The organism is Paenarthrobacter sp. Z7-10 (assembly GCF_026932795.1).
Classification (GTDB): Bacteria; Actinomycetota; Actinomycetes; order Actinomycetales; family Micrococcaceae; genus Arthrobacter_M.
This window is the reverse complement of the sequence record NZ_JADPVH010000006.1, coordinates 1-56,862: the sequence shown is the minus strand read 5'-3', so window position 1 is coordinate 56,862 and position 56,862 is coordinate 1. Positions and strand designations below refer to the sequence as shown.

The window sequence follows — 56,862 nt, the reverse complement described above, 5'->3', positions numbered from 1 at the left end:
CCTTCTTTATGAAAAAGGGCGCCAACTGGGCGAGGATCGTCCTGACCATCATCACCGTGCTTTCCCTGCTGAACATCGCCAGCGGCTACGGCGTCGGGGCCGTCCAGGTTATCGCGGCCGTCATCGCCACAGTTCTGATCTGGCTTCGGCCTGCTGGCAGTTACTTCAGCGCCGTCAAGGCCCGCAAGGCGGCGCTGCGCCTGTCCTGAAATGGCCAAGCTGAAGTGACAGAGCTGATGTGACAAAGCTGAAGTGACAGCGCTGAAGTGAGGCCCTTCGGGTGGGGTGCTGCCGCGCTTCTCGGCAGATGTCAGGCGTCCAGGATGACCAGATTGAGCCGCCGGATGTGGTCCCGATTGGCGAGCATGGTAATCGCGGTAATTTGCCCGGCGTTGACAGTGAAGCAAAACACCACCCGCGGTTTACCGCCGGGGGCCCACACGGCACCGGCGTTGCCGTCAACGCTGGCCGATTGCGCGGCTTGGGCGCGGCCAGAAAAGGTTTTTGCCACAGCATCGGCGCCCAGCACTTCTCGCTCGGCGCCGGTGGAAACAGCTGCGGAGTCAGCGCGCAGTACGACACCGGGATCCAGCAGCTCCAGCAGCGCCGTGAAATTACCACTCCGGGAGGCAGCGAGGAAGGCGTCGACAAGCTGCCGGTGCCGCGATGGATCAGGCGTGGATTCTGGCGGAGCGCCTCTCACGCGACGCCGGGCCCGGCTGGCCAGCTGTCGGGCCGCACCGGAGGAGGTACCAAGGATGCCGGCAATCTGCTCGAATGGCACGGCGAAGACGTCGTGCAGCACGAATGCCAGCCGCTCACTGGGCGCGAGCGTATCGAGGACAACAAGCAGGGCAAGGCCGACGGCGTCAACAAGTTCCGCTTCATGCTCGGGATCGGTCTCCGCGCCGGTACCCCCGCGCGGGCCGCCGGACGGATCGAACATTGGTTCGGATAACGCATCCTCCCGGCGTGAACTGCGGGAGCGGAGCATGTCCAGACACACGCGTCCGAGCACAGTGGTCAGCCAGCCGGTGAGGTTCCCGATGCTGTCAGTGTCCGTTCGACTCAGCCGAAGCCAGGTCTCCTGGACGGCGTCGTCCGCGTCATGGGATGAACTGAGCATCCGATACGCTATTGCGCGCAGGTGGGAGCGGTTTGCCTCGAACTCGGCGGCGAGCTTTTGTTGTTCCTTCACGGCTCCATCCTTTCAGCGGTGGCCTTCCTTGGTTGACGATTCAAACCCCGTCGGTGTGACACCCGCGCCGCGGCGTCTTTCCAACGGGAAAGACCGCGGCGTCTCTCCAGCCGGAAACGGCCGGAGTGTCACGTTTTGTGGCGGGGCTTCGTCAAAGGAATGGGACCGGGGCCGCCCTGAAACCAGGCGCACCACATCCCGTGTCAGCAGCAACCATTTCGCAGCAGAGGATCGATTTCGATGAAATTCGCAAAAACCATAATTTACGTCGAGGACGTTGAAGCGTCACTGGCCTTTTTCGAGAAGGCCTTCGGCATGAAGACGTCGGTTGTTCAGCCGGGGAGCTACGGCGAGGTCGAAAGCGGTCAGACCGTTATCGCTTTCGGATCGTATGCATCGGGGCAGCAGCACCTGCCTGATGGATACGTCGCCGGTGCACCCTCCTCGTCTACGGTGAGCGTGGAACTATCTCTGGTATCCGAGCGCGTCGAAGCAGATTTCGCCCGGGCCATCGCGGCCGGCGCGGTTGGGCTGCGGGCGCCCGAGGTCAAACCGTGGGGCCAAATTAGTTCCTACTTGCGCACTCCCGACGGAATTATCGTGGACCTGGCCTCCCCGGCACCGGCGTGGACCTGATGGCGGCCGGCTAAAGGACACGCTTGGGGAGCCGGTGAACCGTCACAGCCCCACGGGCGGTCATCGGATGGAGCGGGTCGGGAACGGCGGAACCGGTCGGGCCGCCAAGGCTTGAATGGCCGACGGCGCTCATCACGGCATAGGCGTCTGACGGGCTCCAGTCATGTTCTTCGGTCAGGAAGGCAAACATATCTTCATAGCCCCGGGTGATGCTGTCCTGGACTGGGTCGCCGAGCCCAACAAAAATCCAGTCCTGGGCAGTTTCCACCCGGGGTGCGCGAAGATTCATGCCCTTGACCAGATCGATGCTGACCACGGCAATGCCCTCGGCCTCGATGGCGACAAAGGAGGATTCCCCTTCAGCCATGATGGCGTGGATATCCCCGATGGAAAGGTATCCGCCGTCCACCTCGACGGGAAGGTACACAATGGAGCCGGGCCGGCAGTCCGTCAGGTCCATGTTCCCGCCTTGGCTGTAGGAGGGCATGACGGTGGAGTTTGTGCCGCGCGCCGGTGCTGTGCCGATGCATCCGATCATCGGCAGCGGCGCAAAAACGTGCCGCTCGGTTACGTGCACGCCGTCGTCGTCGATGGGAACCCGGCGGGTGAACATATCCGAACCCATAACGTGCTGCAGTGCCCGGACGCCCGGCAAGCTGACAGCCCAGCCGCGGTCCTTCAGCCTGATCTCGTGGATGGTAACGGCAAGCGCGTCACCGGTACAGGCTCCTTCAACATAAACCGGACCGGTGACAGGGTTGATCTGGACTGTCAGTTTGGCGATATCGTGATGTTCGTGGAGCTGAGCGTAGACCTCATCGCTGGTCTCAAACCCGATCCGTTCGCCCGTGCCAGGCAGGATCACCAAGGCCGGTTCAAGTTCAGCCGAGAAACCGAACTTGCCGTGGCTTTTGTCCAGGAAATAGTCCATGGTATTCCTCTCTTCGTTGCCGGCAGCCGTATAACCGCGTGGCTTGCCGGCTGGCTGGCTTGCTGGGGGGGGTGCGTCAGATCCGGACGGGGTTTTCGAAGGGGGCCAGAATGTCGGCAATTGTCGCGTTTCGCGGAGCGGCCAGTCCCAAGTCCGCTGATGCGGCGGCGACCGTAGTGCTGAGCCAGGGCAATTCCAGCCGGTTGCCGCGGATGAGGTCGTGGTACATCGAGGATGTCATAGTGGGCGGGAGGCCGGCACAGAATTCCAGCCGGTGATCGGCGTACGAGGGATCCAGATTGACCCCCCGTTTGCGGCCGAGGGTGACGACCTCCTGCATGACTTCAAGCAATAGCTGCCGTGAGCGCTCGTTGGCCAGGATGGGTCCGATGGGCAGTCGGGTTGCCGCGGTGGTTGCGGATAGTCCAACCAGGAAAACGTATTTTTGCCACAGTTCCAGCTCGATGTCGTCGCTGAGCTGCGCATCTATGCCGCTGGCACGGCAGGCCTGAAGGAACTGCAGTGTCTGCGGCGATGCGGCGTCGCCGTAATCGCCGAAAACCAGCCGCTGGAGGGTGCCGTCATGGCTGATTACGCCAGGTGAGTCGATGACCGCAGAAATATAGCAGGCACCACCGAGGATCTGCTCCCGAGGGAAACGTGAGGCGAGCAGCTCGTCCTTACTGATCCCATTCTGCAATGACATGACCTGTGCTCCGCCGGCCACGAGCGGTGCAATCTGGGTTGCCGCGGCTTCCGTGTCCCACAGCTTCACCGCCAGAATTACCAGCTCGGCGCTTTCGACCTCCGACGCGTCAGCCACGGCTGAGGCGGGGATGACGTGTTCGTCTCCAAGCGCACTGTTTACCCGCAGTCCGTGCTCGTTGATGGCGTGGAGATGGGCTCCGCGGGCGACGAACATCACATCGTTTCCGCCGGCTGCCAGGCGCGCGCCGAAATAGCCTCCGACCCCACCCGCTCCAATTACCGCGATCCGCATAAACTTTCCTCTCTGTTGTTTCCGGCGTAGGCCGGCGTACCGTCACCGCCTTTTTTCAAGCAAGGGCCAGCCGTAAGGCAGGTGCTGCGGAGCCGGCGGACCTTTGGCCGGCCGACTTCCGGAGTGCCCATCCAGGAGCACTTTGAGTGCTCCCGACATCCGTTGCAGATGCCGTCTGGATCGGCGCAGCCAGATTTCACTGCCGTCGTCGGCCAACTCGGCCAGCTCTTCGTCAAGGGCGGCCAGCCGCCCGGATGCCGAATCCGCGGCGCCAGCTTCGCGCCCCTGCAGATCCGCTGGGAATCCGGTCACGAGCTCGGCGAGACGGCGGCATACCTGAGCCAGCGGTGTGGAGCTGGGGCTGCGGGCGGTTTGCACATCCACCGCTAACCCGCGAGCCGCCGAACACACTGCGGAGAGCACATCAAGGCGGTGCTGCAGTGCGGCCCGATCGCTGCTGGAGGGCGTGGTGGAGCTGACCGCCCGGTTTACCTGTATGACCTGGTTCAGCTGGGCATCGATGCCGCGCGCCGAAGCCAACAGATCGGCAGGGGCGCCCTTAGCAGCCGGATCTTCGTTGCCGTCGCCGTCGTTGCCGTCGTCCTGCGTTGCGGCGGGTTTGCCGTCGCCGTCGCCGTCGTCGGCCTTGGATCTCTTTTGATTTTCGTCCTGCGCGGCCGGGTCAACCCGGTCCGCTAGAGTGCCAAGCAGTTGGCCCAGCAGCTTAAACAGCTCGCTGGAGGCGATCTTCGCGGCCGCTCGGGTCCCGGTGGGCAGCACCAACAGTGAAACGGCGACGCCGATCGCCGCACCGACGGCTGTCTCCTCCAGCCGCAGCACCAGCGTATGTCCGGAGTAGCTGCCGAGCAGGACGTAGAGCTGACCCAGCATGATGGTGATAAAGACGGTCATGGCGGCGTAGGAGATGCGCTGGATGTAGAACGCGCAGAAGATGCAGATGAAGACGCAGACGGCCGCCAGCGCGGTGTTGCCGACCGTCAGGTTGGCGAAGAGGACGGCCAGCGCCAGGCCAATAAGCGTTCCGCCGACCCTGGCGCTGGTTCGCCGGACGGTTTCGCCCGAGTTGGAGGTCCCCGCGAACGCGACAAAGGCGGCGATAACGGCCCAATACCAGCGCTGACCGGAGACCAGGTGCCCCGCGGCAATGGCGATCCCGCCCGCCAGTGCCGCCTGGAACGCCTGCCGTGTGGTCAAGCTCAGGCGCCCGCCGTTGGTCCAGCGCCGTCGGGGGCCCTCTTCCAACGCCTTTTTGGCGGTGCCCGCGGTGCCCGGCAGGTTTCCTCCGAAGAGTGTCACGGCCGACGTGAAATTCTCGTCCCCGCCGGGGTCATCGGACCGGGTGCTTGCCGGGCTGCGCCGGGGTTCGTCGTTGGAGTTCGGGATGAGCTCGACGGCGGTGGATTGGACCGCGGAGGGCTCACCCGTGGTGCCGCGCTCGTCCCGGAGCCGCCCGGCTTTTTCGATCGCCTGCGCGGCGACGGCGAGCCGCCGCATCTGACGCAGGTAGCCGGAGCCCGGCGCATGCGCAAACTTCTCCAGCTTGGTTTGGGCCAAATCCCATTGTCCACGGGCCAGAGCCAGCAGCGCATTTTGGGCCGCCAGCCGTACGCTGGACGGAACGTCGGCCGTGACCGCCAGTTCGTTCGCCGCTCCGCAGACCTCATCACAGGCCATTTCCACCTCAATGAGCCATTGCCGGACTTGGAATCGGCGGGGGATGGGCGCGGCCGTGACATCGGCCAGCTGGCCATCGATCAGCAGTGCCACCTCGGTGATTTGCGCCCGGCGGGACCACAGACGGCGGGCGACCCGGCCGTCGTCGGGCGTTTCCAACCGTTCCGAGGCGGTCTGCATGACCTGCCATGTGCGGGTCCAGAACGCGTCAACCATCCGGCGCAGCGTGCGGTGCGGGCGGTCCTTGAGCAAAGTGACGCGCAGGAGCCAGACCCAGCCTGCGGATATGGCCGCTCCACGAATCAGCCAGGGCAGCGAAGGCAGCTTGGCGCCAATGAACAGGGGCATAAAAAAGCCCATCCAGAGCAGGAAGCCATCGGCAAAGAATCGAGCCCCGAACCGGCGCATCCAGACTGCCGCGAACATGACAAGAATGAACGCCGTTGTCGACAAGGCAGGAATCGGTGCGGTCAGGATCGATACTGTTGCGCCGACGCCAGCGGCGATGGGCGCGATCGCGGCGGTGATCGCCTTGCCCCCAGGGGTCGAGTCATTCATGGTCATCGAGGCCAGCATGGCCACGACAGCGGCCATGATGGTTGGAACGAGGGGAGATTGTCCCAACAACATGATGATGACCACCACCAGCAGCAAAGCGGAACTGACAGCCAAAATAACCCTCAGCGCTGTCCGCAGCCGGGTCAGCCCGGGATCCGAGGACGCCAACCTGCCACGCCAGGACCGGAATCCTGCGCCGAACCTGCCTCGTCCTGACGTTCGATTTGGGCGGGGGGACTCGCTCCCGCTAACCAAGGTCCCTCCACTGTCTGCGCTGCCTGCACTGTCTGCGCTTCCTGCGTCCAATATTGACTGACCCTCGAATGCTGTGGATCCGTTACCTGCAGGCGGTCTGTCCACGGGCGTCAGCCCTGACTTTCCTGGTTTGGGGTAGCGCTCATGACTCGAACGGAGCGGGATCGCCCGTTCCGCGCCGGACAATTTCCGCGGCGCCACTGGAAAAGTCAACCACCGTGGTGGGTTCGGCACCGCAGTCCCCGGAATCGATTACGGCGTCGACTTGATGGTCCAGCCTGTCTTTGATTTCCCAGCCCTGCGTCAGCGGCTCCTCCTGCCCGGGCAGCAGCAGCGTGCTGGACAGCAGGGGTTCACCAAGCTCATCCAGCAGGGCCCGGACAACGTTGTTCTGCGGAATACGCACGCCGACTGTTTTCTTCTTCGGGTGCAACAACCTGCGCGGAACTTCTTTTGTCGCCGGCAAAATGAAGGTGTAACTGCCCGGAGTGACCGACTTGATGCGGCGGAACACGTCATTGTCGATCTGCACAAACTGTCCCAACTGGGCAAAGTTCCTGCAGACCAGCGTGAAGTGGTGCTTGTCGTTAAGCTGGCGGATCGTTCGGATCCGGTCCAAGGCTTCCTTGTTGCCCAGTTGCGCCCCGAGCGCGTAACACGAGTCGGTGGGGTACGCGATCAGACCGCCGGACAGCACGAGGTCTACAACCTGCGAAATGACACGCGGCTGGGGATCCTGCGGGTGAACGTCGAAGTATGTCGCCATGTCTTGAGCCTACGGCCCGTCGACCCTTCCCGCATCATGGCGGCGTTCGGCCCGATGAAAGGGGCAGACTGGCAGTGTTTGGAATCAAAGGCGCGCAGGCCGTACCTTGGCGGACGCTGTCCCGGATTGGCAGCAATCAGCGAAGCGGAGGGTGTGCCCGCAGACCTCTTGACCGTGGGGCACAGGAGGCCTACCGTTCTGTTGTCTGATTCCAGACACAGCAGGCAGAGCTAAGGAGCGCTATCATGCCTGAATTCATGGATGTGCATCACAATATGACAGGGCTGACCGAGGAGGACCTGAAGGCTGCGCATGACGCGGACCTGGCGATTCAGGATCAGGAGGGGGTTACCTTCAAAAAGACGTGGGCGGACCCGGAGAGCGGGGTGGTCTACTGCCTGTCCGAGGCGCCATCCGCGGATGCAGTGCGGCGCGTTCATGAGCGCGCGGGTCATCCCCCCGACGAAGTCCATCCCGTTCCGTTGGCGGTTTAGTTCTTGTGCACGCGACGCGGTTGACGGCGGCGTCCGCCACTGCTGCGGCGCTCGTCGTCGTCGTTCGTTGACCTCAACGCATCCCGGGACGGAAAGTCCGGACGGCAGTCGGTCGGGCGGGGTAGGTTGTGTCCATGGCAAGCGAAGCAACCACTCTCAGCGTTGATGGTCCGCACGGCACCCGGGAAATGCGGATATCGAGTCCCGGACGCGTGCTGTGGCCGGACCTGGGCCTGACGAAGCTCGACCTTGCCCGCTATATTGCGGCGGTGGGGGAGGCGTTCATCGCGGCGAACGGCGACCGGCCAGTTTCCCTGCAGCGGTTCCCCGACGGTATTGATGGCGAACAGTTCTTTTCCAAGAATCCTCCGAAGGGAGCACCTGAGTTTGTCCGGTCCGTGCCGGTCGTCTATCCCAGTGCGCGCTCGCATCCGCAGTTGGTCCTCGATGAACCGGCGGCTGCGGTTTGGGCCGTACAGATGAACACCGTGGTGTTTCACCCATGGCCCTCACGCGCGGGAAATTCCGACAATCCTGACCAGCTGCGGATCGACCTCGACCCCCAGCCCGGAACTGATTTCGATGACGCCATTCCGGTGGCCCTGGAGCTCAGATCCGTGCTGGCGGAGGCGGGATTGAGCGCCTTCGTGAAAACCTCGGGAAACCGCGGACTGCACATCTTTGCTCCCATCCAGCCGACCCATGAATTCCTTGACGTCCGCCACGCGGTGATTGCCGCGGCCCGTGAGCTGGAGCGGCGGATGCCTAAGAAGGTGACGACGGCCTGGTGGAAGGAGGAACGCGGCGCGCGGGTCTTTCTGGACTTTAATCAGGCGAACCGTGACCGCACCATAGCGGGCGCCTACAGCCCGCGCGCGCTGGCCCACGCCCCCGTCTCCTGTCCACTCGAATGGGATGAGCTTTCCGGTGCAAACCCGGCGAATTTCACGGTCACAACGGTGCCCGATAGGCTGCGGACCGTGGGTGATCCGTGGGCCCGAATGCACGCGGACCCGGGCAGCGTGGATACCCTGCTGTCCTGGTGGAAGCGCGATGTTGAGGCCGGATTGGGTGAACTGCCCTTCCCGCCCGACTATCCGAAAATGCCCGGCGAACCGCCGCGGGTCCAGCCCAGCCGGGCACGCAAGAAGGATTAGTGGCGCTCAGGCCCTGAACACGGCAGCGGCAGGGGGACGTTGAACGAGGGGGAGGAAGGCAGGCCATGGCTGACCGGTTTTCAAGCGTCGGCGAGTACATCGGCTCGTTGCCCGGGGACGTGCAGGTTCTCCTCCGGCAGGTTCGAGGAACCATACTGGACGCGGTGCCGGGTGCCGAGGAGGCCATCAGCTATCAAATCCCGGTCGTGAAGCTGAATGGGAAGCACCTGATTTATTTTGCCGCCTGGAAGCATCACATCGGCCTGTATCCGATCCCCGTCCTCGAGGATGAACTCGAGAAACGGCTCGCACCGTACCGCGCTGCCAAGGACACCATAAGGTTCCCGCTGCTCGAGCCAGTCCCGCTGGACCTCATTGACGCCCTGGTGGAAAGTTTGGCGCAGCGGCGGATGAACAGCCCGCGCTGACCGACGGCGCGTCGTTGTCGGCCGCTGCTCAGCATGGGCCCGTCCCGTTGTGAAGTCTCCGGTCCTGCCACGACTGATGGCAGGAAAGGGTGCTCCTTGTCGGTAGGGTGATTGGCATGGTAAGTACCGCACTACTGGTCATGGACGTCCAAAATGGACCTCGACTACGAGCTGACCATCCTGGCCGATGCGTGTGCGGATTCTGATCCCGAGGTCCACAGGGTTTTGCTCGGGAAGGTCTTCCCGAGGCAGGCCTCAGTCCTTGACACCGATGCCTGGGTGCAGAGCCTTCGGAACCGGCCCTCCTCCTCCGCTTAACCGCCGCCGTCGGGCCACTATCTCAATTCCCCTGGCTTTCGTGCAGGCTGGGCCTGTACTTGGTGAAGCCCTGACGAAGTGAGATGCCATGCCAGGTGATGGTTGCGACATCCGGCCAGAGCACCAGGAAGGAACCGCGGTGCCGCCGAGCCAGGATCCAGGCCAGCGCCGCGGATGCGTTGACGTTGGTCCTCGCATAGCCCAGAAAGGACGAACGGGTGTGTGGACTGACAATGAAACCGTGCAGCCGCGCCGCGGGCACAACGCTTCCGCTAAGGCCGGCGCCGTCAGCGCCGCCAGCACTGTCGGGTGAGTGCGGATTGTCGCCGCGTGAAACGGGGCCGTCGTGGACGAATCGTGCGTCCACCGCATACCCCAATCGCCGGCCCTGCTCATCGGCGACAGGGCATCCCAAAATGTCACCGAGATCATGACGGGCTCCGGGGATCTTGCTGATGATATGGTCCCTGACCCAGCGTTCGACCCAGCTGATGTCCAACGATTCCGCCTGGACACCAAGTTTGAGGACGATGCCGATCTCCGTCACGTCAGCCCACGGGACCCGCGCCAGCCGGGACGACGGCGGCCGGCCACCGAAAATCCGTGTTGCCGGTGGTTTCTTCAGATCCTCGCTCATGCTCCGGCTCCTGTGATGATCATCAACGGTATGGCCGCCAGCGACGCGGCCAAGATAACTCCCAAGTACACCGTGCCGCCAAAATTCATGGCTTTGCCGTTCACATAATTGCCCATGTACTGGAGGTCATTGGAGACAATCAGGATCGAAATGTAAGTCAGCGGCAGGGCGATGGCTGAAAAGACCACGGAGTATTCCGTGATCAGGATCGGGTCCGTTCCGAGTGGAAAGCCCACCAGCACATTGAGCCGGGACTAGGACAAATCCTTGACCGTCCATTTCTCCTCCACCGCGCCGGAGGAGAAGAAAAAGGCCTCGTACGGGGTCATGGCAGCACTGAAGAGCGCCACGGCGTAATACCAGTAGGTTGACACATGTTCGGACTGCGGCATCGACGGGGTGAACGCCTGACCCGCGAACTCCATCCAGTTGGGTCCGAGCAGGAATAAGGCGACGGCGAAAACAATGAGCGTAAGGCCCAACAGTCCGGTGGCGTTTTCCAGGATCTTGAACTTGACCCGCCAAACAACAAGCCATACGGCAACTAAAGCCACCGGAACCCACAGGAGATAGTTCACGCTGCTGTACAGCTGCAGGGCCAGTGAAATGCCACCGACTTCCGCCGTGAGGGTCATCAGGTTGATCAAAAAGGAGGCGCCGAGATTTCCAACGGCCGCCCGCGGCCCTAATCGTTCGCGGATGATCTCGAAGGTGGCACGCCCGCTCATCGCGGCCGCCTTCCCCGACATATAAGCAAAAAGGCAGATGCCCACCACGCCGACAACCACCACCCAGGCCAAGCTCAGGCCGAAACGTGAACCCACCACCGCGTTGGTAACCAGGTCACCGATGTCGACGAACCCGCCGATGGCGGTCAGGATGCTGAGGGCAAGTCCAAGCAGGTTCTTCACTTCTCTGCCTTCAGGTGCCTGCTCATGGAAGTCAGCTCCTGAGCTCGTGACTTGAGGCCCTGGGCCGCGGCCCGAATGGCGGCGGCGTCATTGTCGGTGAGGGCCCGCTGGGCGGAAATCACCGTTTTGGCGGTGCTGTTGATCAAATCGAGCGCCGCGATTGTTCGCTGCGATCCTGGTTTGTGTCGGCCTGAAGTTTCGTGGCCTGTTTTTGCGCGTCCAGGATCTCCTTGGCCATATCTTCGGCTGTGGTGGCAGCGGCTGCGGTCGTTGCTTTGCCCTTGATGAACAGATTCAAGGACAGTTTGACACTGGAGGTGGCGGAAGGGCACTGGTCCAGAGCCCGGGAGAGAGTTCCGGCCGGACCGCCGCTGGCCGTCGTACATCCGGCTAGCCCCATCAGCAGGCCAGCAGCACCACCACCCGCAGGGCTGTCGGAACCCTTCTGCCTCTGGTCCTCACGCTGCTCCCTGGCGTCCTTTATCCACTCCTTAGGACATTACACAGAGTGTGCTGCGTCGCGATCACAGCTTGGAACCGGCGTTGCGGTAGTGTTGAAGCGCCCAGATCGGAGTCGTCCATGGCCCTTGCCAACCCTGAATCAGGCGCCCAGGTTACCGGGAGCGTACTTAGCGCGCTCCGGACACCGCGCCTGCTGACCCGTGAAATTTTAGCGGGAATTGTCACCACGCTCGCCCTGATCCCCGAGGTCATCTCGTTCTCCGTCATCGCCGGTGTTGACCCGATTGTCAGCCTCGTCGCGTCCATCGTTTTGGCGCTGACGATGTCGGTCCTCGGCGGCCGGCCCGCCATGATCACCGCGGCGGCCGGTTCAGTTGCCCTCGTGATTGCACCGCTGGTACAGGCCCACGGCGTCCAATACGTCCTGCCCACGGTGATCCTTGCCGGCTTGGTCCAGATTACCTTTGGCCTGGCGGGACTGGCGAGGCTGATGCGCTTTATCCCTCGTTCGGTAATGATCGGATTTGTCAACGCCCTGGGAGTACTGATCTTCATGGCCCAGGTTCGCCATCTGATCGGTGTCCCGTGGCTGGTCTATCCGTTGTTCGGGCTGACCATCGCCATCATCCTGATACTGCCGAGATTCACCAAGGTGGTGCCGGCCCCGCTCGTTGCGATAGTGGTGGTGACCGCCGTCGTAATTATCGCCGGCCTCACCGTCCCCAACGTGGCCGGGGAGGGACCGCTCGATGGTGGCCTGCCCGGCGTCACCGCTCTGCTCGTGCCGCTGAACCTGCAGACACTGCAGATCATCTGGCCCACCGCGCTGAGCGCCGCGTTTGTCGGGCTGATGGAAACTCTTCTCACCGCCAAGCTTGTCGACGACATGACGGATACCAAGTCCCATAAAGGCCGTGAATCATGGGCGCTGGGGGTGGCAAACATCGCCGCGGGTTTCTACGGCGGGATCGCCGGTTGCGCCATGATTGGCCAGACCATCGTCAACGTGAAGATCGGTCGTGCCCGCACCCGGATCTCAACCGTGGTCGCCGGGCTGTTTCTGCTGGCCCTGGTGACAGGACTGAGTTCCATCATGGGCCAGATTCCCATGGTGGCGCTCGCAGCGGTCATGATGATTGTCGCCATCACCACCGTCGATTGGCACAGCGTCAAACCCACAACGCTGAAGCGGATGCCCGTTCCAGAGACGCTGGTCATGGGAATCACCGTGATAGTTGTCGTGGCGACGGGAAACCTCGCAGTCGGTGTCCTTGTCGGCGTGATCCTGGCCATGGTGTTGTTTGCGCGCCGGATCGCCCATGTGATCCGCGTCGACCGGACCGCTGCCGACGACGGGCTATCCGTCCACTACGAGGTCCGCGGACCGCTGTTCTTTGGCAGCAGCAATGACCTCGTGGAGCGCTTCTCCTATGGACTCGATCCGGCGGACGTGAGCGTGGACCTCACGCACGCCCAGATCTGGGACGCATCAAGCGTCGCGGCCCTGGACTCCATCGAGACGAAGTACCGTGAGCACGGAGCCACCGTGACCTTCGAGGGGCTTGACGAACGCAGTTCGGTCTTCCATCGGCGGCTTACCGGCCAATTTGGTGCATAGCGTGAGCGTCCGCTTCCCTGATATAGAGGTATCAGGAGGTGACGGACATTTTGGATCCAAGGTACGGCGGTGAGGTGCGTGCCCGGCGCCCGTGACTGCCCGGAGCACACCTGGCGGCGAAGCCGATCGGGCAAAGCAACTGGGGTTCAATCCCCAAGCCTGCGTCCGCTGGCTCGAACCTGGTGAGCTGGTCCGGACGGCGGTCAAGGCCGGGCTCGCCTCCATATTCGCGAACTATGGTGACAAGCGTGAGGTCCAGGCAGTCTTCGGTGAGGATGTTCTGCAGCTGGTTGACCCTCCCAGCGGAGACCTCTGGTTGGATTATGCGGCCGACATCGGAGATGGCTTCAACGCCACCTATACCGTGGCTTCGCTGTTGGCCCAGTCGGAACTGACGCTCGATGCCACGGTCCTTACGGCCTCCGACGGCAAGCTGCCGGTGGCTGACGACGGCGGCGGTGCGCAGCGCCTTCTGCGTCTGCCACGCGGCAATGTCCTCGTCCTCGGCGGCGACGAGGTTTACCCTTCGGCCTCGGCCCGTGCCTATGAAGACCGCACGACCGGGCCCTATGCGGCAGCCTTTCCGGCAGACAGCTTGGGCGCCGAAGACGGCCCTAATCAAACACTGCTGGCCATTCCCGGAAACCACGACTGGTATGACGGACTGTCCGCCTTCCTGCGGATATTCACCAGGAACCGGAAGATCGGGGCCTGGACCACGGTCCAGACCCGCAGCTATTTCGCTCTGCAGCCGTCACCGGGCTGGTGGATTGTGGGTCTGGACAGTCAGCTGGGCGAGTACATCGACCAGCCGCAGCTGGATTACTTCCGGGACCAGTTGACGTCGAAACTGCGCCCCGGTGACGGGATCATCTTCTGCGCCGCCGAGCCGACCTGGGTCTACACAGCGACCCGAGACCCGGACGAATTCAACCAGCTGCATTATTTTCTCAAGCACTACATACGCAACAGGGTAGATCCGCAGACCGGGGAGCTTGTTCCCACCGGTGCGGAGGTCCGGCTGTGGCTCAGCGGCGATTCCCATCACTACTGCCGCTATCAGCAGGAAGTAAAGCACGACGGCGATGACCATGATGGACCGCAGGAGGTGCGGCGGGAGTCCGACAGTCCCGAAACCTCGCGAGCGGATCCGCGGGCCGTGCAGCTGATTACCTGCGGACTCGGCGGCGCCTACTTGGCTGACACGCACCGGCTTCCCGACCAGCTCATCTTGCCCCCGCCGCGTTCCCGCATGCAGTCCTCGGGTCTGCCGGCGTCGGTCTTCGTCCGGGCGGCGGCTGCTTATCCCGAGCCGGCTGCCTCGCGCCGCATGAGCCGACGGGTTATCAATCCCTTCAGCAGGCACTGGATTGCGTGGCGCAATCCGGGATTCGCCGTGGCCCTCGGTTTCATCCATCTGGCAGTGTTTATGGCGGTGGTCTGGTTCCTCAATCCCGGTCCGGCGCTGACGCCGGAGGCTGTTGGAACGGGCAGGTCGCTGCAGGTTCAACCGACCCTTTGGTTTTGCGCGGTCGCCGGTTCCATTCTGGCTGTTGTTGTGGCGGCCGGCTGGATCGCTGCTGCCTGTCGGGGAAGCAACCTGATCCAGCGCCGGGCGCCGGTTCTTGTAGGCCTCGGTTTGGAGCTGATGGTCACCCTGTTGCTGGTCCTTGCAGCCACGATCATTCCGTGGCCGCAGCACTGGCCGAGCTGGGCCATCCACGGCTGCACCTGGCTGATGGCGTGGCTGGGTGGCGCGGCGCTGGGCTGTGAGGCGTTCGGAGTGTTTACTCTGACGGCAGTCACTCCACAGATTGCGGACTGGCAGATGTCGAGTCAAGCCATTGAAGACCATAAGGGCTTTCTGCGCATGTGCATCCGCGACGACGGCACTCTGGAGGTTTACCCGTTGGTCATCGATTCGGTGGTCCGGAAGTGGGAATACGCTTCAACAGCATCCGGCGGCACGCGGCCCGTTGCCAGAACGGGGCTGCCCACCCCGAGACTTCTTGAACCTCCCATCGTTATTTCCCGCACCGGCTTTAGTGCCGGGTAGCAGACCTCTGGCAAAGCTTCCGGTGGCAGGGTCAGGAATCGACGGCCCGGGCGGCTTGAGCTTTGCCCCCGCTGCGGCCCCGGCGACCCACGATCGCAGGATAGGTAAGCCACAGCAAACCCACGACCGCCGGCAGGATTGCCAGGACGGTCAGGCCCGCCGCTCTTCCGACCACAACGTCAAAAACCAAGGAGGCGGTTCCGGCGGCAAGGACGGCTGCTCCGACCAGAGCGATGCGCAACACGGTTGCGCTGTTTTCGACAATTTCACGTTTCAACCGCCGCCGGAAGAGCGTGCGGTGCAGAACTTTTGCTGCACCCAACAGCCTCTACGGTATCCGGCTCCAGCGGTCCCGGCCGATCAGCGGCCCGGAGAAGCGGCTTCCGTGTGTCGGTGGTGTTCGATCAGCCATTCGGCCATCACGCGCCCACGGGTCGCGGCTGCGGTATCCCCTTCGGCGGCAGAGACGATGGAGCCTTTCATGAGGATATGCCAGGAACGGGCGAAGCCTTCCGCATCGCTGAGTCCGGCCTCTTCGCCGAGACCGCGCACATGGGCGCGAATGCGTTCCAGATAACCGATGCTGGCGCGGCCCAGCGGGTGGGCAGATCCCATTTCGAGCAAAATGTTGATGAAGGAGCATGCCTCGAAATCTGCCCGGTGGAACCATTCATCAAACACGTCGAAAATGGCCAGCAGTTGTTCGGCCGGCGTTCCACCCCGGGCCTTCGCCCGGGCAATAATCTCGTCCGTGGTCCAGACCTGGTCCCTGCGGGCCAGAAAGGCCAGAACCAAATCGTCTTTGGAACGGAAGTGACGGTAGAAAGTCGCCTTCGCAACACCAGCACGGCGGACGAGCTCGTCAACTCCCACATCCCGGACGCCACGGTTGGAGAACAATTCGTAGGCCACGGCCATGATCCGCTCGCGGGGTTCAGCCAAGGAGCTTCCGGTCGTATCTGGCAGGAGGACCGGCGGCGAAAAGCGTGAAGCGGCGGAAATTGTCCGCGACGGGATTGTCATGGTGGGAACATTCTACACCTGCAACCGGTGGTCGGCCGCATCCGTGCCCGGCATCACAGCTCCGACACGCCGGTGCCAGCAGCGGGTCTGCGTAGACCCAGCCCATACTTGTTGTTGTGCAAATTACTTCGACATACCGGCAGGGCCTGGTTTGGCTCAAGACCGTACTGCGTCATGAATATTTTCCGGCGGTTTCGATTCTGGTCGTCGTTGCCCTTTTCTGGACGCTGGCACTGTTCGGTGGGCTAACCCTGCTGCACACGCCGCATTCGGCGCTCGTCACGCTTGGATGGCTATACCTTATGCTGTTCCTGATCGTGGCCTCCGCGGCGGCAGGTTTCTTCGCCGTCACCGATATCGCCCGGCGCCTGCACCGACGCCGGACAAACCGCCCCGGTTGGTGACCGCCCGGTAAGGCCGCAGCCGGCCTTGCTCCCCGGCGGCTGACACCGGCTGCAGCAGATCAGGCGCGACGCCGAGTCCGACGAGCAGCAGCCAGGCGGCTCATCGCGAGGCAGGGCCGCTGCCTGGATCGAGCAGTTCGGCGAGGTGCAGGGAAGGCCGGCCTGGCGCCAGCGCCTTGACCTGCATCTGGCAGCTGAAGCCGTCAGTGAGCACCGGCGTGCCGTCGGCAGTCGAGCGCAGTGCCGGGGTCAGCGCTTGTTCGGCCACCTGCATGCTCAGTTCGTAGTGTTGCGCTTCAAAGCCGAAGTTGCCGGCCACACCGCAGCAGCCGGTGGCCTCCCGGATTTCTTTGACGCCGACTGCGGTCAGCGCCGCCCGCTGCACTGCTGCCCCGAAGACGGAGTATTCATGGCAGTGCGTCTGCACCGTGACAGCCTCCGGCACCATGCCGCCGCGCCACTGCGGCGTCCAGCCACTGCCGGCAAGGGTGGTCACGGCGGAGGCGAAACTCTGAATCCGTGCCGCTACCCGCCGGGCGGCGTCGGTGGGTACCAGTTCGGGCAGGTCCTTCCGCAGCGCCGCCGCACAACTGGGCTCGATGACCACAATCGGACGGTCCGTGCCGTCGTCGAGCGTCGCGGCGGCCTTCGCCAGAAGCTTCTTGGCGGTGTCCAGTTGACCGGTGGAGATCCAGGTCAGCCCGCAGCAGGCATCGGCAGTGCATTCCACCCTCCGCCCAGCACCTTCGAGCACCCGCTGCGCAACTCCGGCCAGATGCGGACGGAAACCGCGGGTAAAGGTGTCCACGAAAAGAACCACATCCGCAACGGCAGCGGTATCCGCCGTTCCGCCCCGTACTTTGGGGCCCGGCCCCCTGCCACCGGGTGCAGAGTTTCGGGTTGCGCATGTGGCCTGGCGCCAGGCATTCGTCGAAGCGAAAGCGGGCAGGCTGCGGCGGGTGGTCAGGCCGCCGGCGCGGGCGATCAGCTTGCCGGCCGGTCCGGCCAACACCAGATTCACCAGGGGCGCGATTCGCCCGGTCAGTTTGAGCCAGCGCGGCAGCCAGCCCAGTGAATAGTGCGAGAGCGGTCGGATCCGCCTCCGATAGTAGTGGTCAAAGAACTCGGATTTGTAGGTGGCCATATCCACCCCGACCGGGCAGTCCGTTGCGCAGGCCTTGCAGGACAGGCATAGGTCCAGCGACTCGCGTACATCTTCGGACTGCCAGCCTTCCTGTACCGTGCGTGCACCGCGGACCATGTCCTGCAGCACCCGGGCACGGCCCCGGGTGGAATCCTTTTCATCGCCGGTGGCGCGGTAGCTGGGGCACATCACCCCGCCGGAATCGCTGCGGCAGCGGCCGATGCCTACGCACCCCTGGACCGCGTTGACGAACGGGTCAAGCGGTGCGGGGGTGCTGCTGCCGGCCACCGCGTGCAGATCGAAACTGGTGCGCCACTGCCGCTCCGGAACGCCCTCCAGCGCCAAGTTTTGGCTCACGGCCTGCGGCACCGTGATGGACCCGGGGTTGAGCAGTCCCTCGGGATCCCACACCGCCTTGAACTCCGTGAAGGAAGCCAGGAGGGCAGGGGAGTACATGAGCGGCAGCAGCGCCGACCGGGCACGGCCGTCACCATGCTCGCCGGAGAGCGAACCTCCGTGTCGGACCACCAGTTCGGCCGCCGCCCGGGTGAACCGCTCCATCACTTCCCGGCCCTGTTCCGAACGCAGGTCGAAGGTGACCCGCACGTGCATGCAGCCGGCTCCGAAGTGGCCGTACATAACACCCTGGAGACCATGCTCCGTGAGCAAATCGCGGAAGTCAGCCAGGTAGTCGGCCAGCTTCTCAGGTGCAACGGCGGAATCCTCCCAGCCCGGCCAGGACTCTCCACCAGTGTGCAGCCTGGCGGCCAACCCTGCGCCGTCTTCACGGACACGCCACAGCGATGCCCGCTCGGCCATGTCCGGAACGACCCGGCCCTGAATAAGGCGGCCGTTGCCGTGCAGCCGTTCCAACAGATCGGCCGCCTGCGCCTGCATGTCGGCCGGGTCGTCGCCGTCGAGGTCCACGTACAGCCAGGCCTTCCCCGCCGGCAGGCCGCGGACCGAATCCGCCCCGCGGCGGGCCCGCATGGTCTCCACGATCGCCTCATCGATGCCCTCAATGGCGGCGGGGGAGAATTCCAGGATGGTGGGCACATCCCGAGCCGCCGCAACCACGTCGTCATAGCCGAGGCTGACCAACAGCGCCGCCGGGGCTTTGGGCACCAGGGCTAGAATGGCGGCCACGACGACGGCGCAGGTACCCTCGCTGCCGACCAGCGCGCGGGCTACATCGAACTTATTTTCCGGCAGCAGATGCCAGAGGTGAAAGCCGGAGACCTGTCGCGGGATCCGGCCAAGCTCCAGGCGAAAATCCTGCAGATGGTTGTGGCACAGTTCGAGCAGTTTCGTGGTCATCCGAAGCGCACAATCAACGGCTTCCGCGTCGCCGGCTACGGTGGCCTGCAGCCCGGTTCGGGTGGCCGTCAGCCGAACGCCGGCCGCTGTCACCAGATCCAGGGAGAGCACATGGTCGGAGGTCCGCCCGTAACGTACGGAATGATTCCCGCAGGCATCATTACCCACGGCACCGCCAATTGTGGCCCGGCTCTTGCTGGATGGGTCCGGAGCAAAAGTGAGATTCCCGTCGGTTTCGGTTTCAATGTGGTGCTGCAGGTGCGAAATCACCAGCCCCGGTTCCACGGTGGCGGTCCGCGCCTGGAGGTCCACGGACAGCACCGCGTCCATGTGCCGGGAGAAATCCAGCACCAGGCCCGCGCCGACGGCATTTCCGGCCATCGATGTACCGCCACCACGGCTGATGAGCGGAATGTGGTTGGCCGCGCAGAAGCGCACAGCGGTCACGACATCGTCGACAGTCCGGGGGAACGCGACGGCGGCAGGCTGAAGCCGGTAATTGGAGGCGTCGTAGCTGTATTCGGACAGCCGGCGCGTGCTGACGTCGACTTCGAGACCCTGCTGTCGCAGAAGCTGGAAGCGCTCGTTCCCGGTACCGCCGGAAGTTGCGGCGCCGGAGCCGCTGGTGCCGGAGCCGCTGCTGTCAGAGCCGCTGCCGCCAAAGTGGCTCGTGGCGCCGGTGTCGCTGGTGCTCATGCGTTTGCCCTCATGGTTATCCTCGCTGCCACCAGCGCTTGAATGCCGTCCAACTTCGTCCAAAGTTACCGTCGGCGCGACACAGGGTGCGGTGGCGCACCGGCCGGCCCGCAGCTTGCCCAACCACGCCCTTCGCAATAGATTACTGCGGTCAGGGCCGTTGAAACGCCACTTCGCTGCCCGAAGTCCCATCTCCACCGTAGGAACGCCGGTCTCTCAACGCCTCAACGCCCCCCTTCGCTCTGAGGTCACCCGCGATCAGGCTTAAGCTTGTGGGCATGAGGGAAGAAACGTTGTGGGAGGCACAAAAGCGGGCGAACCCGGGGCATTCGGCGTGGTACATCCAGCGCTTTGAAGCCATGCGGGAGCAGGGTAAGGACCTGGACGGCGAAGCGCGCCTGATCGACGCCATGGTTCCACGCGGAAGCAGGATTCTGGACGCGGGGTGTGGACCGGGCCGGGTAGGGGCCGAGCTGGCCAACCGCGGGCACAACGTAGTGGGGGTGGACGTTGATCCGGAGCTCATAGCGGCTGCCCGCGCAACCCATCCCGACGGCGAGTGGCTCGTGGCTGACTTGGCCGAATTGGATCTGCCCGAGCGGGGCATCACCGATCCCTTTGATCTGATCGTCAGCGCCGGTAATGTCATGACCTTCCTCGCGCCGGGAACCGCCCCTGCCGTGTTGGCAAATTTGGGCCGGCACCTGTCGCCGAAGGGTCGACTGGTGGTGGGCTTCGGTGCCGGCCGGGGGTATGCATTCGAGCAGTTCTGGGCCGACGCCGGCTCCGCTGGCCTTGACTGCCAGGAACGGTTTGCGACGTGGGATCTGCTGCCATGGAGCGTGTCGTCGGACTTCCTGGTGGCAGTCTTCGTCCGGCACTGACGATCGCCGGGCTGTCATGAGCATTGGGCCGACGGCGGCTGGGGGAAGCCTGGTCTCAAGAGACTTCACCGCCGTCGACCCCGCTGGCGGGCTCAGCACACCTGCGTGCACCGGTGGGGGCGCATGCACCCCGACCGACTGAACTAAAGCTACGGGTCCGCCACTCTCCGACGCACGAGTAGCGGCTACGTGTTTCCTGCTGGCGCGGCGGGCCCAAATCGAAGCCGACTACTTGTCCCGTGCCAGCGGAGAATCCGGAAGTACCGCGGCCGTGTCTGCTGCGTCCGCGTCCGCCGCCGGTCGGCCGAGGTAGGCGTCGACGGCTGACTGGGAAATGCGGAAGGACCGCCCGATGCTCACAGCGGGCAGCGTGCCGGCATGTATTAACCGGTAGATCGTCATTTTGGACAGCCGCGTCGCGGTGGCCAGTTCCGCGACGGTCAAATAGTGCGTGATGGAGGAATCGTCTTCCGGCATGGCTCAGGCTCCCTGGAATGTGGCGTCGTCGGCCGTGCAACTGTCGTCCGCTGGCTTGGCCAAGGCGGAGGCCAGCCCTGGGCCACTGTGCCCTTGATTCGTAGCCGGCCACTGGAAAGATGGGAGAACACCGCCCCGGGTGTGCAGCGCCGGACGGGAGCCTGCGGCGCGGCAGGCTTGTTCAGCCGCCGAGCACATCCGCCAGATCGAAGCTGACAGGCTCTTCCAGCTGGGCATAGGTGCACGAGCGCGGTTCGCGATCCGGCCGCCAGCGGACAAACTGGGTGGTGTGCCGGAACCGGATCCCCTCCATGTGGTCGTAGCGCACCTCCACCACCCGCTCCGGGCGCAGCGGCGTGAAGGAGAGGTCCTTGCCTGCGCTCCACCGGCTGCCTTCGGCGTTGCGTGGTGTCCGCGTTCCGGACTCCTGCCTCGCCCAGGCCCACGGATGGTCATCGAAGGTTGTCACCAGCGACTGCAATTCGACATAAAGTTCCCTGCGCCGCTCCATCGGAAAGGAGCCGATCACCCCAACGCTGGCCAATATGCCGTCGTCGTCGTAGAGCCCCAACAGCAGGGAACCAATGAGATCCGGGCCGCTCTTGTGCAGCCGATATCCGGCCAGGACGCAGTCCGCTGTCCGCTCGTGCTTGATCTTGAACATGACGCGTTTGTCCGGCTGATAGCTCCCCGTCAGCGGCTTGGCCACGATACCGTCCAGACCGGCGCCTTCGAATTGTTCGAACCATTGCTTCGCCGTTGCCGCATCGGCGGTGCTGCGGGTCAGATGGACGGGTGCTGCGGCGGTGGAGAGGGCCGTTTCGAGTGCGGCCCGGCGTTCGGCAAACGGCTGTCCGCTGACATCCTCGTCGTCCAAAGCGAGCAGGTCGAACGCGACGAATTGGGCCGGAGTCTGGACGGCGAGCAGCTTAACGCGGCTTTCGGCGGGATGGATCCGCTGCTGCAGCGCCTCGAAGTCCAGTCTGTCCCCCGAGGAGGCGACGACGATGATCTCGCCATCAAGCACGCAGCGATCGGGCAGGTTGACCTTGAATGCGGCCACGAGTTCGGGAAAGTAACGGGCCATTGACTTGCCGTTGCGGCTGCCGATCTCCACCTCGTCTCCATCGCGGAAAATAATGGCCCGGAAACCATCCCACTTGGGTTCGTAGCCCAGATCTCCGACCGGGATGTCCTTGACGGGTTTGGCCAGCATGGGCAGGACCGGAGGCAATATGGGCAGGTGCATGACGCAATTCTCGTCCACCGCCGGGTTTGTGTCACCTCCGCCGCGCCCGCACCCTTTGGGCCGCCGGTCTTTCCGTCGCCCGCTGACTGTGCTCAGAGTCCGGGGGTTGCTGGGGGAGCGCTGGCACCGGCGGCCCCGCCTGCGGCGTGGCCGCTGGGGGCCGCCGGGCCGGCTGAAGAGTGTCCGGTTGTCTTGCCGGCGCGTTCGGGCAGCTTTGCGCCACCTTTTCGAACCGGATCCGGGGCAAGAATTCGGGTGATAAGGGCCGCGACATACTCGGACCTGCTCTCCGAAGGAAGCTGGTCCAGGATGCGTTCGGCCGCCAGCAGGCGCCCGGTCAGGGAAGGCTCGGCGTAGTAGTAGTTCAGCTGTTTCATGGCTTCGCGGTGGCCCTCGAAGAAGGTCTTGCCGAGGAAGGTGCTCAGTATGGTGCCGAGCGCGGTCAGTCCTCCGGTGATGAATTTGTCCTCGTCCCCGACGCGCAGCGCCAGGATGGAACCGGCAATTAGGACCAGGAATGCGCCAACGGCGGCGCACCAGGTCAACACGAACGCTACGTGCTGCTGGCTTTTGGTCAGGTCCTGATACTGGTCCAGCTGCCGTCGATTCAAGTCGAACAGCCGGGGCAGCTGCAGGTTTCCCTGCCCGGACTCCATCACTTTGCGCAGTTCCTCGATTGCCTGGTCCACCCGGTAGGTTGCCACCGCCCGCTTCCTTGAAGCGTAGGCGCGGCGCGCGGACCAGTACGGCACGGTGCACCATGCCAGCACCACCGCTCCCAGCGTGATGGCCACCAGGCCCCACAGTTTGTCCGGTCCCCAGGCCCGGTCGAGGTCGGCGGTGGACGACCACAGTCCACCGAGGACCAGGACCAGCCCCACGCCGCACCAGATGTACACCCGCTCGCGGCTGCCCATGTACCAGGTACGTTCGGCACTGGTGGACCACAAACTGATCAGCCGGGTGTCGAGGTTCTGGCTCTCCTGCAGATGCCGCAGCCGATCGGGTGAGCCAGGGCTTTGGCCCCTGCTTCGGCGGGGCTTGCCATCCACCGCCGGATTCGTTTGGCCCCCGTCCGGAACTGAATAGGCTGCTGGCGGGTCGCTGGATGCTGGGCCGTCAGCTTCTGAGCCAGAAGCTGCTGCAGTGGCTTCCGCGCCAACGGCGGCTCCCGAACCACCGGATCGAAGGTTCGAGACAGCCGCAAGACCCACCGGATCAGCGACGCGTTCATGTTGATTCCTCATGGAAACCACCCGCTTTTCGAAGTCCCTGGATTGTCCCGCCAGCACGCCGCGGTGTCAAGGGTTTCCGGAGCTGGCAGCCTTGCGCCCCTTGCGGTTCTCCGTTGTCGGGCGGACGCGGTCGGGATTCGCGCTGTCACCGGAGCCGACGGCGTTAGCATGACCGAGGGCAGCGCTGGCTCGTTGGGCCGCCTGCGCCACTGCCGGTCCCAGCCGGGGAACATCGTCGGGGCCCACGCGCAGGGTGGGAAAGCCCAGGCCCAAAACGGCTGCGAGTTGGCCGGTGTGGTTGAACACCGGTGCTCCGATCGAGCCGACATCCTTGTTGCGTTCACCAAAGGCGGCGTAATAGCCCTGCGTGCGGGCCAGCTGAGCCTGTTCGTCGAGCAGAGACCAGTTATCAGGGGTGATCTCGGTGTACCTGGTCAGTTCGGTGTTAGCCAGCGCCGTCCGGGCCTCGGGATCGAAGGCCAGGAAGATCTTGCCCGGGGCTCCGGCATGGATCGGCATGACCTGGCCAATCAGGAACGGCCGCATGACCACATGGCGGGTCTCCGCGACAGCCACGATGGTCCGCAATGCGCCGTCGCGGATGTAAAGGCACGCCGTTTCTCCGGTTTGATCCCGCAGCTCCTGCAGGATCGGACGGACCAGCCGGACTATGTCCAATCCAAAGGTGCCTGGGGTGGCCCACTGGACCAGCCGGAGGCCGATGCGGTAGCGGTCCCCGTCGCGGTCCAGGAAACCGTCCCGAACCATGTTTTGCACCAGGCGCTGGCAGGTACTGGCAGGCAGGCCGGTTTGACGGGCGATCTGCTGCAGCGTCGGCTCCGGGGATTCGATGGAGAAACAGCTCAGGATATCGCTGACCTTGCGCAGCACGAGGATCGGTGCCGATCCTGGGTTGGTTAGCTTTGCCAATCTGCCGGTCCTCGCGATCGAAGGTTGTCTGCTTGCTTGATGTCGATGATATCCGGCCTCCATTGCGTTGATCTTGGGATCGAATATCCGGCCGTTGACAGTCAAGCGTAAAACCCGCATGATGGGTGAGGAAATCGCGATGTGGGTTTTGCGCAGTGCGATCATCCTGCGGCCGTGGAGCCCCTCACACAACTGGAAGAGAACATGTTTACGCTTGCAAGCGCCGACGAAACGGTACCCGAGGCCAAAGTCCCGGGCAGTTCACGGATCGGCATGATTGTCCCCAGCTCCAACACCACGATGGAAACCGAGCTCCCGGAGCTGTTCCGCCGACAATCGGAGGCAACCGGGCATCGCTACACCTTCCACTCCGCGCGGGCCACGCTGAAAAATGTCACACCCAAGGAGCTGGCGGCCATGGTGGCCAAAGCCGCGGAGTGTTCCGCCGCCGTGTCCGACGCCGACGTGGACGTGATTGCCTACGCCTGTCTGGTGGCAGTGATGGCCCAGGGCCCCGGCGCGCACGTCGGTTCGGAGCAGGTGATAGGCCAGGCGGCCGCCGACAACGGGCGCCCGGCCCCGGTGACCAGCAGTGCCGGCGCTTTGGTGCGCACGCTGACCGATATGGGGGCCCGCAAGGTCGTGATGGTGACCCCCTACATGCCTGAATTGACGAAGCTGGTCAGCGATTACATCGAGGGCGCCGGGATCACAGTGCAGGACGTTGTCGGGTTGGAGGTCGCCGACAATCTCGAGGTGGGCCGGCTTGATCCGGAACGGCTGCCCGAGCTTGCCGGTCGGCTGAACCGCAGCGGAGTTGACGCCGTCGTGCTCTCGGCCTGCGTGCAGATGCCGTCGTTGGCGGCTGTGCAGCGGGCCGAGGACGAGCTGGGAGTGCCGGTCATTACCGCCGCGACGGCCACCGCTTACGAAATCCTCAAGGCCCTCGGGCACCCGCCTGCCATTTCCGGTGCCGGTGCGCTGCTCGCCGGGACGCTGGAAAAGCTGCAGGCCACTTTTTCGGCAGACGCCTGAACGGCCCAAACCACAAATTTAAACCGAACCAACCAACAAATCCGAAGACGGGCGCCATGCCCGAACATCAGACCAACGGAGTGATGATGAGTGTACAAGAAGTAACCCGGGAGCAGGCCGTCCGGCGTGCCACGGTGGCAAGCGTAGTAGGCACGACAATCGAGTGGTACGACTTTTTCCTTTACGGCACCGCGGCGGCCCTGGTCTTTCCGCATTTGTTCTTTCCGGGCCAATCGGCGTTCGCCGGTGTGCTGGCAGCCTTCGGCACGCAGTTCGTCGGGTTCGTGGCCCGTCCCGTCGGAGCCGCCATCTTCGGTCATTATGGTGACCGGATCGGGCGGAAAACCACGCTGATGGTGACCCTGTTCCTGATGGCGTTCGGTACCGTGCTGATCGGCTGCCTGCCCACCTACCAGAGCATTGGCGTCGCTGCGCCGATCCTGCTGATCCTGCTGCGCATCATCCAAGGTGTCGGTGTGGGCGGCGAGTGGGGCGGTTCGGTGCTGCTGAGCATGGAGTGGGGCGACCAGAAGCGGCGTGGACTCTCGGCCAGCTGGCCGCAGATTGGCGTACCGCTGGGCCTGGTCCTTTCCACCGGTGTGGTTCGCCTGACCACCGGTGTCACCGGCACTGACGGATTCGCGAACTACGGCTGGCGGATCCCCTTCATCATCAGCATCCTGCTGATCGGCGTGGGTCTGTTCGTCCGGCTCCGGGTAATCGAGAGCCCGGAATTCGAGGCCATCCGCAAATCCGGCAAGGTGGTCAAGAATCCCCTGATGGAGGTCATCCGCCGCCAGCCGCTGCAGATTCTGCTCTCCGCTCTGGTGCGCACCTCTGAGCAGGCTCCGTTCTACCTGTTCATCACCTTCGTGCTCACCTATGCGGTCAAGCACCTGCACCTGAACAGCAACTCCATCCTGGACGATACGCTCATCGCCGCGGCCCTTGGCTTGATCAGTGTGCCCGTCTTCGGCCGGCTCTCGGACCGCTTTGGCCGACGCCGGGTCTATGGCACAGGCATTTTGCTGACAGCGCTGTTCGCCTTCCCTTACTTCGGCTTGCTCAACACCGGTAATGCGGTGCTGGTGGCGGTCGCCATCATCGTCTCGCTGATCCTGCACGACATCCAGTACGGACCGCAGGCCGCGCTGATCGCGGAGAGCTTTGACGCGGATATCCGGTACACCGGAGCCGGCATGGGGTACCAGCTGGCCAGTGTCGTGGCCGGTGGGCCCGCACCTCTGATTGCCGCGGCTCTGCTGGCCCACTATGGCAATTCCACCATGATTTCCATCTACATCATCATCTGCTGCGCGGTCGCCATGACGGCACTGATCCTGCTTCCCAAGATCTCCGGCTCGCGGTCTGACACTAAGCTGGTCGAAGCGGAAAGGTCGTTCTAAGCATGCAGGACAAATCCACGGCTAAGGCGCCAGCCAATACGGCGGCGGCCGGGGTTGCCGTCCCCGAAAGGACTGGCGCCCTGGCGGACCTGCTGGTACTGGACCTGACCAGGATCTTGTCCGGGCCCTTCGCCACCATGACTTTGGCGGACCTGGGCGCGGACGTCATCAAAATCGAACAGCCCGGCCAGGGCGACGATACCCGGCAGTGGGGACCGCCGTTCCAGGGCGGGGAGGCGGCGTATTTCCTCGCGGTTAACCGCAATAAGCGCAGCTTCGCGGTGGACCTGAAGTCACCGGAGGGGCTGGCCGCCGTTCGCCGTCTGGCCCTGAAGGCTGACATCGTGGTGGAGAATTTCCGGCCGGGTACGGCGGCCAGGCTCGGTTTGGGGTACGACGAGCTTTCCCGCGAAAACCCCGGATTGATCTATGCCTCAATCAGCGGCTACGGCCAGACGGGTCCGGACGCCGCCCGGGCGGGCTACGACGCCATCGCCCAAGCCCGCAGCGGCATTATGAGTGTTACGGGTGAGCCCGATGGCCCGCCGGTCCGGGTCGGGGTCAGCAGTGCGGACCTCACGGCCGGGATGTGGGCGACCATCGGAATCCTGGCGGCGCTTCATGAGAAGCAGCGCACCGGCACCGGTCAGTGGGTCGATATCAGCCTCCTTGACGGTTCCGTCAGCTGGCTCACCTACGTTTCCAGCGGCTACTTTGCCAGCGGTGAAACACCGCGGCGATACGGCTCTGCCCATCCCACCATCGCGCCCTACCAGGCGTTTGGCACGGCGGACGGGTTTGTCATGGTGGCGGTGGGCAACGATGGGCTGTGGCGCCGCTTCGCTGCTGCCTTGGAACGCCCGGAGCTGGCCGAGGACCCCAGTTACGCCAGTAATCCCTCCCGAGTGGCTAAGCGGACTACGCTGATACCGCTGCTCGAGGGCATTATGGCCACCAAGAGCACCGCGCAGTGGGTGGAGATCCTGGATCGGGCCGGCGTACCGGTGGGTCCCATTCAGACCGTGGACCAGGCGGTTGAGGATCCGCAGGTGCTGGCCCGCGGTATGGTGGCCGAGCTGAACCATCCCACGGCCGGGAAGCTGAAGGTTGTCGGCTGTCCGATCCGCCTTACCCGCACGCCGGCCGCCATCCGGACGGCACCGCCGCTGCTGGGCCAGCACACGGACGACGTGCTGACCGGGCTCGGCTTCAGCGCGGAGCAGATTGCCTCGCTGCGCGGGAGCGGTGCGGTTAAATGACGTCAACGATCGGGGCGGAAATGAATACGGTGGACCTCGAGCTGACCGGTTCGGTGGCAACCCTGACGCTGGGGACCGGTGAACGGCTCAACGCCATGGGCCGGGCGGAATGGCGGGACCTGGGCCGGGCCGCGGCGGAGTTGGCGGCACGGGATTCGCTTCGGGCGGTGGTGATACGGGGCCGCGGCGGCATGTTCTGCGCCGGCTCGGACCTGCGCGAATGGGACGGCGTCGATGCGGGGGAGATCAGTGCCAGTTTCGCCGAAATGGAAACGGCGCTGCAGGCCGTCGAAGATCTGGCTGTGCCTACGGTGGCCGTGCTGGAAGGTGTCGCTGCCGGTGGTGGCTGCCAGCTTGCGCTTGCGTGCGACCTGCAGCTGACGGCGCAATCGGCCCGGATCGGCATGCCCGTGGCCAGGTTAGGCATCCTGGTGCCCGCATCGTTCGCGAATCGGCTCTCGCTGCGGGTGGGTCCATCGCGCGCCAAGGACCTGCTCTACAGCGGTCGGTTGCTTACCGCGCAACAGGCTGTGGAGATGGGGCTGATCACCACTGTGATTGCAGACGACGGCGTCGAGGCGGCTTTGGAATCGCTGCTCACCGGATGGGAGGGGTTGTCCGCCGCGTCGCTGCGTGCCTCTAAGGCGGCGGTGGATCGTGGACTGCAGCCCGTGAGCGGTCCGGCGCGTCGGGAACCGCAGGGCCTGGCCTCGGATCCGCGCGAATTCAGTGCCAGGGTGAGCGCGTTCCTGCATCGCCGCCGCCGGTAGCTACCGGCGGTTTCCAGCAAGGCGAAACCGTTCGGGGCGGGAGAACCCAAACCAGCAGCCCGGCAAAGCGGCAGGATAGAGTCGGCAGCATCTCACCCTTTTAGCGTTTCGGACGAAGGAGCTTATGCCATGTCAGTAATCGGATGGATCGGTTTGGGCAATATGGGCGCACCGATGACGGCCAATTTGGTCAAGGCCGGGCACCAGGTGCGGGGTTTCGACCTCAGCCCGAAGGCTTTGGATGCGGCGGCTGCCGGAGGAGTCACCCCAGTGGCCAGCGTGGCGGAGGCTGTAAAGGATGCCGATGTCGTCTTTACCATGCTGCCCAAGGGTGACCACGCCCGCGCGGTGTATCTGGGTGCGGACGGCATTCTGGCAACCGCAGCGAAGACGACCCTGCTCGTGGATTCTTCCACGATCGACATTGAGTCGGCTCAGCAACTTCACGACAGCGCCGCGGCTGCCGGCTTCCGCTTCGTTGACGCCCCGGTTTCGGGCGGCATGAGCGGTGCTGCCGCAGGGACTCTGACCTTCATGATCGGAGGCGAAGCGTCCGCGGTGCAGGACGCCAGTAACTTCATTGAGCCGATGTCCGCGAACATTATCCGCACCGGCGCTGCCACGACCGGGCAGGCGGCGAAGATCTGCAACAACCTGATGCTGTTCATTTCGCTGGCCGCCTGTGCTGAAGGAGCCGTGCTGGCCGAACGGCTGGGGCTGGACAAGCAGGTGTTCTGGGACATTGCCTCGGTCTCCTCCGGGGACAGCTGGGCTCTGCGCACCTGGTACCCGGTGGCCGGTGTGGTTGCCACAGCGGCGGCCAACAACAATTTCGCCCCCACTTTCACGGCGGAACTGGCCAACAAGGACATGGGCCTTGCGGTAGCGGCAGCCGAGGCCACCGGGACCCCGCTGGAGATCGGAGCGCACGTCCAGCAGCTGTTCCAGCGCCTGATCGACGGCGGTTTGGGCGCCAAGGACTGCTCTGCAATTGTCACTCTCGTGGACGGGACCGTGGACCAGCTGCGTTAGCTGCCCGAGCTGCCCGAGCTGCCCGAGTGCACGACGGCCATCCGGCGCGCCCGAACACGAAGCGCATAAGCCAACAGCACCAGTACGCCCAGAACGGCGACGGCGGTGGTTCCGCTGCCCAGCAGCAGCGCCAGCGTTCCGTCGGCCGCCGTCGTCGGCTGGTGCTGCTGGCCTAAAACAATCCGCCGTGAAATGTCCTGCCAATACAGTCCGGTCAGGACCGTGAACACCGCACCCACCGCCGCGCAGCCCAGCACCAGCGGCTGACGCCAGCCCGGTTGGCCGTTATGGCAGGCGGCGGCGGCTACGATGCCAAGGCCGGCAGCGGCAAGGGTGATGCCGCCGAAGACGAACTGTCCCAGCACGGCGCCGGCCAGCAGCACCAACGCGCCTACCAAGGTCAGCTTGCGGTAGAAGGCCGGCATTTTCGCCGCTTGGCCCGAGCCGGCGCGAACGGGTGAAGTTCCGGTGCTCATGAGATGGCCCTCGGCGGCGCATCGATCACCAAGAGGGCCGCCTGCTTGCAGGCCGCCAGCAGCACATTCAACGGTCTTCCGCAACGCAGTGCGGCGGGAGAACCGCTGGTTGGGCTGATGGCGACGATGGCCCGGGCCGGCACGGGTTCAGCAGAATCGTTCATAGCATTTCCTTGTCCTTGCGTGTTCGCGGAAATTTCCTCTCCCGGCCGCGTTTTTCCAGTCTCAGAGCAGTGGTCGAAGCGGTGCGAGGACCGCTTCGCTGAACCTGGCCACCAGTTGGCGGCTCTCCCATTCCGCCAGGGTGAGCTCACGGCTGTTGGTACTGTCAACCTCAAAGATTTTTTCCATGTCTTCGGCCAGGTTGCGGTCGTGGATTTCCATATTAATTTCATAATTACCGGTCAGGCTCAACCTGTCGATATTGGCTGTTCCGACGGTGGACCATTCCCCGTCCACTGTTGCCGTCTTCGCATGCACCATGGCGTTCTGATAGAGCAGAATTGTCACGCCGCCGCGCAGCAGTGCCGTGTAGAAGCCGCGGGAGAGCCAGTCCGCGAGCACGTGATTGGAATTCTCCGGCAGGATGACCCGCACATCAACGCCGCGTTTACTGGCCCTAAACAAGGCAGTGAGGATCTGGTGATCGGGAATGAAGTAGGCCATGGTGATGTAGATGTGGTGGCTGGCACGGTTAATGGCATCAAGATAGACGCCCCGGATCGGGTACACCAGATTGGCCGGAATGTTGTTCACCGCACGGATCCGGGGTTCCCAAATGCCGGCATCCAACTCCTCAATCCCCGGCTGCTGCTTCCGGTTGCCGTTCCACACCGTGGCGAAAGCCTGGTGAAGTTCCCATACCGACGGTCCCACGATTTTCAGGTGGGTATCCCGCCACTGGGTGGCGTAGAGCAAGCCAATGTTGTACCCGCCCACGAAACCCGTGTGGTCGTCGATGATCAGCATTTTTCGATGATCCAGGCCGGTGCCGCGTACGTTGGCGATCAGGATCGAGGGGCGCAGCACCGGAAAGCGCATCAGGTGGATGGCCGGATGGAACTTGTAGAAGCTGGCCGGTACCACCAGGTTGGCGAATCCGTCGTAGACGGCGTATACCTCAACTCCGCGCTCGGCTGCCGCCCCGAGGGCATCCTTGAACCGCTGGCCCAGCGAATCGCCTTTCCAGATATACGTCTCAATCAGAATCCGGTGCTTGGCCTTGCCGATTTCCTCCAGCATGGCCTCGTACAGGTCCTCGCCGTAGGTGTAGATCGTTGTGACACTGTCCGCGACTTCGCTGGAAAACGTGCCGGGACGTGGAAAACGGGACCGCTTTGTCCGGGCGTGCTTCTTAATGGCGTCCACCAGCACCAGGCCCGCGATCACGACTCCCTGGACGGCCACGAAAGCCACAACCATGCGCTGGAGGGATTTCCGAACGACTTCCTTGGCAAGCTGCAGCTGATGGGGGCTCATGAAGGAACCTTAGCAACTCGGAGCCACCGGCCGCCGCCGCTTGTCCCGCTGGACGGCCGCGGCAGCGGAATAAGCCGGCCGTCGTCGTCGTTCTGCGTTATGTGCCGGTGCAACGACTCGGCAGCACCAAACTGGGCGGGCAGCCAACCCCGCAGCATTCCCCGCAATGAAAGGCCGGCTCCTCCCGTGACTGTTCCGCTTTCCATCCTCGACCTGGCGACCATCGGCAAGGGGGAGAGTGCGCGGGACAGCCTCAACGGCAGCGTCCTGCTCGCACAGCGGGCGGAAGAATTGGGCTACCGCCGCATCTGGTATGCCGAGCATCACAACATGTCCTCAATCGCCTCCTCCGCGACAAGTGTGCTGATCGCCCATGTAGCGGCCAACACCCGAACCATCCGGCTGGGCTCCGGCGGGGTGATGCTGCCCAACCACGCCCCGTTGACCATCGCCGAGCAGTTCGGAACGCTGGAAACGCTGCACCCTGGACGAATCGATCTGGGCTTGGGACGGGCGCCAGGCAGTGACCAGAACACCATGCGTGCGCTGCGCCGAGATCCGATGGCCGCGGACAGCTTTCCCCAGGACGTACAGGAACTGCAGGGCTACCTGAGCGGTCCCACCCGCATCCAAGGCGTGGAAGCTACGCCGGGCAAGGGAACTAATGTGCCGCTGTACATCCTTGGTTCCTCCTTGTTTGGCGCCAAACTGGCCGCAGCCCTGGGGCTGCCATACGCCTTCGCGTCGCATTTCGCGCCGAATGCGCTCCAGGACGCGGTGGCGATTTACCGACGCGAGTTCAAGCCGTCCGCGCAATTAGCCGAGCCGTATGTCATTGCCGGAGTGAATGTCATCGCTGCCGATACGCATGAGCAGGCGCAGGAGCAGTTCCGGGCGACCAAGAGGGCACGGGTTTCGCTGCTTTTCGGCCGGGACCGGAGCTTTACCGATGAGGAAGCGGACATGATCCTGGAATCGCCGCAGGGCCAGCATGTGGCACAGATGGTCAAATACTCCGCGGTGGGTACGCCGGAGCAGGTGCGGGAGTACCTGGATGGCTTTGCCCGGCACGCCGACGCGGACGAGCTGATTGTGGCGCATCAGTCCAGCGGTACCATGGCGCGGCTTCGTTCTGCGGAATTGTTGGCCGAGGCCACCGGGCTGGTCGGCGCGCAGAGCTGACGAACGCATGGGCCGTCGTGCCGGTGCTGGCTGACGGCCCGCCGGTTGGTGCCCTCCCACGGCCCGGACAGATCCTGGAGTGGGCGGCTATGCCCAGTCCGCGGCGGAAGTTCGCTCAAATCACGCCGGCCAACACCACAACCGTGAACGTGTTCCTGCGGCTCGACGCGCCGGCGGCGGGACGGCTGGAGGCAGTCAAGGTCCGCCCAGACGATCCTTTCAGCCGGCGGATAAGGTTCACCTCGATGGCCGACTTAGACCAGGAAAGCAGCCACCTTCTGGGGCTGGCACGCCAGCAGAGTCTGCAGCGGCACTGCAGCCGGAGCGACCAGCGCGCTCCGCTATTGTTGAATCATCGTCGGCATAAGGAAGGTCGTGTTTGTGTTATCGCAGCCGTTTTCGACAGTTGAGGCACCTCGGGCTGTCGAGCTGACAGTCGAAGGACTCGCGTTCACGGTGCGAACGCTGGGCTCTGGAAGCAAGACGTTTGTGCTGGTGCATGGCATCGGAACTTCCAGCCGCTATTTTGCACCGCTCGCGGCGCAGCTTGCCCGCCACGGTACGGTGCTTCTGATCGAGATGCCAGGTTTCGCGGCCAACGCCAACCCCCGCCGGCCCCTGACGGTTCCGGACTTCGCTCATTTGGTGGAGCGGGCGCTTGAGCAGCTGGACTGCGGCCCCGCCACAATCATAGGACATTCGATGGGCTGCCAGGTCGTGGTGGAAGTAGCCATCCTCAACCCGGCGGCGGTCACGTCGCTGGTCCTGTTGGGACCGACCGTGAACCGTAAGGAACGCACAGCCTGGAAGCAGGGGCTGCGGCTGCTGCAGGACACGTGCCTGGAGCCACCGGCAGTGAACTTCATCGTCTTTTCGGACTATGCCCGCTGTGGGTTGCGCTGGTACCTCAAAACGCTGCCCCAGATGCTCGGCCACCGGTTGGAGGAGCGCATCGGCCTGGTGTCCACGCCGGTGCTGATTCTGCGGGGAAAACGTGATCCTATTGTTCCGGAGCGCTGGACCCGGGAGCTTGCCGAAGCCTGCCGCAATGGTACGGCGGAAACGATCGAAGGCGGAGCACACGTGATGATGTTCCGGCACGCCGCAGCCGTGGCAGCCGGCTGCCTCGCGATGCTGTCACGGACCAGTGATGCAGCCGCCGCCGGCATGGTCACCGGCACTACCGGCGCCGACACTGAAACCACCGCCGGCATGGCCACCGGCACTACGGCCGGCATGGCCACCGGCACTACGGCCGGCATGGCCACGGGCACTACCGCCGCCGGCACGGCCACCAACACTGCAACTGGCGCTTGCCGTTGAATCCCAGCGGGCCAGCCGATGCGCCCCACTCGCGGGGCCACCGCCTGCTGCGGCAGGGCCGCACCTGGATTTTGGACTACGCCTATGTCACCTACTGGCAGATCCACGGCTTTCTGCACCGAATGGATCCGGCGCCCTATCTGGTGCCGTCCCGGTCTGGCGCCAGTCCCGTCGTCGTTATCCCGGGCGTCTACGAAACCTGGCAGTTGATGCGCCCCGTCATGGACTACGTTCATGGCCTTGGACATGCGGTCCACGTCGTTGAACCCTTGGGTCACAACGTCGGATCCGTGGTGGACATGGCCGCCTTGGTGGGCAGCTACCTAAGCGAGGCCGACCTGACGGATGTCACAATCATCGCGCACAGCAAGGGTGGCTTGATCGGAAAGCACGTGATGCTGTCCGCGGACGCGGGCCCCAGGGTGCGCCAAATGGTGGCAGTTTGCACGCCGTTCTCCGGGTCGCGCTACGCCCGCTATGCCCTCACACCGGTGATCCGTGCGTTCTCCCCGCGCAATCCCGTCCTGCTCGCCCTGCTTGCCAATCTGGAAGTCAATGCCCGCATCACTTCCATCTACGGGGTCTTCGATCCGCAGATTCCAGGGGGCAGCTATCTGGAAGGCAGCGAAAACGTCCAGTTGGACGTAATGGGGCATTTTCGGATTCTTGCGGAAGAGTCCCTGCATCAAGCCATCCGCCACGCACTGCGCCCGTGACGGCGGGGTGTTTCAGGACGTCGGCCGGCCGGCCGGGAACGTGACAGGCTTAGGCCTCGACTCGTTTGACGATGTCACCAGCAGGGCGCCGGGATCGACGGTCATCGTAAGCCGGGATCCCTGGCCAATATGGTCCCCGTCGAGCTGAATTTCCTGCGGCACATCAGTTGCCACCTGGACGGATTTACCTTGGAAATATTCGACGGCTGGATCCTTGGTCCGGCCGCGGGTAAAAAGTCCGGCCAGGACCGCGAACCAGCCAAATGTCCCGCTGGGAGCCAGGGTCATGAGATCCAATACGCCGTCGTCGGGCTGGGCTCCCGGGAACATCTCGATTCCACCCTGCAGCCGTCCGCAGTTGCCGCCCATAAGGCTGCGCAGCCTCCGGCTTACCGGCCGCGCCCCGTCGATGCTGATTTTGGCCCTGACCGGTTTACCCGGCAAATTCCTGATTCCGGCGTCAACATACGCCAGCCAGCCCACCCGGTCCTTGAGGCCGTCATTTGTGTCCGCCATGATGGCTGCGTCATAGCCCAGGCCGGCCATCACCAGGAAGATTTGTTCCTCGGCCGCGTCATCCACCACGGCGCGGACCACATCTATGCGCCGCGTCGTCCCGGTCAGGGCCTGCCAGGCGGCCAGCGCCGGGTCGCTGATATTTATGCCCAAATTCCGGGCCAGCAGATTTCCGGTGCCCAGCGGGATCAGCCCCAGAGCGGTATTCGTGCCCGCGAGGACTCCGGCGACGCAGCGTACCGTGCCGTCCCCTCCGGCTGCCAGGACGACGTCCACACCTTCCTCCAGCGCCTGCCGCGCCTGCCCTGCGCCTGGGTCCTCCACCGAGGTTTCAAGCCACAGCGGATCCGTCCACCCCTCGTCGCGGCAGATTTCCTGCACCGCCTCCCGCAGATCCAAGTCCAAGGACTTGGCGGGATTGACGACGACGGCGGCACGCCGGGCGGGAGCGCCGGCGGAAGTGGGGTCGGACTCGGTCATGGATTGCTGCTTCCCGGTGGTTGAAATTGCCTGTTGAAATTATCAGTTGAAACTGTCTGTGGAATCGGGCCGGTTGAAGTTTGCGCTGCTGAGCACGAGCTTATCGGCAGAACCTTGCTGTCCGCGGGAGGGCCCATCCGTTGGACACGGCGGTCCGTCCCGCCCGGCCGGCCATCGCAATGATCAGCTTGGTGAGTCGGCCGTACCCGATTCGCTCCCGTGACGGCGCACCTTTCGCACCGTGAGGTAGAGCCGGTGAGCCGTGATGACCAAAGCCAGCCATGCCAGCCCGAGCGTCCAGGCGGCCAGGACGTCGGTGAACCAATGGTGGCCCAGGAAGACCCGGCTCAAACCAATGGTGATCGCGAAGACGGCGGCCACCACGGCGCACAGCACCCGCGAGCGCGTGCTGTGCAGGCGCAGGATGAGCAGATAGGCCACAATCCCGGCGATTACGACGGCGTTGAGGGCATGACCACTGGGAAAGGAAGCCGAATGCTCGTACGGCGGAACGGCATCGGCTAGGGGAGGCCGCGCCCGACCGATCAAGCGCTTGCCCGCGATGGTCATGGACAGCGAGCCGGCGGCCGCGGCAACAATGAGGATCACCGGCGTCCAGGATCGGCGTGTCAGCACCAGGACGGTCAGTGCCACTGCCGCCAGGATGGGCATGCCAACGGTGCCGCCGACGTCGGTGTAGGCGGTTACGGCAGCGTCGAGAGCGGGGGACCGCAGGGACATGGCGGTCTCCAGCAGGGGATGATCCAACCCAGCTACGCCGTCGGCCTCCGTTACGGACTCATAGACCTGCGCCGACACCGCGGTCAGTGACACCGCCAATAGGATTCCGACAACCAGCGTGAGCACGAGCGCCGTGTGCGGACCCAGCCGCGCACCGATCCACAGGATGATCCGTGCCAAAAACCGACCAAACGACGACTTCCAGTGCGTGAGGTCACGGCCGCCCACAAAGCGGTCGTCGCGCAGTTCGCCGCGTACACCCGAGCGCTCAGCGGCTTGGGCGCCGGACTGGTCTGGAACATTCGGGCTTCGGGAGGGCGCGTGATGCTGCTGGTCATCCGCCAACGGGTTGGTCCGATCTGTAGGCCAATCCGACGGCATGGACTGGATCTATCTAAGCGTACTGAGTATTCGGTAACCGCGGAACTCGCGCAGTGTCGGTCAGGCTATCAGCGCGGGCATTTAAAAAGGTCCGCGAGACCACCCTCAGGCTCGGACAGGGCCAGCACCGTATCGCCGGCCTGCAGTGTTGTGGTGCCTCGAACCTGAACCAGTTGTCCGTGCCGCCTTACCATGGAGATCCAACCGGATTCCCCCAGTGAGAGTTCGGCAATTGTGCATCCATCGGCAGGCGAGCCCGGCGCAATAACATAGTCATGAAGTCCGTGCGGCTCGTTCCGGAACCTTAGCCCGAAGGCCCAGGGTTCAAGCTGGACTTGGCGCATCGGAACACGGAACAGGCCGGCGAAGGCAGGGACCAAACTCCCTTGGAGGACGACCGAGACCAGCACAACGACGAAGATGATCGAGTAAACGGTCGAGCCCTTAGCAGTTCCCGAACCGAGGATGAACATCCCGAGCAGGATGGGCACGGCGCCCTTGAGCCCGGACCAGAGCACGAACAGGCGCTCGCCGCGGTGCAGCCTAACCGGCCACAGCAGAGCACCGACCAGCACTGGCCGGACAACGAGAATCAGCAGCGCGGCCAAGGCCAGCCCTGTCCATAGTGCGCCCGAAACCAGCAGTTCGCGAAGGGACACACTGAGCCCCAGAACAGCAAAGGCTACGATTTCCGAGATGCTGGCGAAGCCCGAGACAAACCTTTCGATCTCGCGCTTGTAGGGGGCGCGGGCATCGCCGACGATGATGCCGGCCAGGAAAACGGCCAGAAAGCCCGAGCCATGCAGCAGGGTCGCCGCAGCATAGATGAAGGCGGCACAGGCAATGGTGCGCACCGAGTGCAGCGACTCGTTCGGAAGGGCCACCCGCCGCATCAGCTTCACCAGTGCGTAGCCTCCCAACCCGCCGACCGCCGCGCCCACTGCCATCTGGAGGGCGAAGTTTCCAGCCCCGGCGGCGACCGCTCCGAATCCAGCCCCGCTGGCTCCAAGCAGACTCGCCATCAGCGCAATTCCAACCGGGTCATTGGCACCGGACTCACCCTCGAGAATCGTTCCACTCCGGCCGGCAATTTCCCGTTTGCCCAGAACCGAGAAAACGACCGCAGGATCGGTGGGCGAAAGCGCGGCCCCGAGGAGCAGCGCGGTGCGCCAGTCGAACCCAAACAAAGCATGAGCGGCGAAGGCCACGGCTCCCGCCGTGACGGCGGTGCCCGCCACTCCAATCCAGACGATGGATCCGGACGCGGATCGGAACCGTTTCCAGCCCATGTGCATGCCGCCGTCGAACAGGATGAAGATCAGCGCGACTGTGACAATCCGTTCGTCGATCTCCAGCGGTATGGCACCCAAAGCCGGAAACACATCCGATGCGACGGCGGCTGCTATCAGGAACAGGGCGGGAGCCGGGATACGGATACGGTCGCTTAGCCGATTGGAGAGTACGGCGACAATCAAGGCTGCTGCAACAAGGAAGATGACGACGCTGAAGGGTTCGACATCTCTCACGCAAGAATCCTACGCCTTCATCGGACAGCCCTTCGTTGGCCTGCCCGCATCCCCTGCCCGAGCTAACCATACGATAAGGTTGCTTAGCATCGGCTCAATGGAAGCCGGCGTAAGACGCGGGGCAGACACCCGTGTTGATTTCGAACGGTTTCCGAGCCAAGCACGACTGCATAGGTCGGCATTGGCGCGACGCCAACGCGACGCTGCCCACCGAGCCCAGAAGGAAAACAGCCATGAACCAGCCCGCGCAGCACCAAGACCCGCCCGGAGTTCAGTCCCGCATGATCCCGTTCCGGACTGCGGGGAAGACAGCTATCGAGGAAGCGGAAAACTGACGGGAAAGGCGGCCATTATCACCGGCGGGGACAGCGGAATCGGCCGCGCCGTGGCCATTGCTTTTGCTCGCGAGGGTGCCGATGTCCTCATTGCCTACCTCAATGAGGACGAGGACGCCAACGACACCGCCCGACTGATCCAGGACGCGGGGAGGGAGGCGGTGCTGCTGTCAGGAGATCTGTCCGACTCACAGCAATGCCGAGATGTGGTGGATCGGGCCGTGCAGGAATTTGGGAAGGTGGACATACTGGTCAGCAACGCGGCCTTCCAGATGAATCACTCCTCGCTGGACGAGATTTCAGAGGAAGAGTGGGACCACACCTTCAAACTCAATATCGGTGCCATGTTCCATCTGGCCAAGGCGGTCGTGCCGCATATGCCTCCGGGCTCTTCGATCATCGCCAGTTCCTCGGTCAACTCGGACATGCCCAGCCCGACCCTGGCACCCTATGCGGCGACTAAGGCAGCAATTGCCGACTTTGCCGCCAGCCTGGCCCAATTGCTTGGTGAAAAGGGCATTCGCGTGAACTCGGTGGCGCCGGGACCGATTTGGACGCCGCTGATACCGTCCACGATGCCGCAGGAAAAGATTCAGTCCTTTGGCACCGGTGTGCCGCTGGGACGCCCGGGCCAGCCCGCGGAGCTGGCGCCGGCATATGTGCTGCTCGCCTCGGACGACGGCAGCTACATCTCCGGCGCCCGCATCGCAGTCACCGGCGGAAAGCCGGTTCTGTAGCCACGAGCAGCCAGCGGACAGCCAACGGACAGGCATAAACGCTAAGGTGGCGGAAAGAGCCGAAGCCCGGAACGACGTGGAACGAGTAAGGACGGAAAATCAGCATGCACGACGGCGTCAGCATGGACAACAGCGGGGTACCGGCGGGTTCCGCCAGCGGAACCAACAGCGGAACCGGAAGCACGATTGGTGGCGGCCAGGCCCGAAGCGGGACGGCAACGACGGGAACCGGAACCCCGGCGGCGGCACCGCCGTCGGGCGCCCAATACGAAATTTCGCATGGTGAGCAAACGGTTATGCTCACGGAAGTGGGTGCGGCGTTGCGGTCTTACACGGTGGGGGAGCGCACTCTGCTGGACGGATACGAAGAGTCGGAAATGTGCACCGGTGCGCGCGGTCAGTCCCTGATTCCCTGGCCCAACAGGATTGCCGATGGCTGCTACAGCTGGGGCGGCTCGGATCACCAACTGGATCTCACCGAACCGGCCAAGCACGGAGCCATCCACGGTCTGACGCGCTGGGCCAACTGGCAGCTTGCCGAGTCCTCGCAGGCCAGCGCCAGTTTCACTCATGTCCTGCACGCCTGCCAGGGCTGGCCGTGGGTTCTGCGGTGTCGGCTGGACTACGCGTTGGATGACGGCGGACTGACCGTGCGGACCAGTGTTACAAACCTCAGCGACTCTCCCTGTCCCTATGGAACCGGCGCCCATCCATACCTCAGTGTTGGGTCTTCTGTCATTAATACTGACCGTGCCCAGGTGCCGGGATCCATCTATCTGCCCGTGGACGAACGGGGCATACCGGTGGGTCGAAAGGCTGTTGACGGCACCCGTTATGACCTGCGGACGGCGCAGCAGCTGGCTGACCGGCAGATCGATGTGGCCTATACCGACCTGCACCGTGGACCGGACGGGCGGGCGCGGGTGCGCTTGGAGTCCGGAGCCAATGCGTCGGCGGTGGAATTGTGGGTGGACGAGTCCTATCCCTACTTGGAAATCTTCACCGGCGATACTCTTCCCCAACCCGAACGCCGGCGCACAGGCATGGGCGTGGAGCCGATGACCTGCGCGCCCAACGCCTTTAACAGCGGTGACGGACTGCTGACCCTGCTGCCCGGCCAGCACCACAGCGCCAGCTGGGGCATTGATCCTTTTCCCGAACAGTGAGCCCCGATAGATAGACAGTGAGCCCGGGCTCGAGCGGCTTAGCGCAGCCAAGACCGGCCGCGGGGTCGGGCTGTCGATCCAGGTACCCGGGATTTGGTTCCGGTTGAGGCCAGGCGTTAGCGGGAAGACTGATCCAGCAGTGGCAGGTCCGCCGGTGTGTCGATGTCCTGGCCGGTTCCGAGGTCGGAGCAGTCGATGGTGTCCAGCAGGAATGAATGCGCGCGCAGGTAACTGCGTGCGCCGGTGTCCGCGGAGGCGGCCGCGGCCGCCTCCCGCGCCAGATCAGCGTCAAACAGGACGGGATGTCCGCGGCGCAGCCGGCCTGAGGCATCCGAGTATCCAGCGGCCGTTATGCGGCCGTCCTGATGCTGTTTCCGCAGTCGACGGATCAGCTCCGCATTCACGCCCGGCTGGTCCACCAGGGCCACCAGCACGTTCTCCAGCGGAGCCGCGGTGGCAACCCCGCACTGAAGTGAGGATCCCAGCCCAGTCGCCCAGCGCGGATTGACGACGGTTCGGCACCCCGGCAGCAGCGTTCCCGCCCGCACCGTCTCCGCTTCGGAGCCCAGGACGACGATGACATCAGTGCAGCCCCCTGCCAGCAGCACGCCGGCCAGATGTTCGACCAGTGTCACGCCCCGGTAGGGCAGCAGCGCTTTGGGTCCCTTCCCAAGCCTGGTCCCCGCGCCGGCGGCCAGCAGGATGCCGGTGGTCGCCGGAACGGCGCCAGACTCGCTCGCCGGAACGGCGCCAGACTCGCTCGCCGGAACGGAGCCAGACTCGCTCGCCGGAACGGCGCCAGGCTCGCCGGCCGGAATCCCCGGCCTTAGCGAAGGAATTTGTCGGCCGTCAGAGGCAGGTCGCGGACCCGGATGCCGGTGGCATTGAAGGCTGCGTTGGCCACGGCCGCCGCGGCGCCCACGATGCCGATTTCGCCGATTCCCCTGGCCCCCAGCGGCCCGGCATGCGGATCCACGTCCTCGAGCCAGACCGCATCGACGTCCTCGATGTCCGCGTTGACAGGAATGTGGTACTCGGCAAAGTCGCAATTGACGATGATGCCGAACCGCGGGTCCATCACGCTGTGTTCGTGCAGTGCCATACCTATTCCCATGGTCATGCCGCCAATGAACTGTGACCGCGCGGTTCGCGGATTGATGATGCGGCCGGCCGAAAAAACGCCCAGCATCCGGGAAACTCGGATTTCGCCGGTGTCGGCATTGACCCGTACCTCGGCAAACTGCGCCCCGAAGGAATGCAGCGCGAAGCTGTCCTGGTCCGGGTTTTCCGAGCCGGCGGCCTGTGCTTCGGCCCCGGCCGCCGGATCCGCGCCGTGCTGTGCACGGAAGGCCCCCGCGGCGGCAATAATTGCGTCCCCCCAGCTGGCGGTGCCGGTGGAACCGCCAGCCACCGAGGCCCGCGGCAACGACGTATCACCGATCTCCAGCCGGATTTTTCCCACCGGGCTCTCCAGAGCATCGGCGGCAATCTGTGTCTGCGCCGTCCAGGTTCCGGTGCCGATGTCCGCGGCCTCTATCTGCACTGTGTAGATTCCGTCCGCCCCGTAGTTGATTCGGGCCGCATTCGCGCCCTGCCGGCGAAATGGATAGGTGGAACCAGCCACGCCCATCCCAATGAGCCAGCCGTCCTCCAGCCGCGTCCCGGGTTGGCGCGTCCGCCGCTCCCAGCCGAACCGTGTGGCTCCTTCGCGCAGGCAATCCAGCAAGTGCCGGCTGCCGAAGGGATTGCCGGACTCCGGATCGATGCCGGGCTCATTGCGCACACGCAGCTCAATCGGATCAATCCCACAGGCATCGGCCAGCTCGTCCATCGCAACTTCGGGTCCGAACATGCCGGGACATTCGCCGGGCGCCCGCATCCAGGACGGAACTGGAACATCCAGGGCAGCCAGGCGGTGACTGGTGCGTCGGTTGGGCGCGGCATACATCATCCGGGCCGGAACGGCCGTCTGCTCGGCGAATTCTTTGATTCTCGAGGTTTGTTCCACCACATCGACGACGACGGCGGTGAGCCGGCCGTCGTCGTCGGACCCCAGCCGCACCCGCGTCACGGTGGGCGTCCGGTAGCCAACCAGGGCGAACATCTGCTGCCGCGTCAGCGCGAACTTCACCGGACGGCCGTTGCTGCGCTGGGCGGCCAGGGCGGCCAGTACCACGTGCGCGTGCGGCATCCCCTTCGACCTGAGCCGCCGCCGACGTGCGGGGAAATGACCCGGATATCCTCCGGCTGCACGCCAAAGATCGGCGCCAGCGTATCCCGGACGGTGTGCGCCCCCTGAGTTGAGTCGTACAGCGTAAGGGCGCCGTCCTTCCAGCAGGCGACAGTCGTGTGCGGCTCCATCGGATTATTGTGCTCCGGCGGCGTTGTATATGTGCCTTCCAGGACCACCGCCGAGGAGGCCAACGCAGCGTCGGCGTCGCCTTGGTCAGTGTCGGTGGGATAACCGGCGTTAACTTTGCCCGGCGCGTAGAGATCCCCACGATCGACCCGAAAATCCGCGTCATGCGCGACTTCGGCATAGGTCACGCGCACCAGCGACGCCGCATGCCGGGCGATTTCCGGAGATTCGGCCAGAACGGCACCGATGAGCTGACCGCGGAATCCAACCTCGGGGAACTGCAGCACAGCCAATTCGGCATCGTCGGTGGCGGCTAACTTCGGCGCGTTGAGGTGCGTCAGCACCGTCTGGACTCCGTCCAGAGCCTGGGCGGCCGAGGTGTCCAGAAACGTAATTGTCCCCCGCGCTGTGGTTGCCTGTACCGGATGAAGATAGAGCGGGTGCTCCACTGGCTGCTCTATGGCGTATGGCGCGGTGCCCCGCACCTTGGCCACACCGTCCAGACGCTCCAGTCCTACTCCAATGGCCCTGGCCGGCAGCAGTTGGCTCATCGTTGCTGCTCCTTGCCGGCTTGGGCGGCTGTGAGATCCCGCAGGACCGCCACGATGGTATTACGGGACATGGGAACCTTGAACGCGTTGTCCCGCAGCGTTGCGGCGGAGTCCAGTTCTTCCTCCGCCGCGCGGCGGAAATTCTCCTCGACGGCTTCTTTGCCGCGCAGGAACTCTTCGGCACGGCTGGCACGCCAAGGCTTGTGTGCCACTCCACCCAGCGCCAGCCGAATGTCCTTGATTAAAGCGGGACCGGGCGGCTGAGCAGGATGGGCGCCGACTGTGCCACGGTTTTCGGGGATCTCCAGTTCAAGTACGGCCGCAACCGAGACCAGGGCGAACGCGTAGGACGCCCTGTCACGGACCTTGCGGTAGCTGGAGCGGGCCCGCGCGGGAAGCGCGGGCAGCTCGACGGCGATGATCAGCTCGCCATGATCCAGTACAGTGTCCCGCTCCGGTTCCCGGCCCGGAAGCCGGTGGAAATCCCGCAGCGGGATGCTTCGCTCGCCGTGCACTCCGGTGACGACCACCACCGCATCCAGGGCAGCCATCGCAACGGCCATGTCCGAAGGATGCACGGCCACACAGTCAGCGGAGGCACCGAGGATGGCGTGGTACCGCGTGTAGCCTTCCAGCGCCGAACAGCCGGAACCCGGTTCACGTTTATTGCATGGCGTCGTGACGTTTTGGAAGTACACACAGCGCGTGCGCTGCAGCAGGTTACCGCCCGTGGTGGCAAGGTTGCGCAGCTGACCCGAAGCGCCTGCGAGCAATGCCTGGGACAGCACCGGATAGCGCCTGCGGATGAGCGGGTCCGCCGCCAGGTCGCTGTTGCGCACAGTCGCGCCAATCCGCAGCCGGCCGTCGGGAAGCTCCTTTATCTCATCCAGCGGGAGCCCCGTGATATCCACCAGCATCCCGGGGCCGGTAATGCCAAGCTTCATGTGGTCCACCACATTTGTGCCGCCACCAAGATAAGCGGCCCGTGGATTGGCAGTGGCTGCAGCTACGGCGCTGTCCACATCTATGGCGCGCCGGTAGTCGAAGGGAATCATGACCGGTCCCCGGAGTAATCCGTCCCGGCGGTTGGGGTCCCGGCGGCTTGGGTGTCGTCTGCTGCGGTGCCGGCTGCTTGAGCGCCGGCTGCTTGAGCGCCGGCTGCCTGACGAATGGCGGCGACAATGTTCACGTAAGCGCCGCACCGGCATAGATTGCCGCTCATCCGTTCGCGGATCTCCGCGTCGGTGAGCTTGATCCCCGTCGGGTCGCTTACGCCGCCGTTCGGGGTGACATGGCTCGGCTGGCCCGCCGCTGCCTCATCGAGCATCCCCACGGCCGAACAGATCTGCCCGGGGGTGCAATAGCCGCATTGGAATCCATCCTGGTCAAGGAATGCTTGCTGAACCGGGTGCAGGTCGCCGACGTCGGCGAGTCCGTCAGCGGTGGTTATGCTCGCACCCTCGTGGGCGACGGCGAAAGCCAGGCACGTCGTCGCCCGCCTTCCATTCAGCAGGACGGTACAGGCTCCGCATTGACCGTGATCGCAGCCCTTTTTCGGCGAGCTGACTCCAAGCTTGTCGCGCAGCAGATCCAGCAACGTGGTGCGCGTCTCCACCACCGCGGACCGCTCCTCGCCGTCCACGTGCAACGTCACGTTGGCTTCCACGAGCAGCACCTCCGGGCTATTTCGGGATCCCCGCACCGGCTGCCACGAGCTCCCGTGCGGCTGGCTCAACCACTGCGGAACCACTGCGGACGGTGTCTCTTGCCAGGCTCGCGCTCCGGTGCGGAACTTTCTCGTAACCTATCCCGGGTGCCGGGAGGACACAACCCTTCACCTCGACCCTTTACCTTGCGCTGTCCGGAGTCGAGTGCGGTCCTGCCTGGAGCCCTGTCCGGAGTCGAATGCGGTCCTGCCTGGAGCGCTGTCTGCATTGGAGCGCTGTCTGGCTGGCGTCCGGGCGCCCAAGCGCCAAGCCGTCCACCCGGCCGCTCCTGGCTGCCGGATACAGCGCAACGATGTTGTGTCACCATCACGTTGGTCGCGTCCCACGGACGTTCAAGCCGCAGCCCGTATCGTAGGAGGCCAGACGGGAGCGAGGGGACAGACCTTCCATGGCAAACCAAAACGGCCCCAAACGGGGCGAAAAATCCGCAACTACGGCGGCAAAGGTGGACAGTGGATCCGCAACCGAGGTGGACAGTGGTCCCGCGACCGAGGTGGAGAGTGGATCCGCAACCGATGCCGAGAAGGAATTGACCGCTGCCGCCGCTGAACTCTATGCTCTGGATTCCAACGGATTCACCGTCGGCCGCAATGTGCTCGCGAAGCAGGCACGCGGAGACAATAATCGGGCGCTTGCCGCCAGCATCGCGGCTCTGGCCAAACCGTCCGCATCGGCCTGGCTGGTCAATATGCTTGTACGGCACCGTCCAGCAATGATCTCCGAGCTAATGAATCTGGGCCATTCGCTGCGGCGGGCGAACGACGAACTTGACCACGAACAGCTGCGGGAATTGAGTAAGGAACGGCGCAGCCTGTTGAACGCGGTGGGCGCTGAGAGTCGGCAGCTGGCCCATGATTTGGGTCATAAGGTCAGCGGTCCGGCCGCTGTGGAAGTGGAACAAACGCTATGGGCCGCCCTGACGGACGTCGGAGCTGTGGCAGCCGTGCTCAGTGGGCAGCTGATCCGCCCGTTGTCCACGAACGGTCTGGATTCGGTGGATCTGGCTGGAGCGTTGGCCGTTCCCGGCTCCCTGTCCGAGTCGACAAACCAAACGGCCGACTCCGTGGACGCTGGACGGAGCGCTGCAGCAAGCGCTGGTGCCGGCGCCGACAAAACCGCTGCAGGGGAACCGCGTCGGCGGACGCAGGCGGCTGCGGGGGAAGCGGAAGCCAAGCGGGCGGAAGCGCAAACTAATCGCGCGCAGGAGGATGAAAAGGCAAAGCAGGCAAAGCAGGCAAAGCAGGCAAAGCAGGCAAAGCAGGCATTGCTGGCTGAGCAGGCTCAGCGGGCGGCAGACGATGCAGCTGCCGGTTTGGAGCGGCTGCAGCAGCGGATGCTGGCGGTCGGAAACCGCCGGGCCGCGCTTGAGGGGGAACGGGATGAGCTCGACGAACGGCTTCGGATCCTCCGGCAGAATCTCGACGCTTTGGAGGACGAGTCTGCAGACCTGGGCCGGGACTTGGATACCTGCCGGAGGACGGCGGAAAAGGCTCGGCGGACCGCGGCCCGGACGCAGAAACGCCTTGGATTTGATGAGCCCGGGTGATCAGTTGATGACCAGAGCAGCGGGCTATTCCTTCTTTCAAGGTCCTGCTGCGTCATTACTGCCTCCGGTGGCCAACAGCATGCGCACTTCTTCATCGGTGGTCTGTTCGAAGTTCTGGTATGCCTGGCCAACGGCACGAAACGCCGCGGGAGTCCACACACAGACAATCTCATCGGCAGCGTCCTGCACATCGCGGCATGCAGTCCCGATTGCCACGGGGACCGCGATCACGAGGCGTGCAGGCTCATGACGGCGGACGGCGGCTGCGGCCGCGCGCATTGTGCAACCGGTCGCCAGACCGTCGTCGACCAGAATAACGATGCGCCCCGCCAGCCCAACAACTGGCCGGCCCGCCCGGTAGGATGCCTCCCGCCGGGCCAACTCGACGCGCTCACGGGAGGCGACGAGTTCAAAGGTCTGGATGGCCATCTTGCGCCGTCCCAGGCTGGCCATAACCTCCTCATTGAAGACTGTCTCCGTGCGGCCGGCAATGGTCGCCATCGCTCCCATGGCGAGCTCGGGATGGGATGGGACACCAACTTTCCGCACGGCCACCAGGTCCAGCGGAGCACCAAGTGCCCGCCCCACTTCGGCGGCCACCGGAATGCCACCGCGGGGGAGCCCTAAAACCAAGACATCCGGGCGGCCAGCATAGCGTTGGAGTCGCCCGGCGAGCCGCCTGCCCGCGTCTCTGCGGTCTGAAAAAGGCTGCACATTGCCCCGGCTCAGCCCAGGACACGGCCGGTGAACTGTCGAAAGCTGTTTACCCAGCCCCCCAGGAACTCTTGGGTGCCCGCAGGCGGATAGACGGCGTCATAACGAGCCATGATGGACTCTCCTTTCGTTTCCCCATCCACACCGTTCAGGGCTTGAGGATGACTTTGATGCAACCATCGGCTTTCTTTTGGAACAGCGAGTAGGCCGCGGGCGCCTCGGCCAGCGGGACGCGATGTGTCACCAGATCCATAACGCCCAGCGGATCGGCCTCGTCCTCGGCCAGTGGAAGAACGTCGTCGATCCAACGCTTGACGTTGCACTGGCCCATCCGAACTTGGATTTGCTTGTCGAACAGCGTCAGCATCGGCATCGGATCTGCCTGCCCGCCGTACACGCCGCTTAGGGACAGCGTGCCGCCGCGCCGAACTGCGTCAATGGCGGCGTGCAGCGCGGACAGCCTGTCCACCCCGGCCAACTCGATTGCTTTCTTCGCCAGTGCGTCGGGCAGCAGGCCTGCCGCCTGCTGCGCGAAGCTGGCCACGGGGGAGCCGTGGGCCTCCATGCCGACGGCGTCGAGCACGGAATCCGGGCCCCGCCCCTGCGTGCGGTCCTTCAGTTCCGCCGCGATATCCTTCGTCAGGTCCAACGTTTCCACGCCATGGCGTTCGGCCATGGCCCGGCGTTCCGCGACGGGATCGACGGCCAGCACTCGATAGCCAAGATGGCGGCCGATGCGTGCCGCAAATTGGCCGACAGGGCCCAGGCCCAGCACGGCTAAGGTGCCTCCGTCGGGCACGTTGGCGTACTGCACCCCCTGCCATGCGGTGGGCAGAATGTCCGAGAGGTACAGGTAGCGTTCATCCTCAAGTTCGGTTCCAACCCTGATCGGTCCATAGTCGGCGTGCGGAACCCGCAGATACTCTGCCTGTCCGCCCGGCACCTGGCCATACAGCTCGCTGTAACCGAAAATCGCCGCTCCGCTGCCCTTGTCCCGCACTTGGGTCGTCTCACATTGGGACTGCAGCCCGCGCCGGCACATGAAACAGGTGCCGCAGGAAATATTGAAGGGAACCACGACGCGGTCGCCGGGGGAGAGGTTCGAGACGCCCGGCCCAACTTCCTCCACGATCCCCATCGGTTCGTGACCTAGAACGTCACCCCGATGCATGAAGGGCGTCAGGACGTCGTAGAGGTGCAGATCGGATCCGCAGATGGCTGTGGAGGTGATCCTGACCACGGCATCCGTCGGTTCCTGGATGGTCGGATCGGGAACTGTCTCCACGCTCACGGACTGGCGTCCCTGCCAGGTCAGTGCTTTCATGCTGTCTCCTCGGGTCAACGCGGGTGATAACGCCGGTTATAGAGCCTCCTTCCGATCCAACTCGCAGTACACGCTCGAGTCAAGGTAGTAAGGGGGCTGCCTTTCGCGGACGCCGCCGAGCCGGCCGTTGAACTTTTGTCTGGTCCGGCTTCCCGCGTAGGATCTTCTTGGCTCTCCAATGCGCGGGGCGGATCCGGAAACCTACGGAGTTCGCCGGCGCACAATTCCTATTCCCTCAGATTGGATCGCGGGTGGATCTAACCGTCATGGTGGTGCTGGTCATAGCACTGGCATTTTTCTTTGATTTCACGAATGGCTTTCACGACACCGCCAACGCGATGGCCACCCCAATAGCGACGGGTGCCATCAAGCCGAAGACTGCGGTTGCGCTGTCCGCGGTGCTGAACCTGGTGGGCGCCTTCCTGTCCACTGAAGTGGCTAAGACCATTTCCGGTGGATTGATTCGGGAGGGCACGTCAGGTGTGCAGATCACCCCGGTGCTGATTTTCGCGGGGCTGCTGGGTGCGGTGCTCTGGAACCTGATGACGTGGCTCTTCGGGCTTCCATCGAGTTCCTCCCACGCCTTGTTCGGAGGATTGATTGGCGCCGCCGTCGTCGGCATTGGGTTCCACGCGGTGGACCTGAGTGTGCTGCTGTCCAAGGTGATTCTTCCCGCTGTCCTCGCGCCCCTGATCGCCGGCGGTGTGGCGTATTTGTGCACAAAGCTGGCCTACGCCATCACCCGCCGTACCGACCCGGATTCCGGTGACAAGATGGTGCAGAAGCGCGGCGGTTTCCGCTACGCGCAGGTCTTCTCCTCCTCCCTGGTGTCGCTGGCGCATGGTACCAACGACGCGCAGAAGACTATGGGTGTCATTACCCTGGTCCTGATCTCCGCCAATATGCAGGCGGCTGGGACGGGACCGGTCTTCTGGGTGGTCGGTTCCTGTGCTCTGGCCATCGCGCTTGGCACCTATACGGGTGGTTGGCGCATCATCCGAACCCTCGGCAGTGGTCTGACGGATGTTAAGCCGGCGCAGGGATTCGCCGCGGAAACCAGCACCGCGGCCGCTATCCTGGCGTCGTCGCACCTGGGCTTCGCGCTGTCCACCACGCATGTGGCATCGGGATCGGTAGTGGGCTCGGGCCTGGGCCGGAAGGGATCCACGGTCCGTTGGCGCGCTATCGGCAAGATTGCCCTCGGATGGCTGTTCACACTGCCGGCCGCCGCGATCGTGGGTGGGTTCGCCGCATTCGTCGCGGGGTTTGGACCGGTGGGTGTCCTCATCGACGCCGTCCTCGGACTCAGCGCCATCCTGTTGATCTTCTTCCTGTCCCAGCGCGAGCGCGTCGACCATAGGAATGCCATCAGCGAGGTGGGCGTCGTCGGTGGGACGGTGACTATTCCCACCAAAAAGCAGCGTCAGCGGCAGGCTGCACGGATGAAGGCTGCACGGAAAGCGGCGCTGAAATCGACGCAGAAATCCGCGGCGAAGGCTAAGTCCGGGACATCGAAGCAGGGTCCGGCCGCGAAACGGCCAGCATCGGCAGGCGGCACCGGTACCCCGGGCAGCAGGCAGGGGGCAGACGGGAAGTCTCCAGGTGCGGGTAAATCGGGCACCAACAAGTCGGGCAGTGGTCGACCAGGCGGTAGTAAAACCAGCGCGGGCAAGCTGGGTGCGGGCAAGCCCGACGGCGGCAAGCCTGGTGGCGGCAAGACTGATGCGGGTAAAACCGGTGCCGGCCGGTCCGGTACCGGTAAGCAGAACGCGTCAGCGCCGAGTGGAGGCGCCCCAGCCGAACGGGGCGAGGGCCGAAGCGGGGGCAAGCATGCAGCCGCGCAACCGACAGTGGTACAACCGGCGGAATCCACCGCTGAAGAAACGACTCCTGCTGCACAGACTTCGTTTCCCGCGCCGGCACCCGCGGATACTCCGAACCGGAAGGACCAGCCATGATTAACTGGGGGGCCTTCCTGGCCGTCGCCATCGCCACCATTATTTCAGCGGTTTTGGTGGTTGGGCTTTATTCTGTAGGCGTGCGGCTGTACGCCGTAAGCGTCGATGAGCACGTACCCAGCACACGAATTGCACGGGTCGGCGCCTACGTTTGTTTTGCTCTCTGCGCGGCGGCCGTGCTTTACGGCATCTACCTGATTGTTCCTGCGTTCCATCCTAAATAGGCCAGGCCGGATCCGCGGCAATTGGCCGGACCGCGGCAAACATTGAGTACCTGACCGTCGAGCACCGCGGTTTGTCCCGCAGCTGCGTCGTCGAACGCCTTTCCCAGCTACTCAACGACCAGCTTGGCGAGCTGATCCAGCCAACGTTCGGCTTGTCGGGGGTGCCGAAAGATTACAACGTGCATTTTTCCCGGATTTGCGGCCAGAGCCCGCATTGTCCGGCGTTTGCGGGCAAACGATGAGAAGTGCCAAAGCAGAATCGAATCCGCGGACCTCAGCCTGCCCAGAGTTTCGCGATTTCCATTGCAGACCTCTTCACAACGGTAAACCCGGCGCAAGCTGCGCCGCGTCAGCCGCGCGAACGAGAGCCAGCGAGGATAGTCAAGGGCAATGAGCAGCTCGACTCTTGGCATCACCGCGCTCCGCCATTGGGCATAGGCAGAGTCCAGAATCCACTCGTCTCCAGCCGCGATTGCGGAGGCAAGTGCCTGCTGATCGGCCATCGGCCGCGACTTCCAACCCGGAAGCCAGCCGATCTCGTCGTCAACCAAATGGCAGGGAAGTTTAGTGACTGCGCCCAGCTGGCGAGCGAAGGTGGACTTACCGGAGCCGGTGACGCCGTAAATCAGAATGCGCCGCGCTGCAGGTAAACCCGGGGTCACGGCCTGCGGATCAGGTTTGTGATGCGGGCCGTCGAGAGGCGGCGCCCTTCCGGATCCCTCATGACGATTTCGTGGGTCGCCAAGGTGCGGCCCAGATGAATTGCGGTGCAGGTACCCGTGACAAGACCGGAGGAAATGCTCCGGTGATGAGTCGCACTCACCTCGATGCCCAGAGCCTGACCGCCCGGCCCAGCGTGGATCCCGGAGGCAAAGGAGCCCAGGGTCTCGGCCAGCACCACGTGGGCACCACCGTGCAGGATTCCGGCCACTTGGGTGTTGCCCTCCACAGGCATAGTCGCGACCGTTTTTTGGGCGCTCATCTGCAGGAATTTGATGCCCATTTTGGCTACAAGCGTCCCCACCCCGAAGGCGCTTAACCATTCGTGCATTTCCTCGGGTACTCCGGCCGCGATCAGCTCAGCCAGATGCGCGTTGCCGGCAGCATCCGCTGTGTAATTGTCCGTCATGATGACTAGGCTGGCACCTGTGAGTGAAACTACCAAAACGGCCCCTGAATCAGCAGCACAACCTCCGGAGGCAGTTTCCCCGACTCAGGAACAGTCTCAGGGGCTCGACGGCGGTCCCCGCCGGCTGCTGGTGATTGACGGCCATTCCATGGCCTTTCGGGCTTTCTACGCGCTGCCCGCGGAAAATTTTTCAACTGACACCGGCCAACACACCAACGCGGTTTATGGGTTCACCTCCATGCTGCTGGCCATGATCCGCCAGCAGAAGCCGACTCACGTGGCGGTCGCCTTCGATCTCGACACCCCAACCTTCCGCTCCGTGGAATACGCCGAATACAAGGGTGGGCGGTCTAAGTCCCCCGAGGAATTTCACGGTCAGGTGGACCTGATCATCAAAGTCATGGACGCCATGCGCATTCCCACCATTTCACTGGAGGGATACGAGGCGGACGACATCATTGCCACCCTTGCCACGCAGGGGGAAGCGGCCGGCTGGGAGGTACTGGTGGTTTCCGGGGACCGCGACGCCTTTCAGTTGATTACGGATAAGGTCTCCGTCCTCTACCCCAAAAAGGGCATCTCCGATATCCCCCCGATGGACGCCGCGGCCGTGCAGGAAAAATACTTCGTTGACCCGGCACGGTATCCGGATCTGGCGGCACTGGTCGGGGAAACGGCGGACAATCTTCCCGGCGTCCCTGGCGTGGGCCCAAAGACCGCAGCCAAATGGATCAACCTCTATGGTGGCCTGGACGGCATTTTGGACAACGTGGACGCAATTGGCGGAAAAGTGGGGGCGGCCCTTCGTGAGAACGTGGACACGGTAAAGCGCAACCGGCGGCTGAATCACCTGCTCCGTGACTTGGAGCTGCCTGTGGTCCTTGATGCCATGGTGCTCCAGCGCCCGGATAGTGATCAGGTCGAAGAGCTTTTCGACGCCCTGCAGTTCAACACACTGCGCAAACGCCTCGCGGAACTTTTCGGTGAAGATGAATCTGCCGACGCTGCCGAAGCGCACACTGCGCCGGACCACGTCCTGCTCACTGACGCTCCCAGTCTTCGCTCCTGGTTCGTCGGCACGAATCTGGCCAAGGTGGGACTGCAGGTAGTTTTTGAAGCCGCGGTCCAGGGTCGCGATGCCATCGCTTTGGCATTGGTGGCCGAGCATTCAGCAGCCTACGTGGAGTTCGCCCACCTTGACGCCGCAGCTGAGCAGGTCCTCGGCGCCTGGCTGACCAGCCGGGACGCGCCCAAGGTGGTCCATGAGTTTAAATCCGCATACAAAAGTCTGTACGCCCGTGGATTTACACTGGCGGGAGTGGTGGACGATACATCCATCTCGGCTTATCTGATCCAGCCCGACCGGCGCAGCTATGAGCTGGCCGATCTGAGCCAGGTACACCTGAGGATCTCCGTCAGCTCGACCGGTGCTGGAACCGCCGGCCAGCTCGACCTGGGGCTGGGCCAGGACACAACGGCTGCCGATGCAGTGATGAAGGCCTATGTGGCTCGGGAGTTGAGCGAGCACTTTGTTGGACAGTTGCTCGAGCGGGGGGCAAATACTCTGCTGGGCGAGCTGGAACTGCCGCTTGCCAATGTGCTGGCCAACATGGAATTGACTGGGGTGGCCGTTTCAGCACCGAGATTGGATCAGCTGCTGGCTGACTTCACGGCGACCATCGACGCGGCCCAAGCGGCAGCTTTCGAGGCAATCGGCCACGAGGTTAATCTCGGTTCTCCGAAACAGCTTCAAACCGTGCTTTTCGACGAACTGGGCATGCCCACGACGAAGAAGATCAAAACCGGCTATTCCACTGATGCCGACGCGCTGGCGGACCTTGCCGTCAGGACGGGACATCCGTTCCTGCTGCAGCTGCAGGCCTATCGGGATGCCACCAAGCTGCGCCAGACCGTGGAAGGGCTGAACAAGTCCATTGCCGACGACGGCAGGATCCACACCACCTATGCACAGAATGTGGCCGCCACCGGACGTCTGTCCTCCAACAACCCGAACTTGCAGAACATCCCCATCCGCAGCGAGGCCGGCCGGCGGATCCGTGAGGTGTTCGTTGTCGGCGACGGATACGAAACCCTGCTGACTGCAGACTATTCCCAGATCGAGATGCGCATCATGGCGCACCTGTCCGGTGACGAAGCTCTGATCCAGGCGTTCAGGGACGGTGAGGACCTCCACCGCTTTGTCGGTTCGCATGTCTTCCACGTCGCCCCGGACGAGGTCACAAGTGCCATGCGTTCCAAGGTCAAGGCCATGTCCTACGGCCTGGTGTATGGCCTCAGTTCCTTCGGTCTGTCCAAGCAGCTGGCAGTGCCCGTCGATGAGGCCCGGACCCTGATGAAGGACTATTTCGACCGTTTTGGCGCAGTTCGGGATTATCTGCGTGGGATCGTGGAGCAGGCCCGGAGAGATGGCTTCACTTCCACGATTGAAGGACGCCGGCGCTACCTGCCGGACCTTTCCAGTGACCAGCGCCAACTTAGGGAAATGGCCGAGCGAGCTGCCTTGAATGCTCCGATTCAAGGCTCTGCCGCCGACATCATCAAGAAAGCCATGCTGGGCGTTGCCGCTGAGCTTCGGTCCCGGAGGCTTGCTTCACGGATGCTGCTGCAGGTCCACGATGAACTGGTCCTTGAGGTGGCCGACGGCGAATTGGAATCCGTAACGCAGTTGGTGGTCGAACAGATGGGCTCCGCGGCGCAGCTCTCCGTCCCGCTTGAGGTTCAGGTGGGCACAGGTACGAGCTGGCACGAAGCAGGTCACTGACCAACATGCCTTGTGGGCGCCGGGGCGTAGTGCCACACGCCCCGGTTACTGAGCAACATGGTCACCCAGGCGGCCGCGCTGTTCACAGCCAGCAGCGAAATCAGCACCAGCAGTTGGATCAGGCCTGCATCCAAGGCTGACGCGCCACCCAAAATGAGACCGACGAAGGCGCCCGGGAGTGTGACAGTTCCGGCTGTGCGGGTTTGGTCAAGGCTGGGCAGGACAGCCTCGCCCGCGACGGGCCGCGCCACCAACGACCGGGCCGCCGGCCATTGAAAGCCGAGGGCGACGGCGGCCTCAACTTCGCCACGACGGCTCAGCAGTTCCGCCTCAAGTCGTCGACCGGACAACGTGGTTGTGGCCATGGCGCCGCCTACCTGCTGACCCAGCACGGCCACCAGCGCCAAGGCGTTCCAGGGCAGAACCCCGCTGATAAACATCAGGGCACCTACCGGGAGGGCTCCTGCGGCAATGGGAACTGCGGCAAACCACCAACGTCCGTGCGGAGTGATCCGCCGACCAGAGGTCCAGACTGCAATCAGGAACATCAGTGCCACGAAGAGCAGCGCCACGCCGGGATGGCCGGCCAGTCGGGAGATGATCAGCGCAACGACCGCCAACTGCACCAAGGCTCGGAGTCCGGCAAGAACCATTTCCCGGGCTCGGCGTCCCAGGGCTCCCCGCCACAGCACCGCGGCCAAGGCCAGCAGAACGGCCAGCAGGATCCAGCTGACGGGGCCGGTGTTCAGCAGGGTCGAATTGTCCACAGTCTGCATTATCCCGGGTTCCGGCCAACCGGGCAGTGCAATGCTGTTGAGGTTGGGGTGTGGACCAGACCCGGTGCTGGCCACGCTGCGTAGGGTTGCTGACGGTATGGACTGCGGGGCTGCTTGTCATGAAAGGTCGCTGTCTCGTCCGGTTCGGCGTAGGGACGTTCGGGAGTCTCAGATCCGGCTTCGGAGAGGTATTGGTGGAGGTGTTGCCACCACGTGTCTGAGTCCGGGTCTTGAGGCAGGGTCGGCCAAGGACGGTCCTCCGGGGCCTCGCGGTCATTGAGGCCGGGCGGTGGCGTGGTGAAGTGGTTGGGCAGGATGGGTGGGGTGATGTCGCGGGGTATGGGTGGGTAGGTCCGGCCGGAGGGTGCGGTCCAGGCGGGGATGCCGGAGTCGGTCATCGTGGGTTTCCAGCCGCGGACTGTCAGTGGCGGGTCTGCTCCGACGCTGGTCTCGGATTCGTTGTCGGTGCCGCAGCCATTGCTGGAGTTGGTGTCGGAATTGGAATGTGCGGGGTGGTGGTGGCCGTGGCGGTCTTTGCCGTCGGGGAGGTGTTTGAAGTAGTGGTGGCGGCGGCATTCGCTGCTAAGGTCATCGTCGTCGGTGGTGCCGCCGTGTTCGTGGGCTTTGAGGTGGTCCAGTTGGGTGTCAGCGGTTACGGTGCGGCAGCCGGGGAAGGTGCAGGTCCGGTCTCTGGCGCGCAGCCAGAGGCGCATTCGCCGGGGGACTTTGTAGC

The 56,862-nt window shown here is 64.0% G+C and carries 54 protein-coding genes and 4 pseudogenes (1 of these 58 only partly in view); 25 read left to right on the top strand and 33 right to left on the bottom strand.

The window, feature by feature from the left end:
• Positions 1–209 carry the end of a hypothetical protein gene (locus IV498_RS03315; RefSeq protein WP_269045124.1) on the top strand. Its footprint begins 346 nt before the window's first position, so 209 of the gene's 555 nt are visible here — the last part of the coding sequence; its start codon lies beyond the left edge, outside the window; the stop codon is at positions 207–209.
• Positions 210–310: 101 nt separating this feature from the next.
• Here the strand turns inward: IV498_RS03315 and IV498_RS03310 are convergent, their stop codons facing one another.
• Positions 311–1,198 carry a sigma-70 family RNA polymerase sigma factor gene (locus tag IV498_RS03310; RefSeq protein ID WP_269045123.1) on the bottom strand — a complete coding sequence of 296 codons (888 nt, stop codon included), beginning with the start codon at positions 1,196–1,198 and terminating at the stop codon, positions 311–313.
• 240 nt (positions 1,199–1,438) lie between these two features.
• Here IV498_RS03310 and IV498_RS03305 point away from each other — a divergent pair, with 240 nt between their 5' ends.
• Positions 1,439–1,834, top strand: coding sequence for a VOC family protein (locus IV498_RS03305; protein WP_269045122.1), 396 nt, complete (start codon positions 1,439–1,441; stop codon positions 1,832–1,834).
• Positions 1,835–1,844: 10 nt separating this feature from the next.
• Here the strand turns inward: IV498_RS03305 and IV498_RS03300 are convergent, their stop codons facing one another.
• From IV498_RS03300 to IV498_RS03285, 4 genes are all read right to left on the bottom strand, one after another.
• The gene (locus IV498_RS03300) at positions 1,845–2,765 is read right to left on the bottom strand and encodes an acetamidase/formamidase family protein (protein ID WP_269045121.1); all 921 of its coding nucleotides are present in this window, start codon (positions 2,763–2,765) and stop codon (positions 1,845–1,847) included.
• A gap of 76 nt (positions 2,766–2,841) precedes the next feature.
• Positions 2,842–3,765 (bottom strand): ketopantoate reductase family protein, encoded by a 924-nt coding sequence (locus IV498_RS03295; RefSeq protein ID WP_269045120.1) that lies wholly within the window; start codon positions 3,763–3,765, stop codon positions 2,842–2,844.
• Between the two features lie 42 nt (positions 3,766–3,807).
• A complete protein-coding gene (locus IV498_RS03290) occupies positions 3,808–6,186 on the bottom strand; it encodes an FUSC family protein (protein WP_269045119.1) in 2,379 nt (792 codons plus the stop codon).
• 229 nt (positions 6,187–6,415) lie between these two features.
• Positions 6,416–7,039: an L-threonylcarbamoyladenylate synthase gene (locus tag IV498_RS03285; protein WP_269045118.1), complete on the bottom strand. Its 624-nt coding sequence runs from the start codon at positions 7,037–7,039 to the stop codon at positions 6,416–6,418.
• Between the two features lie 245 nt (positions 7,040–7,284).
• On the opposite strand from IV498_RS03285, the gene IV498_RS03280 reads away from it, so the two are divergent.
• The 4 genes from IV498_RS03280 to IV498_RS03265 all read left to right on the top strand — a co-directional run bounded on the left by IV498_RS03280 (position 7,285) and on the right by IV498_RS03265 (position 9,436).
• Positions 7,285–7,533 carry an SCO4226 family nickel-binding protein gene (locus IV498_RS03280; RefSeq protein ID WP_269045117.1) on the top strand — a complete coding sequence of 83 codons (249 nt, stop codon included), beginning with the start codon at positions 7,285–7,287 and terminating at the stop codon, positions 7,531–7,533.
• Positions 7,534–7,667: 134 nt separating this feature from the next.
• Positions 7,668–8,690 carry a non-homologous end-joining DNA ligase gene (gene ligD, locus IV498_RS03275; protein ID WP_269045116.1) on the top strand — a complete coding sequence of 341 codons (1,023 nt, stop codon included), beginning with the start codon at positions 7,668–7,670 and terminating at the stop codon, positions 8,688–8,690.
• A gap of 65 nt (positions 8,691–8,755) precedes the next feature.
• A complete protein-coding gene (locus IV498_RS03270; RefSeq protein WP_269045115.1) occupies positions 8,756–9,118 on the top strand; it encodes an iron chaperone in 363 nt (120 codons plus the stop codon).
• Between the two features lie 153 nt (positions 9,119–9,271).
• On the top strand, positions 9,272–9,436 hold the full coding sequence (locus IV498_RS03265; RefSeq protein WP_269045114.1) for an isochorismatase family protein: 165 nt from the start codon (positions 9,272–9,274) through the stop codon (positions 9,434–9,436).
• A 22-nt stretch (positions 9,437–9,458) separates the two neighbouring features.
• On the opposite strand, the gene IV498_RS03260 is transcribed toward IV498_RS03265, so the two are convergent.
• The 4 genes and pseudogenes from IV498_RS03260 to IV498_RS03245 form a co-directional block, all read right to left on the bottom strand.
• Entirely contained in the window at positions 9,459–10,073 is a 615-nt protein-coding gene (locus IV498_RS03260; RefSeq protein ID WP_269045113.1) for a hypothetical protein, read from the bottom strand.
• A pseudogene (locus IV498_RS03255) lies at positions 10,070–10,984 on the bottom strand (NRAMP family divalent metal transporter). The gene IV498_RS03260 and the pseudogene IV498_RS03255 overlap by 4 nt, the downstream one beginning before the upstream one ends.
• A complete protein-coding gene (locus tag IV498_RS03250) occupies positions 10,981–11,130 on the bottom strand; it encodes a hypothetical protein (protein WP_269045112.1) in 150 nt (49 codons plus the stop codon). Before IV498_RS03250 ends, IV498_RS03255 begins: the two are co-directional and overlap by 4 nt.
• Entirely contained in the window at positions 11,127–11,384 is a 258-nt protein-coding gene (locus IV498_RS03245; RefSeq protein WP_269045111.1) for a hypothetical protein, read from the bottom strand. Before IV498_RS03245 ends, IV498_RS03250 begins: the two co-directional genes overlap by 4 nt.
• A 180-nt stretch (positions 11,385–11,564) precedes the next feature.
• On the opposite strand from IV498_RS03245, the gene IV498_RS03240 reads away from it, so the two are divergent.
• Together IV498_RS03240 and IV498_RS03235 are read left to right on the top strand one after the other, a co-directional pair.
• Positions 11,565–13,064, top strand: coding sequence for a SulP family inorganic anion transporter (locus IV498_RS03240; protein WP_269045110.1), 1,500 nt, complete (start codon positions 11,565–11,567; stop codon positions 13,062–13,064).
• 91 nt (positions 13,065–13,155) lie between these two features.
• On the top strand, positions 13,156–15,120 hold the full coding sequence (locus IV498_RS03235) for a metallophosphoesterase (protein WP_269045109.1): 1,965 nt from the start codon (positions 13,156–13,158) through the stop codon (positions 15,118–15,120).
• A 31-nt stretch (positions 15,121–15,151) separates the two neighbouring features.
• Here the strand turns inward: IV498_RS03235 and IV498_RS03230 are convergent, their stop codons facing one another.
• Positions 15,152–15,442 carry a DUF6328 family protein gene (locus IV498_RS03230; RefSeq protein ID WP_269045108.1) on the bottom strand — a complete coding sequence of 97 codons (291 nt, stop codon included), beginning with the start codon at positions 15,440–15,442 and terminating at the stop codon, positions 15,152–15,154.
• 38 nt (positions 15,443–15,480) lie between these two features.
• Positions 15,481–16,038 carry a TetR/AcrR family transcriptional regulator gene (locus IV498_RS03225; protein ID WP_269045158.1) on the bottom strand — a complete coding sequence of 186 codons (558 nt, stop codon included), beginning with the start codon at positions 16,036–16,038 and terminating at the stop codon, positions 15,481–15,483.
• Between the two features lie 221 nt (positions 16,039–16,259).
• Here IV498_RS03225 and IV498_RS03220 point away from each other — a divergent pair, with 221 nt between their 5' ends.
• Positions 16,260–16,547: a hypothetical protein gene (locus IV498_RS03220; RefSeq protein ID WP_269045107.1), complete on the top strand. Its 288-nt coding sequence runs from the start codon at positions 16,260–16,262 to the stop codon at positions 16,545–16,547.
• Between the two features lie 100 nt (positions 16,548–16,647).
• On the opposite strand, the gene IV498_RS03215 is transcribed toward IV498_RS03220, so the two are convergent.
• Positions 16,648–19,704, bottom strand: a complete 3,057-nt coding sequence (locus IV498_RS03215; RefSeq protein ID WP_269045106.1) for an FAD-binding and (Fe-S)-binding domain-containing protein — start codon at positions 19,702–19,704, stop codon at positions 16,648–16,650.
• A gap of 278 nt (positions 19,705–19,982) precedes the next feature.
• On the opposite strand from IV498_RS03215, the gene IV498_RS03210 reads away from it, so the two are divergent.
• Positions 19,983–20,588, top strand: a complete 606-nt coding sequence (locus IV498_RS03210; protein ID WP_269045105.1) for a class I SAM-dependent methyltransferase — start codon at positions 19,983–19,985, stop codon at positions 20,586–20,588.
• A 228-nt stretch (positions 20,589–20,816) separates the two neighbouring features.
• On the opposite strand, the gene IV498_RS03205 is transcribed toward IV498_RS03210, so the two are convergent.
• From IV498_RS03205 to IV498_RS03190, 4 genes are all read right to left on the bottom strand, one after another.
• Positions 20,817–21,065, bottom strand: a complete 249-nt coding sequence (locus IV498_RS03205) for a helix-turn-helix domain-containing protein (RefSeq protein ID WP_269045104.1) — start codon at positions 21,063–21,065, stop codon at positions 20,817–20,819.
• Positions 21,066–21,246: 181 nt separating this feature from the next.
• Positions 21,247–22,314 (bottom strand): ATP-dependent DNA ligase, encoded by a 1,068-nt coding sequence (locus tag IV498_RS03200; RefSeq protein ID WP_269045103.1) that lies wholly within the window; start codon positions 22,312–22,314, stop codon positions 21,247–21,249.
• A gap of 92 nt (positions 22,315–22,406) precedes the next feature.
• Positions 22,407–23,366: a TRADD-N-associated membrane domain-containing protein gene (locus IV498_RS03195; protein ID WP_269045102.1), complete on the bottom strand. Its 960-nt coding sequence runs from the start codon at positions 23,364–23,366 to the stop codon at positions 22,407–22,409.
• A gap of 249 nt (positions 23,367–23,615) precedes the next feature.
• Positions 23,616–24,479 (bottom strand): IclR family transcriptional regulator, encoded by an 864-nt coding sequence (locus IV498_RS03190; protein ID WP_269045101.1) that lies wholly within the window; start codon positions 24,477–24,479, stop codon positions 23,616–23,618.
• A 204-nt stretch (positions 24,480–24,683) separates the two neighbouring features.
• Here IV498_RS03190 and IV498_RS03185 point away from each other — a divergent pair, with 204 nt between their 5' ends.
• The 5 genes from IV498_RS03185 (at position 24,684) to mmsB (ending at position 29,981) form a co-directional block, all read left to right on the top strand.
• Positions 24,684–25,514 (top strand): maleate cis-trans isomerase family protein, encoded by an 831-nt coding sequence (locus IV498_RS03185; protein ID WP_330059146.1) that lies wholly within the window; start codon positions 24,684–24,686, stop codon positions 25,512–25,514.
• An 83-nt stretch (positions 25,515–25,597) separates the two neighbouring features.
• A complete protein-coding gene (locus IV498_RS03180; protein WP_269045100.1) occupies positions 25,598–26,920 on the top strand; it encodes an MFS transporter in 1,323 nt (440 codons plus the stop codon).
• Between the two features lie 2 nt (positions 26,921–26,922).
• Positions 26,923–28,179: a CaiB/BaiF CoA transferase family protein gene (locus tag IV498_RS03175; RefSeq protein ID WP_269045099.1), complete on the top strand. Its 1,257-nt coding sequence runs from the start codon at positions 26,923–26,925 to the stop codon at positions 28,177–28,179.
• Positions 28,176–28,949 carry an enoyl-CoA hydratase/isomerase family protein gene (locus tag IV498_RS03170; protein ID WP_269045098.1) on the top strand — a complete coding sequence of 258 codons (774 nt, stop codon included), beginning with the start codon at positions 28,176–28,178 and terminating at the stop codon, positions 28,947–28,949. The genes IV498_RS03175 and IV498_RS03170 overlap by 4 nt, the downstream gene beginning before the upstream one ends.
• A 129-nt stretch (positions 28,950–29,078) precedes the next feature.
• Positions 29,079–29,981 carry a 3-hydroxyisobutyrate dehydrogenase gene (gene mmsB / locus IV498_RS03165; protein ID WP_269045097.1) on the top strand — a complete coding sequence of 301 codons (903 nt, stop codon included), beginning with the start codon at positions 29,079–29,081 and terminating at the stop codon, positions 29,979–29,981.
• Here mmsB and IV498_RS03160 read toward each other — a convergent pair.
• The 3 genes from IV498_RS03160 to IV498_RS03150 all read right to left on the bottom strand — a co-directional run bounded on the left by IV498_RS03160 (position 29,978) and on the right by IV498_RS03150 (position 31,936).
• Positions 29,978–30,457, bottom strand: a complete 480-nt coding sequence (locus IV498_RS03160) for a hypothetical protein (RefSeq protein WP_269045096.1) — start codon at positions 30,455–30,457, stop codon at positions 29,978–29,980. The genes mmsB and IV498_RS03160 overlap by 4 nt on opposite strands.
• Positions 30,454–30,621 carry a hypothetical protein gene (locus IV498_RS03155; protein ID WP_269045095.1) on the bottom strand — a complete coding sequence of 56 codons (168 nt, stop codon included), beginning with the start codon at positions 30,619–30,621 and terminating at the stop codon, positions 30,454–30,456. Before IV498_RS03155 ends, IV498_RS03160 begins: the two co-directional genes overlap by 4 nt.
• Before the next feature lie 61 nt (positions 30,622–30,682).
• Entirely contained in the window at positions 30,683–31,936 is a 1,254-nt protein-coding gene (locus IV498_RS03150; RefSeq protein ID WP_269045094.1) for a phospholipase D-like domain-containing protein, read from the bottom strand.
• Positions 31,937–32,122: 186 nt separating this feature from the next.
• Between IV498_RS03150 and IV498_RS03145 the strand changes: the two genes are divergently transcribed.
• The 3 genes from IV498_RS03145 to IV498_RS03135 all read left to right on the top strand — a co-directional run bounded on the left by IV498_RS03145 (position 32,123) and on the right by IV498_RS03135 (position 35,157).
• Positions 32,123–33,118: an LLM class flavin-dependent oxidoreductase gene (locus IV498_RS03145; protein WP_269045093.1), complete on the top strand. Its 996-nt coding sequence runs from the start codon at positions 32,123–32,125 to the stop codon at positions 33,116–33,118.
• Positions 33,119–33,493: 375 nt separating this feature from the next.
• Positions 33,494–34,441: an alpha/beta fold hydrolase gene (locus IV498_RS03140; protein WP_269045092.1), complete on the top strand. Its 948-nt coding sequence runs from the start codon at positions 33,494–33,496 to the stop codon at positions 34,439–34,441.
• Positions 34,432–35,157 (top strand): esterase/lipase family protein, encoded by a 726-nt coding sequence (locus tag IV498_RS03135; RefSeq protein WP_269045091.1) that lies wholly within the window; start codon positions 34,432–34,434, stop codon positions 35,155–35,157. Before IV498_RS03140 ends, IV498_RS03135 begins: the two co-directional genes overlap by 10 nt.
• Before the next feature lie 12 nt (positions 35,158–35,169).
• Here IV498_RS03135 and IV498_RS03130 read toward each other — a convergent pair whose 3' ends face one another.
• The 3 genes from IV498_RS03130 to IV498_RS03120 form a co-directional block, all read right to left on the bottom strand.
• On the bottom strand, positions 35,170–36,153 hold the full coding sequence (locus IV498_RS03130; RefSeq protein ID WP_269045090.1) for a diacylglycerol/lipid kinase family protein: 984 nt from the start codon (positions 36,151–36,153) through the stop codon (positions 35,170–35,172).
• A gap of 183 nt (positions 36,154–36,336) precedes the next feature.
• Positions 36,337–37,275, bottom strand: a complete 939-nt coding sequence (locus IV498_RS03125; RefSeq protein WP_269045089.1) for a phosphatase PAP2 family protein — start codon at positions 37,273–37,275, stop codon at positions 36,337–36,339.
• 68 nt (positions 37,276–37,343) lie between these two features.
• Positions 37,344–38,801, bottom strand: coding sequence for a cation:proton antiporter domain-containing protein (locus IV498_RS03120; RefSeq protein ID WP_269045088.1), 1,458 nt, complete (start codon positions 38,799–38,801; stop codon positions 37,344–37,346).
• A gap of 233 nt (positions 38,802–39,034) precedes the next feature.
• Between IV498_RS03120 and IV498_RS03115 the strand changes: the two are divergent.
• Both IV498_RS03115 and IV498_RS03110 read left to right on the top strand, forming a co-directional pair.
• A pseudogene (locus IV498_RS03115) lies at positions 39,035–39,873 on the top strand (SDR family oxidoreductase).
• A 104-nt stretch (positions 39,874–39,977) separates the two neighbouring features.
• Entirely contained in the window at positions 39,978–41,039 is a 1,062-nt protein-coding gene (locus IV498_RS03110) for an aldose 1-epimerase family protein (protein ID WP_269045086.1), read from the top strand.
• Between the two features lie 116 nt (positions 41,040–41,155).
• Here IV498_RS03110 and nboR read toward each other — a convergent pair whose 3' ends face one another.
• The 5 genes and pseudogenes from nboR to IV498_RS03085 form a co-directional block, all read right to left on the bottom strand.
• Entirely contained in the window at positions 41,156–41,857 is a 702-nt protein-coding gene (gene nboR, locus IV498_RS03105; RefSeq protein WP_442951270.1) for a nicotine blue oxidoreductase, read from the bottom strand.
• Between the two features lie 8 nt (positions 41,858–41,865).
• Complete coding sequence (locus IV498_RS19010) at positions 41,866–42,450, bottom strand: molybdopterin cofactor-binding domain-containing protein (RefSeq protein WP_269045155.1); 585 nt, start codon at positions 42,448–42,450, stop codon at positions 41,866–41,868.
• Positions 42,436–43,866 (bottom strand): annotated as a pseudogene (locus IV498_RS03095) (molybdopterin cofactor-binding domain-containing protein); the annotation flags it as partial. The gene IV498_RS19010 and the pseudogene IV498_RS03095, both read right to left, overlap by 15 nt.
• A gap of 79 nt (positions 43,867–43,945) precedes the next feature.
• Positions 43,946–45,004: an FAD binding domain-containing protein gene (locus tag IV498_RS03090; protein ID WP_269045085.1), complete on the bottom strand. Its 1,059-nt coding sequence runs from the start codon at positions 45,002–45,004 to the stop codon at positions 43,946–43,948.
• The gene (locus tag IV498_RS03085; RefSeq protein ID WP_442951268.1) at positions 45,001–45,603 is read right to left on the bottom strand and encodes a (2Fe-2S)-binding protein; all 603 of its coding nucleotides are present in this window, start codon (positions 45,601–45,603) and stop codon (positions 45,001–45,003) included. Before IV498_RS03085 ends, IV498_RS03090 begins: the two co-directional genes overlap by 4 nt.
• A 461-nt stretch (positions 45,604–46,064) precedes the next feature.
• Between IV498_RS03085 and IV498_RS03080 the strand changes: the two genes are divergently transcribed.
• Positions 46,065–47,222 (top strand): hypothetical protein, encoded by a 1,158-nt coding sequence (locus IV498_RS03080; RefSeq protein WP_269045084.1) that lies wholly within the window; start codon positions 46,065–46,067, stop codon positions 47,220–47,222.
• Positions 47,223–47,258: 36 nt separating this feature from the next.
• On the opposite strand, the gene IV498_RS03075 is transcribed toward IV498_RS03080, so the two are convergent.
• Both IV498_RS03075 and IV498_RS03070 read right to left on the bottom strand, forming a co-directional pair.
• Positions 47,259–47,936, bottom strand: a complete 678-nt coding sequence (locus IV498_RS03075; protein WP_269045083.1) for a phosphoribosyltransferase — start codon at positions 47,934–47,936, stop codon at positions 47,259–47,261.
• Positions 47,937–48,084: 148 nt separating this feature from the next.
• Positions 48,085–49,260 (bottom strand): zinc-dependent alcohol dehydrogenase, encoded by a 1,176-nt coding sequence (locus IV498_RS03070; protein WP_269045082.1) that lies wholly within the window; start codon positions 49,258–49,260, stop codon positions 48,085–48,087.
• A 251-nt stretch (positions 49,261–49,511) separates the two neighbouring features.
• On the opposite strand from IV498_RS03070, the pseudogene IV498_RS03065 reads away from it, so the two are divergent.
• Positions 49,512–50,681 (top strand): annotated as a pseudogene (locus tag IV498_RS03065) (inorganic phosphate transporter); the annotation flags it as partial.
• A 533-nt stretch (positions 50,682–51,214) separates the two neighbouring features.
• Entirely contained in the window at positions 51,215–51,442 is a 228-nt protein-coding gene (locus IV498_RS03060) for a hypothetical protein (protein WP_269045081.1), read from the top strand.
• 107 nt (positions 51,443–51,549) lie between these two features.
• Here IV498_RS03060 and IV498_RS03055 read toward each other — a convergent pair whose 3' ends face one another.
• Together IV498_RS03055 and IV498_RS03050 are read right to left on the bottom strand one after the other, a co-directional pair.
• The gene (locus IV498_RS03055; protein ID WP_269045080.1) at positions 51,550–52,104 is read right to left on the bottom strand and encodes an adenylate kinase; all 555 of its coding nucleotides are present in this window, start codon (positions 52,102–52,104) and stop codon (positions 51,550–51,552) included.
• On the bottom strand, positions 52,101–52,571 hold the full coding sequence (locus IV498_RS03050; RefSeq protein ID WP_269045079.1) for a hotdog fold thioesterase: 471 nt from the start codon (positions 52,569–52,571) through the stop codon (positions 52,101–52,103). Before IV498_RS03050 ends, IV498_RS03055 begins: the two co-directional genes overlap by 4 nt.
• A 148-nt stretch (positions 52,572–52,719) precedes the next feature.
• Between IV498_RS03050 and polA the strand changes: the two genes are divergently transcribed.
• Positions 52,720–55,353 (top strand): DNA polymerase I, encoded by a 2,634-nt coding sequence (polA, locus tag IV498_RS03045; protein WP_269045153.1) that lies wholly within the window; start codon positions 52,720–52,722, stop codon positions 55,351–55,353.
• Here the strand turns inward: polA and IV498_RS03040 are convergent.
• On the bottom strand, positions 55,347–56,120 hold the full coding sequence (locus IV498_RS03040) for an ABC transporter permease (protein WP_269045078.1): 774 nt from the start codon (positions 56,118–56,120) through the stop codon (positions 55,347–55,349). The two genes, polA and IV498_RS03040, sit on opposite strands and share 7 nt — an antisense overlap.
• A gap of 8 nt (positions 56,121–56,128) precedes the next feature.
• Complete coding sequence (locus tag IV498_RS03035) at positions 56,129–56,527, bottom strand: hypothetical protein (protein WP_269045077.1); 399 nt, start codon at positions 56,525–56,527, stop codon at positions 56,129–56,131.
• A gap of 105 nt (positions 56,528–56,632) precedes the next feature.
• Between IV498_RS03035 and IV498_RS03030 the strand changes: the two genes are divergently transcribed.
• On the top strand, positions 56,633–56,862 hold a 230-nt coding region (locus IV498_RS03030; RefSeq protein ID WP_269045076.1), incomplete at its 3' end, for a hypothetical protein.

Bases quoted from the DNA above. Each gene is read 5' to 3' on its own strand.
- IV498_RS03305 (WP_269045122.1), top strand. From the start codon at position 1,439: ATGAAATTCGCAAAAACCATAATTTACGTCGAGGACGTTGAAGCGTCA.
- IV498_RS03300 (WP_269045121.1), bottom strand. From the start codon at position 2,765: ATGGACTATTTCCTGGACAAAAGCCACGGCAAGTTCGGTTTCTCGGCT.
- IV498_RS03295 (WP_269045120.1), bottom strand. From the start codon at position 3,765: ATGCGGATCGCGGTAATTGGAGCGGGTGGGGTCGGAGGCTATTTCGGC.
- IV498_RS03285 (WP_269045118.1), bottom strand. From the start codon at position 7,039: ATGGCGACATACTTCGACGTTCACCCGCAGGATCCCCAGCCGCGTGTC.
- IV498_RS03280 (WP_269045117.1), top strand. From the start codon at position 7,285: ATGCCTGAATTCATGGATGTGCATCACAATATGACAGGGCTGACCGAG.
- ligD (WP_269045116.1), top strand. From the start codon at position 7,668: ATGGCAAGCGAAGCAACCACTCTCAGCGTTGATGGTCCGCACGGCACC.
- IV498_RS03270 (WP_269045115.1), top strand. From the start codon at position 8,756: ATGGCTGACCGGTTTTCAAGCGTCGGCGAGTACATCGGCTCGTTGCCC.
- IV498_RS03265 (WP_269045114.1), top strand. From the start codon at position 9,272: ATGGACCTCGACTACGAGCTGACCATCCTGGCCGATGCGTGTGCGGAT.
- IV498_RS03260 (WP_269045113.1), bottom strand. From the start codon at position 10,073: ATGAGCGAGGATCTGAAGAAACCACCGGCAACACGGATTTTCGGTGGC.
- IV498_RS03245 (WP_269045111.1), bottom strand. From the start codon at position 11,384: ATGGGGCTAGCCGGATGTACGACGGCCAGCGGCGGTCCGGCCGGAACT.
- IV498_RS03240 (WP_269045110.1), top strand. From the start codon at position 11,565: ATGGCCCTTGCCAACCCTGAATCAGGCGCCCAGGTTACCGGGAGCGTA.
- IV498_RS03225 (WP_269045158.1), bottom strand. From the start codon at position 16,038: ATGGCCGTGGCCTACGAATTGTTCTCCAACCGTGGCGTCCGGGATGTG.
- IV498_RS03215 (WP_269045106.1), bottom strand. From the start codon at position 19,704: ATGAGCACCAGCGACACCGGCGCCACGAGCCACTTTGGCGGCAGCGGC.
- IV498_RS03210 (WP_269045105.1), top strand. From the start codon at position 19,983: ATGAGGGAAGAAACGTTGTGGGAGGCACAAAAGCGGGCGAACCCGGGG.
- IV498_RS03205 (WP_269045104.1), bottom strand. From the start codon at position 21,065: ATGCCGGAAGACGATTCCTCCATCACGCACTATTTGACCGTCGCGGAA.
- IV498_RS03200 (WP_269045103.1), bottom strand. From the start codon at position 22,314: ATGCACCTGCCCATATTGCCTCCGGTCCTGCCCATGCTGGCCAAACCC.
- IV498_RS03185 (WP_330059146.1), top strand. From the start codon at position 24,684: ATGTTTACGCTTGCAAGCGCCGACGAAACGGTACCCGAGGCCAAAGTC.
- IV498_RS03180 (WP_269045100.1), top strand. From the start codon at position 25,598: ATGATGAGTGTACAAGAAGTAACCCGGGAGCAGGCCGTCCGGCGTGCC.
- IV498_RS03175 (WP_269045099.1), top strand. From the start codon at position 26,923: ATGCAGGACAAATCCACGGCTAAGGCGCCAGCCAATACGGCGGCGGCC.
- IV498_RS03170 (WP_269045098.1), top strand. From the start codon at position 28,176: ATGACGTCAACGATCGGGGCGGAAATGAATACGGTGGACCTCGAGCTG.
- mmsB (WP_269045097.1), top strand. From the start codon at position 29,079: ATGTCAGTAATCGGATGGATCGGTTTGGGCAATATGGGCGCACCGATG.
- IV498_RS03160 (WP_269045096.1), bottom strand. From the start codon at position 30,457: ATGAGCACCGGAACTTCACCCGTTCGCGCCGGCTCGGGCCAAGCGGCG.
- IV498_RS03155 (WP_269045095.1), bottom strand. From the start codon at position 30,621: ATGAACGATTCTGCTGAACCCGTGCCGGCCCGGGCCATCGTCGCCATC.
- IV498_RS03150 (WP_269045094.1), bottom strand. From the start codon at position 31,936: ATGAGCCCCCATCAGCTGCAGCTTGCCAAGGAAGTCGTTCGGAAATCC.
- IV498_RS03130 (WP_269045090.1), bottom strand. From the start codon at position 36,153: ATGACCGAGTCCGACCCCACTTCCGCCGGCGCTCCCGCCCGGCGTGCC.
- IV498_RS03125 (WP_269045089.1), bottom strand. From the start codon at position 37,275: ATGCCGTCGGATTGGCCTACAGATCGGACCAACCCGTTGGCGGATGAC.
- IV498_RS03110 (WP_269045086.1), top strand. From the start codon at position 39,978: ATGCACGACGGCGTCAGCATGGACAACAGCGGGGTACCGGCGGGTTCC.
- IV498_RS03090 (WP_269045085.1), bottom strand. From the start codon at position 45,004: ATGATTCCCTTCGACTACCGGCGCGCCATAGATGTGGACAGCGCCGTA.
- IV498_RS03080 (WP_269045084.1), top strand. From the start codon at position 46,065: ATGGCAAACCAAAACGGCCCCAAACGGGGCGAAAAATCCGCAACTACG.
- IV498_RS03070 (WP_269045082.1), bottom strand. From the start codon at position 49,260: ATGAAAGCACTGACCTGGCAGGGACGCCAGTCCGTGAGCGTGGAGACA.
- IV498_RS03060 (WP_269045081.1), top strand. From the start codon at position 51,215: ATGATTAACTGGGGGGCCTTCCTGGCCGTCGCCATCGCCACCATTATT.
- IV498_RS03050 (WP_269045079.1), bottom strand. From the start codon at position 52,571: ATGACGGACAATTACACAGCGGATGCTGCCGGCAACGCGCATCTGGCT.
- polA (WP_269045153.1), top strand. From the start codon at position 52,720: ATGGCCTTTCGGGCTTTCTACGCGCTGCCCGCGGAAAATTTTTCAACT.
- IV498_RS03035 (WP_269045077.1), bottom strand. From the start codon at position 56,527: ATGACCGACTCCGGCATCCCCGCCTGGACCGCACCCTCCGGCCGGACC.